This is a genomic window from Sphingobium agrisoli, assembly GCF_041877245.1.
GTDB lineage: Bacteria > Pseudomonadota > Alphaproteobacteria > Sphingomonadales > Sphingomonadaceae > Sphingobium.
On the sequence record NZ_JBHDJI010000009.1, the window covers coordinates 1 to 57,671 of the forward strand.

Sequence of the window (57,671 nt, forward strand, 5' to 3'; positions counted from 1 at the left end):
TTGAACTCTTCACTATGCTTGATCATCTCGTCGGTCTCCTTGAACGAGCCTTAAACTCTCAAGTGACCGGCACAAAACCGTTACAAGTCCACCTCTTATCCGGCCCAAACCAGGCCGGTATCCGGTGCCCCCACCATAATTGCCGAGACACGCACCAGGGCTGGATATTCTCCATCCAGTTGAAATAGGTCTTTTCCCACGTCTTGGGCACGATCTCGATCCGGCCGTCGCGCACCGCCTCGATCGCCGGTTTCGCCAAAGTCGCCGCGTCGACATACCATTGATCCGTCAGCCACGGCTCGATCACCACGCCGGAACGGTCGCCATAGGGCGTCTGGATCACCCGGTCCTCGATCTTCTCGATCTTGCGGACGGTGACGGAGCCTTGCGCCTCGTCCTCCTCCTCGACCAGCGTGTAGTCGAGCAGGTTCAGCGCCCGCAGCGCCTCCACCACCTTCGCCCGCGCCTCGAAGCGGTCGAGGCCGAGATAGTCCGCGGGGATCAGCCCGTCCGCCACCTGCACCACCTTCGCATCGGCATCCAGCATGTTGAGCATATCCGCCGCCGCAATGCCGGCGCGCCGTCCGACCTCGAAGTCATTGAAATCATGGCCCGGCGTGATCTTCACCGCGCCCGAGCCAAGCTCCGGGTCGGCATGTTCGTCCGCCACGATGGGGATGCGCCGCTTCGTGATCGGCAGTTCCACGAACTTGCCGATGACGCTCTTGTACCGCTCATCGTCGCCGTTCACCGCCACCGCCATGTCGGCCAGCATCGTTTCCGGCCGGGTGGTGGCGACGACGATATAGTCGCGCCCATCCGCCAGCTTCTCCCCATCCGCGAGGGGATAGCGGAAGTGCCAGAACTTGCCCTGCACCTCGCGCGTTTCCACCTCCAGGTCGCTGATCGCGGTCTTGAGGCCGGGGTCCCAGTTCACCAGCCGCTTGTCGCGGTAGATCAGCCCCTCGTTATACAGGTCGACGAACACCTTCACGACCGCCTTGGTGAAGTGGGGGTCCATGGTGAACTGCTCGCGCGACCAGTCCATCGAGCAGCCCAGGCGGCGGAGCTGGCCGGTGATCGTGCCGCCGCTCTCCGCCTTCCACTCCCACACCTTTTCGATGAACTGCTCGCGGCTGTAGTTGGTGCGCTTGTCCTGGGGCTGCTCCATCTGCCGCTCGACCACCATCTGGGTCGCGATGCCGGCATGATCGGTGCCGACGACCCACAGCGCGTCCTTGCCGCGCAGCCGCTCTTAACGGATGACGATGTCCTGGAGCGTATTGTCGAGCGCATGGCCGATGTGCAGGCTGCCCGTCACATTGGGTGGCGGGTTGACGATGGTAAAGGGAGTCGCATCCGGCCGCTCCGGACGGAACAGGCCGTTCCCCTCCCAATAGTCATACCATTTCCGCTCTATGGCGGCGGGATCGAAAGTCTTGGGCACTCGGTCATGACGGCATTCTGATCTGTCAACAGGATGCGCGCGCCATGGCCTATTGGGCCGGAGAGGTCAATTTTTGCGACCGGGGTGCGCCCTGCCCTATTCGTGCGGCACTGCCTGCAAATCCTCCGCGGCCGGCGGACGGCCCTTGCGCACCAGCAGCAGCAACGGCGTTACCAGCAGCGAGACCAGAAACATCATCTGGAACGAATCGAGGAAGGCGATCATCGTGGCTTGGCGGTTGACGATGCCATCGACCACCCCAAGCGCCTCGCTGCCCACATCTCCCAGCCGGTTCACCAGCGACGGATCGATCGGCAGGTTGTAGGGCGTGACATGCGCCGCCAGGTCGGCGTGGCTGATCTGGATGTTGCGCGCAAAAACCGTGCTGACCATTGCGATGCCGATCGAGCCGCCGGTGTTGCGAAACAGGCTGGTCACCCCGGAGGCATCCGTCCGCAGATCCGCCGGAATGGTTGAGAAAACCAACACCGAGAGCGGCAGGAAGATCATCCCCTGGGCCGCACCCTGGAGGAAGCCGCTGATCACGATCGGTCCCTGATCCATGTCCAGCGACCAGCCCGTCATCAGCCAGACCGAATAGCTCATCCCGATCAGGCCGATCATGGCCAGTGGCACGGCCCCGACCCGCCCGACCAACTTGCCCGCAACCCACAACGAACAGACGACAGCGATCCCGCGCGTGGCCAGGAGAATGCCCGTTTCGAGTACCGGATAGCCGAACAGGGTCTGCATCATGGTCGGCAGCAGGGCGAGTGAGGCGAACTGCACGATCGCCAGCGTGAACTGGAAGATCGAGCCGATCACGAAATTGCGATCCTTCAACAATGCGCCAGGGATCAGCGGATGCGCGACAAAGGCCGAATGGACGCAGAACATCCAGAAGGCAGACAGCGCGACCCCGGCCTCGATCCAGCATTCGGCCGAATTGAACCAGTCGACATGCTCGCCGCGGTCGAGCAGCAGTTGAAAGGCGGCCAAGCCGATCGCGATCATGAGCCACCCACCCACGTCGAAGCGGCGCGGCGTCGATCGCATCGGCGGCATCAGCAGCCACAGACCCACCAGGCAAACGGCACCGATCGGCAGGTTGACGAGGAAGATCCAGCGCCAGTTGAAATTCTCGGTCAGCCAGCCGCCGATGATCGGACCGATAACCGGTCCCACGGTCACGCCCATCGAATAATAGGCCAGGGTCTGGGGATGGCGTGACGGCGGATGGGTGTTGAGCAGGATAGACTGGCCAAGCGGCATCAGCGCGGCCCCGCCGATCCCCTGCAGAATGCGGAATGCCACCATTTGCGGCAGGTTCGCGGCGATGCCACACAGCGCCGAGGCGGTCATGAAGAGGGCGACCGATCCAATGAACAGCGCCCGCGCACCCATCCGGTTCGCCAGCCACCCGGTTGCCGGGATGACCATGGCGGATGCGATGATGTAGCTGGTCAGAACCCAGCTTATGCTGTCGGGGGTGGCGGACAGCGATGCCTGCATATGCGGGAGCGCGACGTTCGCGATCGTCGCGTCGAGCACCTGGATCAACACGCCGAGGAGGACGAAAACGCTCAGGGCGACCGGGTGGCGCGATTCCACCAGGGGCCGGTCGTCGTCGGCACTGGCCATGGCGTCAGTGGCCCGGCCGGTCGGCGATATCGACCGAAACCTGCGCGCTCAGCCCGGCGATGAGCGGGCGCGGTGACTTTTGGTCCAGAGCGATCCGCACCGGCACGCGCTGGGTGACCTTTACCCAGTTGCCGTTGGCGTTCTGCGCGGGCAGGACGGAGAAGATCGAGCCGGTGCCCGCGCCGATGCTTTCAACATGACCCTTCAGGCTGATTCCGGGATAGGCATCGAGCCGGACGGTGGCCCGCTGTCCGCGCACCATCTTTTCGAGCTGGCTTTCCTTGAAATTGGCTTCGACCCAACTGTGCTCCTCGGCCACCACGCTCAAGGCCGGCAGGCCGACGATCATCATGCTGCCCGGCATGAGCCGGCCCGACTGGCTGAGCCGCCCGGCGATCGGGGCGCGCACGACGGTCCGCTGCAGATCCAGCAACGCCTTGTCACGGGCCGCCTGGGCCAGCGCAATCTGCGGATTGACGCCAGGTATCTGGCGGCCGTTCGCCAGCGCCGCGCGCGCCTTCTCCGCATCGACCACGGCCGAGCGGGTGTGCCATTGCGCATTGGCCAGCGCGGTTTCCGCGGCCTGCACGCGGGCCTTGGTGGTAAACCCGTTCGCCGCCAATGCACGCTGGCGGGCCAGTTCGGCCTCGGCCAGGCGCACGTCCGCCTGGGTGCCCTCGATGTTCACCCCGCTGGTGCTGAGGTCTTTCTGCAACTGCGTGACCTTGACCTGTGCTTCGGCCAGATCTGCGTCGGCCTTGGCCAGGGCGATCCGGAACGGTGCCGGATCGATGGTGAACAATATGTCCCCGGCTCGCACCAGTTGGTTCTCCCGCACGGCCACCCGCGAGACCGGGCCGCCGACCTCGGGGCTGACCGCCACCACGTTCTGCTTCACATAAGCGTTGTCGGTACTGACTGTTTTGCCGCCGGTCAGCCAGGCAATCAGGCCGGCGAGCACGAGCGCGAGCGGAAGGCCAAACAGCAACGCCATACGGCCCAGCCGACGTCCCGGTCCTGAGCGGGCCTGCGTCGGCGCGGTTTCCACCTCGGGGAAATGGGCGTCGGCCTCAGCCAAGGGCGCGCCCGCCGGGAAGGAACAGCGCATCGTCGAGCATGTTGGCGCGGATGGTTTCCAGAAGGCCGGTCAGCCTGGCGCGATCCTCCGGCGCCACATTGTGGGTCATGGCCTCGACTATCCGTCGGCCGTGCGCATCTATGCGGGCAATCAGGCTGTCGGCATCGGCCGCGGCGAACAGCAGGCGCGCACGCCGGTCGGTCGGCGACGGGCGCCGCTCAACCAGGCCGGAATGCTCCATCCGGTCGATCATCCGGCAGACCGTGATCGGTTCCACGTCCAGACGGTCCGCGAGCTGGCCCTGGTTGATTCCGGAATTGCGGGCGATCACCATCAACACGCGCCACTGCGCTCCGGTCAACCCGTCAGCGCGTGCCGCGGCGTCAAACCGCTTGCGCGCCAGGCGAGCGATATCACCGAAGTAGAATCCAAGATTGCCTTCCATGCGCCAGCACATAGTATGCATAATTATCATATGCAACTATATTGTGGCCGGCGATATTGCCCCGTCCGCCGGCCAGCAGTCGGCGGCCCGCGCCACAGCGCGGCCCGTCGCGATCACGGTTGTCCTTGCGCGCCACGGCGGCGCCGACACAGGATGTCGGGCGGTCGCTTGCTACAGGGGGCGCCGCCGGGTGGCGAGTCAGACCTCGTCCAGGAAGGTCATCTCGGCGCTGGCCGGGTCCAGGGCGTCGCTCATCTGCATCGAGGGAAGGGCTGCATTAAGCGCGGCCAGCAATTCGCCGATCCCGATCGCGGGATCGACTTCGTACAGCGCGGTATATCCTCCGCTGTGCTCACCGCCCGAGGTCAGGGTCCGAAACAGGCGGCCGGTGCGAAAGCCCGGCACCTGGGTCACTTCGCCGAGATGCGTACCGACGTACCAGTTGAGGAACTCCTCTTCACGGCCGGGCACGGGACGTGTGGTCACTTTCAGATAACGGGACATGCCGGTCTCCTGCTTTCGTTGCCGGTTCAGCGTACCGAGCTTTCTCCCCCGTGTCGGCGCCGCTCAGCCCTGCAGTGCCAGACTCTTGAGCGTCGGCAGATCGGGCTTGAGCGCGCCGGTGCGCGGCAGCTCCTTCATGATCAACACTTTAGTGGGAACCGCATAAGCGGACAATTTGGTTCGCAGGAAAGCGATCACGTCCGCTTCGTCCAAGCTTGCCCCGTCGAACGGCTGGACCGCCACGATCGGCACCTGGCCAAGCCGGTCGTCCGGGATGCCAAAGGCAATCGCCTCGCGGATGGACGGATGTTCCTCGGCGGCGTCAGAGATTTTGTCGGGCAGGATCTTGAAGCCGCCGCGGTTGATCGCCTGATCGGCGCGGCCGCGTAGGAACAGGAAATCGTCCGTGTCGATCGAGGCCAGATCGGTGGTGCGGATCCATTCGGGACCCAGCAGTTCGACCCGCGCCTCGAGCAGCCCGGTCTCACCACGGGGCAACTCCGCGCCGCTCTCTGGGTCGACCACGCGCAGTTCCACCCCCGCGATCGCGCGGCCGGCGCTGCCCATCTTGCTGTCGCCGAACTGTTCGGCCAGGGCCGGGCTCCAACTCGCCGCCGTGCCGGCAATCTCGGTGCAACCATAGCCCCAGTAGATCGGGATGCCGTAGCGGTCCTGAAAGGCCTTCTGCACCTCGGGGGAGAGGGGCCCGGCGCCGCCAAATACCGCGCGCAGGCCGCCAAACCGCTCCCGGGGCACGTTGCGCTCCAGGAAAGCGTGGATCATCGGGGAAAACATGATGATCGTATCGGGCTCACAGGCCGCCAGCGCGGTCAGCCAGCGTTCCATCTCGAACCGTTCGAGCAGGTACACGCAGCCGCCCCGGGCGACGCTGCCCAGGAACTGGATCAGGCCGCTGATGTTGCTGATCGGGGTGAAGGCCAGGTTCGGCCGGACCGGCACGCCCGGCACGTCCGACACGGACATGGTCGCCAGGGCGCGGGTGAAGATCAGCGAACTGACCTGCACCAGCTTGGGCTTGCCCGTGGTTCCGCTCGACAGCACGGAAATCGACATCGGCTGGGGCTGGCCGCCGCGATGTTCGGCGCCAAGCGTTTCGAGACCCGGATGGAAGGCGAGATCGAGGCTGTTGCGATCGGCGCAGCTAATGCCCAGCGTCCCCACCTCGACCGCCGCTTTCACGACCTCGTCGTCCCAGTCGGACGCGAGTGCGACCACGGCCGCAAGCCGGAGCGTGCGGATATCCTTGGCGATCCCCTCCAGCGACTGCAGCGTGTAGAGCATGACCACCGGCCGCCCGATGCGTACGGACGAGAGCAGCGCGGCGGCGTGCGGCGGGTTGTTGCGGCACAGGATACCGATCGGCTGGCCGGCGCTCACGCCCTTTTCGGCCAGCATGGCCTCAAGCGTATCGCTGAAGCCGCGCACGGCGCCCCAGTTATGGTTGGTTCCTTCGAACCAGATTGCCAGGGCGTCGTCAGGCTGCGCCATGGCCCGGTCGAGGTTAGGGTTCAGGCTCATCGAATTCCCCACATCAAATACTGTTGTCGGTTGGCTCAACGGCTGCGCGGCAGACCCAGGAAGACCTCCGCGATCTGCGAACGCTGAATCTCGCTCGATCCGGCATAGACCGTGGCAACCTGGGACTGGCGGTAAAGCCGTTCAAGCTCTGCCAGCGGCCCGCTGCCATTGACCAGGCAATCGGGCGCGGTCATGTCCATCAGATCGGCCAGCACCTGCTGGACCATTTCCGAATAGAACAGCTTGCTCATCGGGCCATAGCCGGTACGGCCGGCCTCGGGGTGCGACAGGGCGTGCCAGGTGGCGCGGTCGGCAAGCAGCTCGCCTGCCCGGGCCTGCAACTCGAACAGGCCCAGCCGGCGCCGTACGTCCCTGCTGTCCAGGCGCGGCCGGCCATCCTCGTCAGGCTGCGCTGCCCATTCCAGGAGAGCGGGCAAGGCGCGCCGGTCGCCGGCGCCGAACGCGCCCAACTGTTCCAGCGTCAGTGCCCAGGTCATCACCTTGATACCGTTGTTCACGGGGCCGATCCGCCAGCTATCATCGACCTTCACGTCGGTATAGAATGTCGCGTTGGTGCGCTCGTCCATGACCGTGTGAATCGGATGGACCTCGACCCCTTCGGCATTCATCGGGACCAGAAACAGCGTCAGCCCGCGGTGCTTGGTGCTACCCGGCTCGCTGCGGGTCAGCAGCAGCACATAGTCCGCCAGATTTGCGCCGGTCGTCCACATCTTCTGGCCGTTGATGATCCAGGTCTTGCTATCCTCGTCCCAGCGCGACTTCGTCTGGCAGCCGAAGATGTCCGAGCCGGAACCCGGCTCCGAATAGCCCATGCTGCACAGCGCCTCGCCGGCGGCCAGGCGGGGGACCACCAGTTGACGGACCTCGTCGGTCGCGAACTCGCGCACGATGTGGCCGACCATGTTGGTTACGGACTGGGCATGGCCGGGATAGCCCAGTTCGTCCCACACGCGCAGGGCGGCAAGCATTGCGTTCGCGGGGGCGCCACGGCCGCCCCACTCCTGCGGCCAGTCGGCATATAGCAGGCCGGCGCTACCCAGCGCCTGTGCAATGGCGGGGACGTGGCCGTCATAGGAATCCGGCAGGGTGGCGCGCAGCTCCGGCGTCATCAGCGGTTCCAGGATCGCACGCGTATCCTCGGTAATCGTACGGGTTTCCTCATCCACACCGAACGACAGGGGGCAGGGGCCGCCATCGGGCAGAACCGCCTCTTCCCCGCGCCACAGGCGATCGGCGACGCGGACCATTTCCGCGTTGGGATCGCCGAGCAGCAGGGGCAGCGCCTTGGCATGGCGGAAATAGACCTGGGCATTGTGCTCCAGCGAGAGGCCATAGCCGCCGAAGGTGTGCAGCGCGCGCCGGGCGGTGGCGTCGGCGGTTTTCGCGCTCCAGGCAAAGGTCATGCTGATCGCCGCGCCGGCCTCGCGGGTGTTTTCCCCGCCTTGCGTGCCCACCTCGCCGAGCAGCCAGGCGGTCCACCAGCCCAGCAGGCGCGCCGCCTCGTTGTCCACCGCACGGTCGGCCAGCGGGTGCGAAATCGCCTGGAATCTGCCGATCGGCCGGTCGAACTGGTGACGTTCGTTGGCATGGCGCGAGGCCATTTCGAGCATTGCCGCCGACAGGCCCCACAGTTCGGCCGAGATCAGGAGCTTCCATTCCTCGATCGCGGCCGCGAATAGCGCCGTGGCTACCTCGCCGGTGGCGAGTTCGTGTACGGGCGTGCCGGTGGTGGTAAAGCGGCCCAGCGCCTGGTCGCCGTGATCGGCGGCCACGGAAGGCAGCGCGCCTTCCTGCAGATACAGGCCGGCGCCCCGGCGGAAAACGACAGCATCGGATGCCCCGCCAAATGCCACCAGTTGGTCCGGCCGGCCCCCGACATCGTGCAAGGCGAGGGTGACGACCGCGTCGCCCGAACCGATCCGCTCAAGCCAGTCCGCCCCAGCCGGCGCGGATGACCGCCCGAGCAGGCCGGCGGCGACGATCGTTTCGGCCAGCGGCAGGCGCGGCAGGTGGCGGCCCGCCTGTTCCATCGCCAGCAGGGTATCGAGCAGCGGGGAGCCGCCCTGGTCGGTCGGCAGCGAACGCATGGTCAGTATGCCCATCTGGGCGAGCTCGCGGTAAAGATCGCGATCTACGGTGCCGGGCTGCAGCTTGCGCAGGCGGTCAACTCCGCCGGCGCCGGCCAAAAGCTTTTCGACCATCGAGACCAGCAGGTTGTTTTCTTCACTCAGATCGAGATTCACGCCCAGTTCTCCATGGTGCATTCCGCATTGTCAGCGCGGCCGGGCATGGGGAACTCCCGCCCGGCCGGCGCGCAATGGTCAGTCCTTGCGATCCAGCCGGCGCAGCGCGGACTTCTTGCCGGTCGTGCCGTGGTGCATGCCGGTCACCTTGGCCCAGGCGCCACCGCGCTGCAGGCGGACTTCCATACCGCTGTCGCTGGTTGCGCCGCCATCCACCAGTAAGGTCTGGCCGGTGATGAAGCGGGCCTCGTCACTGGCCAGGAAGACCGCGGCGGACGCGATGTCGGACGGCATGCCGTGGTCGGGCCAGGGCTGACCCTTCGACAGCCGCTCGGCCGCCTCGACCGGGTCCTGGCCACCGATTTCGGTCAGGATCGCGCCCGGCGCGATGGCGTTCACGCGGATGCGGTGCGCGGCCAGGTCCACCGCCGCCACCGTGGTCAGGTGCGCTACCGCCGCCTTGGCCACCGAATAGGGACGGGGGCCGGCGCCGCCGACCAGGCCGGCCGCTGACGAGGTGTTGAGGATGACGCCGCCGGTGCTCTGGGCCTTGAACTGGCGCACCGCGTGCTTGAGGCCCAGGAAGGGGCCCTTGACCAGCACGGCGAAGGTCAGGTCCCAGTCCTCGGCCGCCACTTCCTCAAGAGGGCCGAGCGCGCCGGGAATGCCGGCGTTGTTGAACATGCAGTCAAGCTTGCCGAACGCGTCGACCGCGGTCCCGATCATGCGCTCGATATCCGCTTCGTTGGTGACGTCGGTCGTCACGAAACGAACCTTGTCGGCATAGCCCAGCTCGTCCGCGAGCTTGAGGAAGGCTTCCCCGCTCGCCGGATTGACGTCCGCGACGACGACCTTGGCACCCTCGTTGAGGAAGCGCACCGTGCTGGCGCGTCCGATACCGCTCGCCCCACCGGTGATGACAGCGACCCTGTTCTCAATCAGCATTGAAATTCTCTCCAGATGCCCGGATGCCGTCGGCCGCCGGCGATCATTAGCAGTGATTGTTCGGCGCGGACAGGCAACGGCCCCTTGGGACCGGCGCGCCGAATGGCGCCGCAACAATCGGCGGTGCCCTGAAAGCACACGTTTGACATTCCTGTCAACTGCGTCGCTGTCGCTGCCCGCCGGGCCGGGCCGTGTGGCCTTGCCGGCGACGGTTGAATGCATGCCGGTCCTCATGTACCGGGAAATGTGGAAATATGACGAGGCAGGGCGTGTCAAAACAAGCGTTGGCGAGCCTGGGGGGCAAGCCGAAAGGTACCGGACGTTCCGGTGGTGCGCTGGGGCGCAAGGGGCTGGAGACTCGCGCCCGCCTGCTGCAGGCGGCGGAGCGCCTGCTGCACGGACAGTCCGCGGTATCGCTGACCGCGACCGCGATCGCCCAGGAAGCGCAGACCTCGCTTGCCACGCTATATGTCTATTTCGGTGACGTCAGGGACATTCTGCTGGTCCTGGCGGAGGAGGCGAGCGACGCAATCGGGGAGATACTGGCCGCGCTCGACGCCTGGGATCCGCAGGTGAGCAGCACCGATGGCGCGCGGGCTTTCCTGAATGCCTATCGCGCGTACTGGACCCGCCACCATGCCGTGCTGGTACTGCGCAACATGGAATCGGATCGCGGTGATGTGCGATTTTCCGAGATCCGCAAGCAGGCGGGGGTGCGGATCGTGAGCAGGCTGGCCAGCAATATCCTGGACGGCCGCGCGCATGCGGACCTGACCGAGGAACAGGCCATGGCGCGCGCGATTGTGATCTTCTCCGCAATCGAGCGCCTGGCAACCCGCGAAACGCTTTACGAGGGCGAGAGTCCGGCGATCCAGAGTGCCCTGTACGAGGCGCAGATCGGCATTCTCACCGAACTCGTCTCGGGATAGTCATGGCCCCGGCGAGGGGGCGCGTGGCCGGCACCGCGGCTGAAGGAATCGCAATTGTCCATCACTTACGAGATCGACGGGGGGACTGGCTGGATTCGGATCGACCGCCCGGACCGGCTCAATGCGCTCGACGCTGCGGCGCTCGACCTCATGGGCGATGCGATCGTCCGCGGCAGCGCCGACAGTGCCGTGCGCGCCATGGTGCTGATCGGGGAGGGCGGGCGCGCCTTCTCCACCGGCGGGGACCTGAAGCAACTGCGCCAGGACGAGCTGGACGGGCGCGGGCTGCGGGCCGAACAGGCGGCGGCACGGTTATATGCCCTGTTGCGGGAGTGCCCCAAGCCCCTGATCGCCGCGGTGGACGGGCACTGCCTGGCCGCCGGCTTTGAATTGGCCCTGCTGTGCGACATCGTGGTGGCGACCGCGCAGTCGCAGTTCGGCTTGAGCGAGATCCGCTTTTCGCTGATGCCCGATGCGGGCCTGTTGGAATTGCCCCGGCGAATCCCTGCTGCCGCGGCCCGGGCGCTGTTGCTGACCGGCTTGCCCGTCGCGGCGGAGCGGGCCTATCATCTGGGCCTGGTATCGGATCTGTGCCGTGACCGCGAGGCGTTGCTGCGCCGCGTAGATGCGCTGGCGGCGGCGCTGGCCTTGGCCGCCCCGCTGGCGGTCGAGGCGTACAAGCGCGTGCTCGATGCCGCCGACTCCGCCCCGATCGAGGCCGCAACGCGCGCGCGCGCGCAGTGGTGGCCGCGCCTGTCCGCCAGCGAGGACCGCGCAGAGGGCCTGACCGCATTCCTGGAAAAGCGCGCCCCGCGGTGGCGTGGCCGCTAGCTGCCCGGCGTGCGGGGCCCGTCGCCGTTTCCGCATTGACGCATCCGGTGCGGATTTCTACACTTCCGTCAAATCCGTTGCTTGCGTGCCCGGTATTCGCAAACCGGTGGTCTACATAAGGTAAGCGGACTGGATATGCCGCAGCTTGGAGAGAGCCCGATGTCGTCCCCGACCAGCCGTAAGATTGACCTCAAGCATCCCGATCGCTTCTTCATTGACGGGGAGTGGGTGAAGCCCTCGTCCGACGCCACCCTTACGGTGCTCGACAGTGCGACCGAAGAGGAATGTCTGCGTGTGGCGGAGGCCCAGTCGGCCGACATGCAAAAGGCCGTTGCGGCGGCACGCCGTGCGTTCGATGAAGGGCCGTGGCCGCGGCTGTCGCCGGCCGAACGCGGCGAATATCTGAGCCGGATCGCCGACGCCTGGGAACGGCGTGCCGAGAGCCTGACGCATAGCTGGATGGTCGAATCGGGGGTGGTGCGCGACATGGCCGCATTCGCCGGCCCGGGCGCCGCCGCAGTATTCCGCTTTCACGCCGATCTGGGCAAGACCTACGCCTGGGAGGAGCCGCGCACCGCGCGCACCGGCCACCGCGCGCTCCTGGTAAAGGAGCCGGTCGGCGTGGTGGCGGCGATTGTGCCGTGGAACGCGCCCACCTCCCTGTTGACCCACAAGGCCGCGCCGGCCCTGATCGCTGGCTGCACGCTGGTGGTCAAGGCTTCGCCCGAGGCGCCTTCGGCGCTCTATGCGTTTGCCGAAATCTGCGAGGAGGTCGGGCTGCCGGCAGGCGTGGTCAATGTGCTCACCGCCGATCGTCACGTGTCCGAGGAGCTGGTGCGCAACCCGGCGATTGACAAGGTCAGCTTTACCGGATCGACGGCGGCGGGACGGCGGATCGCGTCGGTCTGCGGCGAGCGCATTGCGCGCTTTACGCTGGAGCTGGGTGGCAAGTCGCCGGCGGTGATCCTCGACGACTACGACGTTGCCAAGGCTGCGGTCGAGATCGCCCGATATGCGCCGATGGCGACCGGGCAGGTCTGCGCCGCGCTCACCCGGATCATTGTCAGCGAGAAGCGTCACGACGATCTGGTCGATGCGCTGGCCAGTGAGTTCCGCAAGATCCAGGTGGGCGATCCGTTCGATCCGGCGACGCAGATGGGGCCGCTGGCGATCGAGCGGCAGCGCGACCGCGTGGAAAGCTATATCCGCCAGGGACAGGCCGATGGCGCCCGACTGGCCGCCGGCGGGCAGCGTCCGGCTCATCTCAACCGTGGCTATTATATCGAGCCGACCCTGCTGGCGAACGTGGACAACGCCGCCCCGGTCGCCCAGGACGAGATTTTCGGGCCGGTGGTCTGTGTGATCCCGGCCGCGAGTGAGGACAGTGCGATCGCCCTCGCCAATGACACGATCTATGGCCTGAACAGCGCCGTGTTCACCAACGACCCGCAGCGTTATTACGAGGTCGGCCGGCAATTGCGCGCGGGCACGGTCGGGCACAACGGTTTCAAGCTGGACTTCTCGATCGGCTTTGGCGGCTTCAAGCAGTCTGGCATTGGGCGCGAAGGTGGGCTGGCCGGGCTGGCCGCCTACCTCGAACCCAAGACGATGATCTACGACACGATGAACTGAGTCGCAGAATTGGGCCGGCCGTGGGGCCGGATAGGCGAGGATAGCGGATGGAGAAGATGCCTGCACGGCCCGCGCTGCCGTGGCCGCTGATCATCGCCGTGCTGATCGTCGCGGACGTGACAGCGACGTTCGAGACTCAGATGATCCTGGCTGCTCTGAAGGCGCTTTATGCCGACCTGCGCGATCCGGTGGCTGTGGCGTGGCTGGTCACGACTTATCTGCTGGTGTCGTCGGTGGCGGCACCGATCCTGGGCCGGCTGGGCGATCTGTTCGGGCGCAAACGGGTGATCGTCGGCGCCATCGGCACGGCGGCCATTGGTTCTGCGCTGAGTGCCGCGCATCCGGACCCGGACTGGATCGTCGGCGGCCGGGCGTTGCAGGGGGTGGCCGGCGCGGTGATGCCGCTTTGCTACGGCATCGTGCGCGAGGCGATTCCGGCGCAGCGCCATGCGCTCTGCGGCGGCTTGCTGATCGGGGCCACATCGGTCGGGGCGATCGCCGGCCTGGTAATTGGTGGCCTGGTGGTCGACCATCTCGGCTGGCGCAGCCTGTTCTGGCTGAGCGCGGCTATGGCCGCCGCCGCGGCCCTGCTGGCGGTGGCCCTGTTGCCGTCCGGCAAGGCGGCACAGGCGGCGGTACGCCGGCTGGACATCGCGGGTGGCGTGCTCTTTGCCGCCGGCGCCGCCGGGCTGCTGCTGGTCATCAGTCGAATCGGCACGGGTGGCCTTGGCCTGGCGACCCTGGGCGAAGGGGCTTGTGTGGTCCTGCTGTTGGCCTTTTGGGTCCGACACGAACTGCGCCACCCCGATCCGCTGCTCGACGTGAGGTTGCTTTTCCGCCGGGAAATGGCGTTGACGCACCTGGCGATCGCGCTGGTCGCATTGGGGCCATTCCAATTGACCCTGCTCATGATGCTGCTGCTGCAGCAGGCTCCGGCCACCGGCATCGGTCTGGGCCTGACCGCGGCGGCCGCGGGCGTCCTGAAGATACCCGGCAATCTCGGTTCAGTGATTGTTTCGCCGCTGGCCGGACAGATGTGCGCCTCGATCGGCGAGCGCCGGGTGATTCTGTTCGGCTTCGCGGCCAATCTGGCGTCCTGGCTGGCGATGTTCCTGGGCTACGCCAGTTTCTGGCCGATCGTCGGCGTCATCATCCTGAGTTCGATCGGAACCACCGTGGCCTTTGTCGGGGTCGCCAACCAGATCGCGCGCATTGCCCCGCCGGGGCGGGTCAGCGAGGCGCTGGGCGTCAACGTCGCGCTGCGGTCGATTGCCCATGCCTGCGGTTCGCAGGTCATGACCATCTTGCTGGGGGCTGCTACCGTCGCAACGGTTGCTGCGGAGGCGGTAGATGCGAAGGGCGCCTATCTCACGGCCTTTGCCTTCATCTCCGCGGTCTGCGTGGCGGGCCTGGCGACCGCCATGGCGTTACCGCGTGCATTGCCGGCACGCGCCTGACGGGAGCCGGCGAGACGGCGGCTATGTGCTGCCAAATTGCAACACCCCGACGAAAACTTCCGAGGCCGTGTCCATGAGTTGACGCTATCGTCAAGACCAACTAGTTCGCGCCGCAGGATAAGTTGTCGCGCATGCCCGTGTGACCGCATCCGCATCTGTTGCAAGGCGGACAGGAATTGTCCGGCGCAAGGGGAGTGATTGTTCATGACTCGTACTAAATTGCGCGGGGTCGCCTCGGTTGCGGCTCTCGCGGTCGGCTGCATGGTTGCGCCGGCGATGGCCCAGACTGCCGCGGATGGCGCCGAAGCGCCCGATCAGTTGCAGGATATCGTGGTGACCGCGCGCAAGGTCTCGGAAAATGTCCAGCGCGTGCCGATCGCGATTACCGCCTACAGCGGCGCCGAACTGGCCAAGCAGAATGTGCGCACCCTGCCGGAAGTTGCGACGCTGACGCCGGGCCTGCAGTTCGCCCCCGCGCAGACCAACACCGCGGCCGTCCTCATCCAGATGCGCGGCCAGCTTCAGCAGGACACGCTGGCGACGGTCGATCCCTCGGTCGGCACCTATGTCGATGGCATTTACTGGGCGCGCGCTTACGGTTTGACCGCCTCGCTGGTCGATGTGGCCAATTTCCAGGCGCTCAAGGGTCCCCAGGGCACGCTGTTCGGTCGTAACACGACGGGCGGTGCGGTTCTGATCAACACCAACGATCCCAGCTTCACCGATGGTCTGTCGGGTTCGCTGTCGGGCACCTACGGCCGCTTCAATCAGCAGTCGCTGACGGGCGTTCTGAACGTGCCGGTGATCGAGGACAAGATTGCGGCCCGTTTCGTCTATTCGGGCAATCGCCGCGATGGCTATGTGCGCGAGGTGAACAGCGGCCGGATGATCGGCAACCTGAACGACTACACGGTTCGCGCCAAGGTTCTGATCAAGCCCACGGACACCTTCAAGCTGCTGCTGTCGGCCGACAAGTTCCATACTGACACCTTCATCGATCCGGGCCGGCTGGGCTATTTCAGCCCGAACGGGTTTGCCTCGCTCGAAGCCGGGCTTGAATCCCTGGGTGCTGCCGGCTGCTTTGCTGATCAGGCTGCTTGCGTCGGCGCGGGCAATGCCATTCTTGCCCGCGACGTGACCCTGCGTCAGGACCAGTTCAACGCCTCGCTCAGTTCGACCCCGCACTCGGTGCTGACCTCGCAGACCTACAGCGCCACGGCGACGCTGAGCACCTCGTTCGGCGAGGTCAAGGCAATCGGCGGCTACCGCAAGACGGACTCGGTGCTCACCGATACCGACGACGATGCGTCCAGCGCGCGTATTCTCTATGCGGGCGGGGTGTCCCAGTATGGCCTGTACAATGCCCAGGTGATGGAGCAGTGGTCGGGCGAATTGACGGTCACCGGCAAGGCGCTCGACAACAGGCTGGACTATGCCGCCGGCGGCTTCCTGTTCCACGAATTTGGTCATGACGATACCCCGTCATCGACGCTGATCGAAGTGTCGAAGCTGAGCCCGGACAATGCCGGCCGCCGCAGCATCACCAGCTACTACGGCCAGGTCGATACGAAGAGCATCGGCTTCTACTCTCAGGCGACCTACCACGCGACCGACAAGCTTTCGATCACGGGCGGCATCCGCTGGTCGCGCGACAAGCGGTCGCTGGTGTCGAGCGGCGGCACCTATTTCGTCAACGCCGACAACTCGTTGGCGTTTACCTGCGCCTTTCCTCAGTGCCCCGCCGCACGCGGCGCCTCGTTCAGCGGCGTTGCCTATACGGCCTCGGTCGATTACCGGGCCACGGACGACGTGCTGGTCTACCTGAAGACGGCGAAGGGCTTCCGCAGCGGCGGCCTGGCGCTGCGCGGCGTGGCTGCGGTGCCTGCCTCGCTGCTGCCGTTCCAGCCGGAAGTCGTCTACAGCTATGAGGGCGGCGTGAAGAGCGAGCTCTTTAATCGCCGGCTGCGCATTAACCTGGCGGCCTATTACACCCACACCAAGGACGCGCAGCGCAGCACGGCTGTGGTCGGGGCCAACAACACCATTGCGACCGTGATTTCGAACGCCGGCGTGGTGGATGTGTACGGCGCCGAACTCGACGCGACCGCACTGCTGGGACATGGTTTCCAGATCAGCGCGACTGCTGGCTACACCAAGCCCAAGTACGTCTCCTTCATCGATTACAACGGGGTCGACCGCAGTCACGAGCCGTTCCCGCTCACCCCGCGCTGGACCGCAACGGTCTCTCCGCAGTGGTCGGGCGACATCGGCGAGAACAAGCTCTCGCTGCGCGCGGACTTTGCCTATCAGTCGTCGCAGTATAACTATCCCCAGGGCTTCTATCAGGACAATAGCGGGACCTGGCGTGACTCGGCCACGGGGCAGGCCGCTTCGGCCACGGATGCCGCCGGGTACAATGATGCGACCACCGACAAGGCGCATGTGCTGGTCAACGCGAACGCAACCCTGACCGTGCTGGATGGCAAGCTGGACCTGACCCTGTGGGGCAAGAACCTGACGAACCTGACGGACTTCCAGAACAGCCTGACGATTCCCGGCCTGCAGATGGGCCGCGTCATGTTGCGCGAACCGCGGACCTATGGTCTGACCGCGAAGGTCTCGTTCTGATCAACTGATCGGGGCAAGTTCGAAATGGGGCAGCCGGATTTCCGGCTGCCCTTTTTTTGGCCCGGAGCCAAAGCCAAGTTATATCAATAGGTTGTCGATCAGGGCGTCAACGGCGAAATCGGGGGCCGGCCGTGGCCATGTTGCAGGCGTGCCACGATTTGTCGGAAAATATCAGAAGTCTGCACCGCGATTGACGCTTCTGTCAGATCACCCTAAACAGGGACCGAAGAACAAGGCCCGCCTGCACGACAGAGCGCCATAAGGTTTCAATCCGGTAAATGTTACCGGCGTTTGGGAGAGTGAGGGGCTTATGGATCGTATTGGATTGAGTGGAGTCGCATCGATTGTGGCTCTCGCGGTCGGTTGCCTGGCCGCGCCCGCGGTGGCGCAGACCGCCGCGGATACCGCTGAGCCGAACGCTCAGCTCGAGGATATCGTCGTCACCGCGCGCAAGGTCTCGGAAAATATCCAGCGTGTGCCGGTTGCGGTCACCGCCTATAGCGGCGCGGAGCTGATCAAGCAGAATGCCCGCACGCTGCCCGACGTGGCGACGCTGACGCCGGGCCTGCAGTTCGCCCCGGCACAGACCAACACGGCGGCCGTCCTTATCCAGATGCGCGGTCAGGTGCAGCAGGATACGCTGGCGACCATCGACCCCTCGGTCGGCACCTATGTGGATGGTGTCTACTGGGCGCGCGCTTATGGTCTGACGGCCACCCTGGTCGATGTTGCCAACTTCCAGGCGCTGAAGGGTCCGCAGGGCACCCTGTTCGGCCGTAACACGACGGGCGGCGCCATCCTGATCAACACCAACGATCCCAGCTTCACCGATGGCCTGTCGGGTTCGCTGTCGGGCACCTACGGCCGCTTCAACCAGCAGTCGCTGACGGCGGTTCTGAACGTGCCGATCATCGAGGACAAGATTGCGGCCCGCTTCGCCTATTCGGGCAATCGCCGCGACGGCTATGTGCGCGAGGTGAACAGCGGCCGGATGATCGGCGACCTGAATGATTACACCTTCCGCGGCAAGCTGCTGATCCAGCCGTCGGACAGGTTCAAGATCCTGTTCTCCGCGGACAAGTTCAAGACCGACAGCTACATCGATCCGGGCCGGCTTGCCTATGCCAGCCCGAACGGCAACCCGCGCGGCAACGCGGGCCTGGAGGCTGGTCTTGAGGCACTTGGCGCGGCGGGCTGCTTTGCTGATCCGGTGGCGTGCAAGACGCGGGGCAACGCAATTCTGCTACAACAGACCGGCACGGACCGCTACAATGTCTCTCTCAGCTCGCTGCCGCACTCCATCCTGACGGCCGAGACCTACACGACCACGGCTACGCTGGGCACGGACTTCGGCGAGATCAAGGCGATCGGCGGGTATCGCCGGACGAACTCGCTGTTCATAGACGGTGATAACGATGCCTCGAATGTCGAGATTCTCGACTCGCTCGGCCTCAGCAAGTACGGCCTCACCAACAACCAGGCGATGAAGCAGTGGTCGGGCGAGCTGACCGTCACCGGTAAGGCACTCGACAACAAGCTCGATTTCGCTTTCGGCGCCTTCCTCTTCCACGAATATGGACATGACGATACGCCGGCTTCGACATTTACGGCCTTGTCTGCCCTTGGCGCTCCGAACCCCGGTCTGCGCAAGGTCACCAGTTCTTACGGTGACATCGATAGCAAGAGTGTCGGCTTCTACACGCAGTCGACCTATCATGTGAACGACAAGCTCTCGTTCACCGGCGGCGTTCGCTGGTCCCGCGACAAGCGTAGCCTGACGTCCAACAACGGCACCTACGTCGTCGATGACACCTCCATCGTGAACTTCGTCTGCGCCTTCCCGACCCAGGGTTGCCCGTTCAAGCGCAGTGCAACGTTCAGCGGCGTGGCCTATACCGCGTCGGTTGATTACCAGGCCACGGACGACATCCTGGTCTATCTGAAGACGGCCAAGGGCTTCCGCAGCGGCGGCCTGGTGCTGCGCGGCGTGGGTGGCGTGCCCGCCTCGCTGCTGCCGTTCCAGCCGGAAACGGTGTACAGCTACGAAGGCGGCGTGAAGAGCGAGTTCTTCGACCGCAAGCTGCGCGTCAACCTGGCAGTCTATTACACCCGTTCGAAGGGCGTGCAGCGTAATACTACGGTCGTCCAGAACAGCGTGGTGTCGACGGTCACCTCGAACGCCGGTGTTGTGGACATCTACGGCGGCGAACTCGAAGCGGCCGCCATCCTGGGCCATGGCTTCCAGTTGAATGTCACTGCTGCCTATACCAAGCCGAAATATGTCTCGTTCATCGACTTCAATGGCTTCGATCGTCGCAACGAGCCGTTCCAGCTCACGCCGCGCTGGACTGCCACGGTTTCGCCGCAGTGGTCGGGCAACATCGGCGAGAACAAGCTGTCGCTGCGGTCCGACTTCATTTATCAGTCGTCGCAGTACAACTATCCGCAGGGCTTCTATCAGGATGCCAACGGCAACTACTTCGATGCCGTGAATGGTCAGCCCACGACGGCTGCGGATGCCGCTGGCTATACCTATGCGGGCATGGACAAGCAGCATGTCTTAATCAACGCGAACGCCACGCTGACCGTGCTGGATGGCAAGCTGGACCTGACCCTGTGGGGCAAGAACCTGAGCGGCCTGAAGGACTTTGTGAACAGCCTTCCCATTCCGGGCGTTCAGCTCGGTCGCGCCATGCTGCGTGAGCCGCGCACCTACGGCATGACGGCTACGGTTCGCTTCTGATCCGTTTGCGATTTGATGCAATGGGGGGCAGCCGGACATCCGGCTGCCCCGTTTTTCTTTGTCCTGTCCAAAGGCTCCCGGATGCCCGTTGCCGTCGATGCCGCCGGTATCGCGCGGCGATGCCTCCCTTTTTTGCTCTTGATTTGCGCCACTTTCCTGGCCCCGCCGACATCACATCTTGAAAGGGGTGCCGGTACTTGATACGCTGTCAAAAATAGCATCAGCTAGGGGAGTGGATGTCATGGTGTCGGATCCGGTGGCCATGGAACGGGAACTGGACGGCAATCGTCCCGCCCACGTTCCGGCCCATCTCGTATATGATCTGCGTTGGGCAGAAGGGCATCTACCCGTCACCTATGATGAGCCGTACCGGGATACGGAGGCGGTGCTTACCGGCAATTATCCCCCGCTGATGTGGATACCGGATGCGGTTCCCGGCCAGAAGGATGTCGGGTGCTGGGTCGTCAGCCGTTATGAGGATATCGCCCGCGTCTATCAGGATTCCGACCTGTTCTCGACGAAGGGCGCGGCCGGTTTCCAGATGATGGTGGGCGAAACCTGGCCGACCATTCCGCTCGGCGTCGATCCGCCCGAGCACATGAAATATCGGGCGCTGCTGAACCCCTATTTTTCGCCCAAGGCGATCGACGCGCTCGAGAAGTCTATCCGCGCCAGCGCCAATACGCTCATCGACGCCGTGATCGACCATGGCGAGGCGGATTTTGCGTGGGATTTTGCGCGTGTCTATCCCGTTCGGGTCTTTATGGATCTCATGGGCTTCCCGGCCGTGATGTTCGAGCAGTTCCTGGAATGGGAACATCTGATCCTGCACAGCGGCGATTTCGCTGCGGCGACAGAGGCGGTGCGGGAGATTATCGCCTATCTGCGTGGCTTTATCGCGGATCAGCAAGCCAATCCAAACGGCGCCCTGGTGTCCCGCATTGTCGAGGGGCAGATCGGCGACCGGCCGATCACCGACGATGAAATCATGGGAACGGTGTTTTTCCTCTGGCTCGGTGGCCTGGATACGGTCGCGTCGAGCCTTGCCTTCATGTTCCGGCGCCTGAGCATCGATACGGCCATGCAGCAGACGCTGCGCGACCATCCCGAGATGCTGACGGAAGCGGTGGAGGAGATGCTGCGGGTCCATCCGCTGGTCAATTCCCTGCGACTGGTGAAGCAGGATTTCGAATGGCATGGTCAGACGATCAAGCAGGGCGACTGGGTCAAGTGCCTCGTCACCGTCGGCAATTTCGATCCGGCCGAGTTTGACGATCCTCGCACCGTCAGGCTCGACCGCCAGCCGAACCGCCATTTCACTCTCGCCGGCGGTCCGCACCGTTGCCTCGGCTCGCATCTGGCGCGCCGCGAGTTGCGCGTCGCGCTGGAGGAATGGTTCCGTCGTGTGCCCCTGTTCCGCATCGCCGAGAAGGACAGCCGGGAGGCCTATCCCGGCCTGCGGTCGGTCCGCAACCTCCATATCGAATGGTAGACTCAGTCGCAGTGCGGGCAGGGCGCGTGCTGCGGGTTCATTCAGACAACTATAAATGGCGGCGTCGGTGTGCGCCCTTTACTCCGGAGAGCTATTGTGAGCGACTTGTTTTCGTACAAAGGTAAGCGTGTGGCGATCGTCGGCTGCTTTTCGGGCATGGGCGAAGCCTGCGCGCGGCAGTTGGTGGCCCTCGGGGCGGAAGTCCACGGTGCGGACATCAAGCCGTCGCCGGCGCCGCTGGCCTCGTTTACCCATGTCGACTTGAAGGACTGGGCCTCGATCGACCAGGCGGTCGCCAGCATCGGCGGCGAAATCGATGCCCTGTTCAATTGCGCTGGCCTGCCGCAGACGTTCCCGCCCGCCGATGTGGTGTCGGTCAACTTCCTGGGCATCCGTCACTGGACCGAACAGTGGCTACCGCATATCCGTTCCGGCGGGGCGATCGCGACGATCTCGTCGCTGGGCGGCATGGGCTATCTCCAGCGGATGCCGCTGTTGCGTGAGCTGATCGCGATTTCGGACAAGCAGCAATTCCTGGACTGGCTTGCCGCCCATCCCGATGAGGTGCAGGACGGCTATGCCCTTTCGAAGGAGCTGGTCAACGCCTGGACCTGTCTGCTCGCCTATGAGATCGGCGGGCGGGGCATCCGCGCCAACGCGACCATGCCGAGCCCAACTCAGACGCCGATGATGGCGGCCTTCGAAAATGTCGTCAGCGCCGCGGTGCTGGAGCTGTTTTGCATTCCGTCGGGTCGTCGCTCGACACCGGAGGAGCAGGGCAATCCGCTGGTCCTGCTCAATTCCGACGCGGCCAGCTTCATCAGCGGTGTGTGCTTGCCGGTCGATGGCGGCTTCCATGGTGGTGTGATGACCGGTGCAATCGATATGCAGAAGTTGCTCGCAGAGGCTGGGCAGACTGCATGACGGCAGACGTGGGCAGGCCCCTGGACGGCAAGATCGTCGTGGTCACGGGGGCATCGCGCGGGCTCGGACGGGCGCTGGTGCAGACTCTGCACGCGAGCGGCGCGACGGTGGTGCCTATGGCCCGTCCCTCGGCCGATCTCGACGACGTGCAGGCGCTGCTGGGCGAGGACACCCTCGCCCTGCCATGCGACCTGGCCGACCCTGCGGCCGTGCGTGCGGCGATCGACCGGGTGGGCGAGCGTTACGGCCGGATCGACACGGTTGTCCACAACGCCGGAACGGCCTCGCTGCTGACGGTGGAGGAAGCGTCGTCCGCAGACATCCAGCGCGAATTCGCCGTCAACGTGCTGGGTCCGGCCAATGCGACTTCGGCGGCCATTCCCTGGCTGCGCAAGGCAGAGGGGGGCGATCTGGTGTTCGTCTCCTCCGAATCCGTGCGCATGCCCTTTCCCTTCATGTCGCTCTATGTGGCGTCCAAGGCCGGGCTTGAGGGGCTGGCCGCTGCGCTGCGCGGCGAATTGCGGCCGCAGGGCACGCGGGTATCGGTGCTGCGGATCGGTGGGCTCGACAGCGGCACGATCAGCAGGGATTGGGATCAGCAGCGGGCGGCGGACTTCGCGGCCGCAGCCACGGCTGGCGGCTTTTTCCAGTTCACCGGCAAGCTGTTCAGTGCACATTCGGTGGCACAGACCCTGCTGGCGATCCTCACCCTGCCGCGCGACGTTAATCTCGACATCGTCGAGGCGAGGGGCGCCGCGGCACTATAACAGGGGCGGGACGGGGGGAGAGGGCGCTACAGGCCCCCGTCCACCTGCAGCAGCGCGCCGGTGATATAGCTGGAATGCGGGCTTGCAAGTGCCAGTGCGGCTGTCACCACTTCGTGCGGCTGGCCCGGGCGATGCAGCAGGTTGCTGCTCGTCTCGCGCATTTCCGGCGTCCAGGCCTTGGCGATGTCGGTCAGGAACGGACCTGCGGACAGGGTGTTGACCCGCACCTTTGGGGCGAATTCGGCCGCCAGCGACCGACTCATCGCATTCAGCGCAGCCTTGGCGCCGCTGTACGGGACCACGCCCGGCAACGGCACCAGCGCGCCTGAGGATGACACGTTGATGATCACGCCGCCCTCGCCCTCCATCATCCGCTTGCCGACCTGCGCGGCAAGGCGGAACGGACCCTTGAAGTTCAGGCCCAGAATCTTGTCGAACAGTTCTTCGGTCACGTCGGGGCTGGGCATGGCCGGACCCATGCCGGCATTGTTGATGGCGATATCCACACGACCGAACTCGGCATAGGCGCGCTCGATCATGCGATCGATCTCGGGCCATTTTCCGGCATGTGCGCCAATCGCCAAGGCGCGACGGCCCAGCGCCCGGATCTCGCGCGCCACATCCTCGCAGGCCGCTTCGTTGCGGCTGGTGATCACCACATCGGCGCCGCGCACGGCGAGAGCGCGCACCATTTCGAGACCAAGCCCGCGGCTGCCGCCGGTGACCAGCGCCACCTTGCCGGTAAAGTCAAACAGACTGTCCATCCCACGTCTCCCGATCCTTCACCGCCGCCCGCGGCCTGTTCCGTGCGGGCATCATGGCGGATTAGTTAGACATCTGTCTAGTATCTAGGTTGCGGCCGGGGCGGGACGATGCCACTGTCCGGGCACTCCATGCAGCGGCATGCGCCGCTGGACAATCGCCGGCCAAGTCCCGAAAGGGCAGGGGCGGCGACGATGTGGGCGAGGACTGGCGGGCAATGGCGGCAGGCATTGGCGACATGGTGATCGGCGCGGCGCGGCTGCGTGATGGCTGGCTGGTCGATGTGACCGTGGCCGCCGGCCGGATCGCGGATGTGGCTGCGCATGTGCCGGGGCGTCGGACTGATCTTGACGCGCGCGGCGGGCTTCTGTTGCCGGGGCTGCACGATCACCATGTCCATATCGCGGCGACGGCGGCGGCGCGCGCGTCGGTGCGCTGCGGGCCGCCGGACGTGACCGATGCGGCGGGGCTGGCACGGGCGCTCCAAGGGGCGTCTGGCACCGGGTGGCTGCGCGGTATCAGCTATCACGAAAGCGTTGCGGGCCAGATCGACCGGGCCTGGCTCGATGCGGCGGTGCCCGGACGACCGGCACGGATCCAGCACCGTTCGGGCCGCTTGTGGATATTCAACAGCCGGGGGCTCGACCTGCTGCTGGCCGACAACGATCCTCCGCCTGCGCTGGACCTGGCCACCGGCCGGCTCTTTGACGCCGATGACTGGCTGCGCGAGGCGCTGGCGGGTACACGGCCGGACCTGACCGAGGTCTCGCGGCAGTGGAGCCGCTGGGGTGTGACCGGGCTGACCGACATGAACCCGCAGAACGGCCTGGCCGATGCCGGGCACTTTGCCGCGCAGCAGAAATCGGGCGCGCTGGCGCAGCGGCTAGTGGTGGCCGGCCGGCCCGAACTCGCGGGGTTGGTCCCTGGCCCACGACTGGTTTCAGGCCCGTTCAAGGTCCATCTGCACGAAGCGCATCTGCCCGAATATGAGGAACTGGTGGATGCCGTGCGCGCAGCCCATGGCGCGGGGCGGGGGGTGGCGGTCCATTGCGTCACCGAAACCGAACTGGTGTTCGCCCTGGCCGCGTTGAGTGAGGCCGGGCCGAAGCGTCACGATCGGATCGAACATGCCTCTGTCGCGCCTGACGTGCTGGTGGCGCAGATCGCGCAGATGGGCCTTGCCGTCGTCACCCAGCCCAATTTCGTGACAGAGCGGGGCGACGCCTATCGCTCCGCGATCCCCTCGGGCGAGTGGGCCAGCCTCTACCGGTTGCAATCCTTTCTGGCCGCGGGGGTGACGCTGGCCGGGGGCACCGATGCTCCGTTCGGCATGGCCGATCCCTGGGCGGCGATGGCTGCCGCAGTGGCCCGGCGTACCGCGACCGGCGCCGCGCTGGGCCTGGCTGAGGCCCTGACCCCTGAAGCGGCGCTCGACCTGTTCCTGGCGGATCCGGTTGCGTTGTGGCGCCGGCGCGATGTGGCACCGGGCGCGCCGGCCGACCTGTGCCTGCTGGAGCAGGACTGGACTGCGCTACGTCAGGACTTGGCCGGGGCCAAGGTGATGGCGACGCTGGTCGGGGGAGAGGTGATCTATCGTGCCTGCCAGCCCCCTGGCCGCGCCGCGCACGCCATGGAGAACGGGCATGACTGAGCAGACGAACATCTCCTTGGCGGCCAATTCCGCCGCCACTGCGTTTGCGGGTCGCCACGCGCTGATCCTGGGCGGCGCCAAGGGTATCGGCCAGGCGCTCGCCCGCGAGATGGCGGGAAGCGGTGCCCGGCTGGCGATCGGGGATATCGATCTGGCCGCCGCCCAGGCCACCGCCGCCGCGATCGTGGCCGACGGCGGAGAGGCGGCGGGATTTGCGGCCGACGTCCGCTCCGCGGACTCGATTGCCGCGGTCGTGCAGCAGGCCGAGACGCGGTTTGGGCCGGTCGACCTGTTGATCAACAATGTCGGCGCCATCCTCAACGGCCTTCCCGAGGACGTTCCGGCGGAGGAGTGGGAACGGATCGAAAGCCTGAATTACGGCGCAGTGGTCAAGGGGGTGCGGGCGGTGCTGCCGGCGATGCTGGCTCGGGGCAGCGGGCATATTGCCAACACCGCGTCCTTTGCCGGCATGTATCCCTATGCGATGACCCGCATGGCCTATGGCGCGTCCAAGGCCGCGGTGATCAATTTCAGCCAGAATCTGGCGCTATACTGCGAACCGCGCGGCGTCAGGGTTTCCTGCCTGGTGCCGGGGCCGGTGCGTACCGGGATCGCCGCGGCCATGACCAACTGGTCCGCCAACGCGCCGATGAGCGGGCCGGGTTCGCACCTCAAGCTGTTGACCGCCGAGGAGGCAGCGCAGGTCTTTGTCCGCGGTATGGCGGAAGGCCGCATATTGATCCCCTCGGACGACGCGCTGTGGGACCTGGTGCGCCAGTGGGCTGCTGATCCCGACGCCTTTGTGCGGGCCAAGATCGCGGCGATCACCGCCGGCGATCCCGGAATGCCCGCGCTCTAGAGCGGGATGGCCCGGCTCAGCAGCGCGCCGACGCGATCGGCCCGAACTGCGCCTGAAGTGCCAGAACCGCCCGATAGGCCATGTGTACCGCATCGCCGATCCGCCCGACCCGGCTGCTGTCGCCGACCAGCGTCGCGGCAATGCCTGCCTCCGACAGCGCGTCATACAGCGCATTGGCCGGTTGCCGGCCCTGGGCCAGGAGCAGCCGGTCGGCCTCGATCAGCCGGGTTTCGGTGCCGTCCGCCCCGCGCGTCTCGATAAGCACTCCGTCATCGGAGACGGCGCGGACATGGGTGTTGTCCAGAATCGACACCCGGGGATTGGCATGCAGGCGCCGCAGCAGCGCGCCGCGATAGATACGATCGGCCGACCGTGCCAGACTGTCCGCCGGGGAACGACTGACCAGCGTAACAGCAAAACCCTTTTCGGCGCAGAACTCGGCGGTTTCACACCCCGTTTCGCCGCCGCCATAGACCACGACGCGGGCCGGGGGCGCAAGCCCAAGCGCCCGATCGCCCATCAGAATGTCATAGGCATCCATGGTCATCGGATGATCTATACCCGCGATAGGCAGGGCGATGGGCCTGGTGCCGGTGGCGAGGATGACGATGTCGGGCGCCAGCGCGGCGATCCGTTCCAGTTCGGCGCGCTGGCCCAGGTGCTGGCTGACCGCGCTGTCCTTCAGTCGCTCCACCAGGTAGCGCGAATACCAGAACAGCTTGTCCTTGCCGGGCGGGGTAGCCGAGGCGACGATACCGCCCCCGGCGACCGGGCGCTGCTCGAACAGATGGGTTTCGAAGCCGCTCTGGTCCAGCAGCAAGGCCGCCGCCATGCCACCCGGCCCCGCCCCGACCACGACTGCCCGGCGGCCCTTGCCGGTTTCCGCGAGGATCGGCGGATCAAGCTCTGTGCCCGTCCGGGGGTTTTCGGCGCACCCGACCTGATGGCGCCCAGGATGCGGATTCAGGCACCAGTTGCACGATGTGCAGGGCCGGATCAGATCGGGGCGGCCCGCACGCGCCTTTTGTGCCCAAAAGGGATCGGCCAGCGTCGGGCGGCCAAGCGCGATCAGGTCAGCCTGCTCTCCGGCGATTGCCTCCTCGGCCATTTCCGGCCAGCGGATCTGGCCCACGGCGATCACCGGCGCGCCGGTCGCCCGGCGCAGCCGCGCCGCATAGGGGATGCGCCACCCTTCCGGGCTGGACATCGGCTCGACCACTGTTTCGAATGCCGCGCCCATACCCAGACCGGAGGAACAGTGCAGCAGGTCGACCCCGGCGGCCACGAGCCGGGGGGCGATCTGCTCCATGTCGGAAATGGTCAGTCCGCCCTGCATGAACTCGTCCACGGAGAGCCGGTAGATGAGCGGCCGATCGCCGATACGTTCGCGTACCGCGTCGATCACCGCGAGCGGGAAGGCCATCCGCCGTTCGAAATCCCCACCCCATGCGTCGTCGCGTCGATTGAAATAGGGCGAGAGGAACTGGCTCAGCAGATAGCCGTGCGTCCCATGCAATTCGATCCCGTCATAGCCTGCCTCGATCGCCAGCCCGGCGGCTGACGCGAAGGATTCGGCCATGGCGACCACTTCGGCACCCGACAGCGCGCGGCAGGTCTGGCGATCCGGGTCCTTCTTGGAGAACAAGTCCCCGGGACCCACCGGCATACCGTCCGGCAAGAGTGAGCGGGTGGCATATTGCCCCGAATGCTGAAGCTGGATGAAGGCGCGCGCGCCCGCCTGATGCAGAGTATCCACCAGCCGCCGGTGGCCGTCGACATTGCGGCGGTCCTCCAGCGTGAGCTGATACTCATGTGCCCGCCCGGTGTGGGGCTGAACGCAGGTATATTCCACGATGATGAGGCCGAAGCCGCCCACCGCACGTTCGCGGTAAAAGGCGATCATGTCCGGTGTCACTCCGCCATCACGTCCCCCCAGTTCGGTGGACATCGGCGCCATGACCAGCCGATTGGGCAAATCCAGTCCGCGGACGGTGAATGGCGCGAACAGGTGGGGATATGGTGTCGTCATGGTCATTCCTGGAAAAGACGCAATAGGGTCCCGGTGCGGCGGTGGGCTATCCCGCCGCAATCGCCTGGGCGAGGGCGGCGCTTAGTTGCGGGACTTCCGCAAGCGAGCGCATCATGTCGTTGAGGTGGGTGCAGCCCTGCGTTCGCGCAAACATTTCGAGCACCGTCTTGCGCAGCGTGGCAACCGGAACACCGACCAGCCGATCGACGCTGAGCGTCGATGCCGGACAGTAGCGGAACGGCAGGATACGGGGGTCCGCCACGATCGACTGCACGGTCATGCTCGTCCGGTCGATGGTCGCCTGCAACAGATATTCGTGCACCGCCAGGCGCCCGCCCTCGGGCAGCGGCGCACTGTCCTGAAAATGGGCATCGACCCTGATGAGATCGCCGTCGAACCACAGGTCGATCCGGCGGGCGCGCCGTGCCGCGGGGCCCTGCTGGGGGGAGAGGGTGTGCCAGGCATGGGGATCGGCCGTGGCGTCCAGCGGCTCGACCGGGACATGGTAGTTGATGCGATCCTCCGGGCCACCGGCCATCACCGGGGAATCCGGGCTGAAGCCGATGCAGACGCCTTCCATTCTGGTGAACCGGTCGTCACCCTGCGTCTGTACGACAGCCGGCATCGTCGGCTCCCGGAACCACTGAAACACCCCCCATTGGGCGACCAAACTCGCCCCGGCAATGTCGTCGAGCAGCAGATAAAGCGGGGTCCCGCGGACAAGCTCGTCCTCCAGCGTGTTCGCAATCGCGGTGCGTAGCTGGCTGCCGGCCCGGGCGCCCGCGAGCGCCGCGGTCGATCGCGGCGGCTCGGTCGTGACGGTGATGATCTCGCGCTGGGGCGAAACTTCGGCCACGAACCGGTCTTCGGCCAGAATGGTCGGCGCGGCCTCTACCGTTCGTGTCAGCAGATCGCGGGCATGGCCCACCATGTGCATCGCCTTGTCCCGGCCCTGTGGCCAGGAGGTGTCGATTGTCGAGGTGCGTCGGACGGACCATGGCGCGCGGGCGATCGTGGCGGGCGCAGCTCCGTTTGCGGGCGGGACGTTCAGGATCGGCAAATCGACATGCTCCTTCGGCTGGGGCTGATGACCGTGCGCGCACGGCGCGACGCAATGCCGTGCGCAATGCGGGCTGCGGTCCCCGGATCACCTCATGGGCACGGGTTGGACTATTGTCTAATGTTTTGCCCCAAAGGCGGCAACCCCGGCCTTGGCCTCGGCACTCCCCGCGACGCGCTCGGCAGAGGCGGCCTCGCCCGCCAGCCCTTCCGCCAGGGGCCGGCCCCAACCGGCGCTGAGCGCGCGGCGGATTTCGCGCGATGCGACGGCTCCCCCGCGCGAGCAGCGTTCGGCCAGCGCGATCGCCGCGGCCAAGGCGTCGTCCGCCACATCGTTGACCAAACCGATCTGCGCAGCGCGCGCCGCATCGATCATGTCGCCCGAGAGCATCATCTGCGCGGCGGTGGCATAGCCCACGAGTCGCGGCAGCAATTGGGTTCCGCCATAGGCCGGCATCAGTGAGTGGGTGATCTCGGGCAGGCCGAGACGCGCCTCGCTGGCGGCGACGCGCAGCGTGCAGGCCATGCCCAGTTCAAGGCCGCCACCCAGTGCCAGCCCGTTGAAGGCGGCCACGGTGACTTTCGGATAGGCGTCGAGCCGCAGCATCATCCGGTGCATCCGTGCGATCCGCCCAGCGGGATCGTTGCCGCCTTCCTTCAGGTCGGAGCCAACGCAGAATGCCCTGCCGGTGCCGACCAGGACCAGTGCGCCGACCTGACCGTCGGCCTCCACCTCGTCGAGAGCGGCTTCGATCTCGCCCACCATTGCCTCGTTCATCGCGTTGAGCACCTGGGGCCGGTCCAGCCGCAGGATGGCCACGGCGTCTTGCCGCGTCAGCTCGATCGTCGTCGTCATGTCATCAACCTTTCGCGAATTCGCTGGGCCTTTGCCGGGCCCACATCCAGAACATCTGCCAAATAGGCGTTCACCGAGCCTGACGTGGCGACAAGTCCGGCCTCGCAGCGCCGGAGGTAGTCCGGCTCCACGCTCAACAGGACAGTAAGCCCCTCCTCGCTGATCGTCCGGCCGTAGGTCCGCTCCATGGAGGCGCGGATGTGGGGCATGCGATCCGCCAGATTGCCGGCGACATTGCTGAGCAGATAGTCCTCCAGCGCATCGTCGGGGTGAACGTCCAGCAAGCGGTGGGTCAGCCAGGCCAGGATGCCGGTTCGGTCCTTGCCCGCCGCGCAATGGATCAGGGTCGCGCCGGGATTGTCGGCCAGGGCATCGAAATAGGCTGTGTAAACCGCGATGTGCTGCGGCTCGTACGCCATCGTCTCATAATAGTCCGCCAGGAACCGCCGCATGGCGGCTGCGCCGAAATCGCTCGCCCGCAAGGCAAGGATATGCGGGGCTTCCTCGGTGCCGCCGCCCTCTTCGGCAACTATCGCGCGCAGCGGCAGCCGGCCGATCCAGGCGCTGGGCTGGGCCTGCCGCTCGCCGGGGTGGCGCAGATCGGCAACGGTGGTGATGCCTGCGCCGGCGATGCGATCAAGATCGGCGGCACTGGCGCGATGCAGGTGGGCGCTGCGGAACAGGCGGCCGGTGGCTACGCGTGCACCGTCTGCGGCCCGCCATCCGCCGAAATCACGGAAATTGTTGATGCCTTCGCACCGGACAATGCGTTCCGCAGCGAGCATTATGGCGCCACGGCTGCCAGCGCCGACCGATAGTCCGCGGCAAGCCGCTCGACCAGACGGCCCGCAGGCAGGACATCCTCGATCCCGGCGGAACCCTGGCCGGCCGACCAGATTTCCTTCCACGGCTTGATCGGCGTTCCGTCGGGCGCGACGGTCACCTTCGGATGGCGCAGGTCCAGGGTCTTCGGATCGAGCCCGTGCTGCTTCAGCGAGGCGTTGAGGAAGGAGGCGGGGGTGCCGCTCATCGCCGCAGTGGTGGTGATGTCCGAGGCGCCGGCGGCGACGATCATCTCGCGGTGCGCGGGATCGACATTGGCTTCGTCGGTCGCCAGGAAGCGTGTGCCCATATAGGCCAGGTCCGCCCCGGCCACGATCGCGGCGGCCACGTCCCGCCCGGTCGATAGCGCCCCTGCCAGGAGCAGGGCGCCGTCATAGCGTTTGCGCGTGTCGGCGATGAAGGCAAAGGGATTGAGGAAGCCGCAGTGGCCACCCGCCCCCGCGGTCAGCAGGATGATACCGTCGACCCCGGCCTCTGCCGCGATCTCGACATGGCGTGCGCTGGCGGCATCGTGGAAGACCAGCCCGCCATAATCGTGCACCGCCTTCACCACGTCGCGGTCCGCACCGAACGAGGTGATCACCAGGGGGACCCGGTGGCGCACGGTCACTGCCAGATCGTCCGCCAGGCGGGCGTTGACCTTGCCCACGATCAGATTCACGCCATAGGCGGCATCCTCTGGCCCCAGCGCACCCTTCACGGTGTTCAGCCACTGGTCATATTCCTCCACTGACCGGGCGTTCAGTGCCGGGAACGTGCCGATGGCGCCTGCCCGGCAGGTCTCGATGGTCAGGGCGGTGGTGGAGGCGATCAGCATAGGTGCCGCCACAACCGGCACTTTGAGGTTGGTCGTCAGGGCAGTAGGGATGGCCATCAGTCTTCGGCTCCGTCGTTTGCAATCTTGTCCAATATTATCTCCGCCTCGGCTGCTTTGGGGAAGCCCTGGAAGATCGCGAACTGGAGCGTGAATTCGCGCAGTTCAGGCAGGGTGATTTCGCCCGACCGCAACGCGGCGCGCATATAGGTTTCGATGGCCAGTGGCGAGCGCGCGGCGCAGGCGCAGCTCAGCGTGATCCAGTACCGGGCGCGCCGGTCGAGTCCGGGACGGCTCCAGACCTCGGAAAAGACGAAATCGCGGCTCGCCGCGCGGAACGGCGAGTCCGCCGGAAATGCAGGGATGCCCAGCACCGTGCGGATGGTGTCCTCGCCGCGCTCGGCGCGCTGCGGGTCGTCCGGCGCGAATCCGAAATCCTGTGTCACAATATTACCCCCGCTGATCGTCAGCCAATTCTTACCACAACCTTGCCCAGCGAGGTGCCCTGCGCAGCGGCAGCCATGGCGGCGCGGAAGTCGCCGAAATCAAATGTTGTGCCGACCGGAGGGCGCAGGCCTTCTGCGCACCAACGGGCAATCAGGGTCCGATTGGCCTGCTCACGCTCCGGTTCTTTCAGCGTAAACTGGCGAACGTCAACCCCTACCAGCGCCGCGCCCTTGAGCAGGGGCAGGTTGGCGGGCAGGCGGGGGATCGGCCCCCCGACGAAGCCGATGACCAGGTGGCGCCCACCCCAGGCCAAGCTGCGGAAGGCCGGTTCGAACAGGTCGCCGCCGACCGGGTCGAAGACCATGTCAATGCCTTTGCCCTCGGTCATGGCCTTCAGCGACTCGCGCCAGTTCGGCACGCTGTAGTCCAGTGCCAGGTCGGCACCATGGTCGAGGGCGAAGGCGCGTTTGCGGTCGGTTGACGCGCCTGCGATCACTCGCGCGCCGAGCCGCTTGGCGAGTTGCACCGCCGCCATGCCGACCCCGCCGGCCGCGCCCAGCACCAGCACCGTCTCGCCCGGCTTCAGGCTGCCCCGGTCCTTCAGCCCGTAGAGGGCCGTGGCATAGTTCGCGCGATAGCTGGCCGCCTCCTCGAAGCTCATACCGGCCGGAATGGGGGTCAGTTCCGTGGCCCGGGCCAGCACATGATCGGCCAGCACCCCGCTGAACCGGGTGACCGAAACGTTGTCGCCGGGCGCGACGTTCGTCACCCCGGCGCCGGCGGCCACAACCGTACCACTGCCTTCCGATCCGGGGACGAAGGGCACGTCGGGCGTAACCTGATATCCCCCCGCCGCGACCAGCACATCGGCATAGCCCAGGCTCACCGCGCGCAGGCGGACCAGTACCTCGCCCGGACCGGGGCGGGGCAGGGGGCTTTCGACCATCGCATAATTCTCGGGCGGACCCAGCTCCGTCGCCCTGACGCTGCGCATCGTTTCCGTGGTCACTGCTGCCTGTCTCCTGTTGGACATGACCGCCGGGGACGCCTAGTCGCGCACCAGCATCATGCATCCCGCCAGCGGTCCGCCGGCGGTCGTATTGATGCTGACCTTGAGGTCCCGGTTCACTTGCCGCGCTCCGCCACGGCGCCATAGCTGGGTGGCGCCCTCGTGCAACTGGCCATAGGCGTGCATCCGACCCGCCGAAAGCTGTCCCCCGCCGGTGTTGATCGGCAGTTCGCCCTCCAGTGCGATGCGGCTGCCGTCGCCGACGAAATCATTCTCCTCGCCCGGCCGGCAGAAGCCCGTGGCGGACATCCACGTGGCGGTGTGGAACGTTAATCCATCGTAGAACTGGGCGACATCGACATCCGCGGGCTTCAGGTCGGTCCGCTCCCACATCATTGCCGCGGCCGAGATAGCGGCCTGACGGCCCAGCGCCTCGCCTTCGATCTGGTCCCACGAATTGCGCACCTTCTGGGCGCAGCCGACCGCTTCTATCCGCAGCACTGGATTGGGCCCGTCGCGCGCCGCATCGTGCCGCGAGATGATGATGGCGCACGATCCGTCGCACGGCACATCGCAATCGAACAGCCGCACCGGCGTCGCGAGCATTTCCGATCCGAGATAGTCTTCCAGTGTGAACGGCTGTCGATAGACCGCCGCCGGGTTGAGCGAGGCGTTGCGCCGATTATTGACCGCGATGCGCCCGGTGGTCTCCGGCTTCAGCCCATAGTCGTGAACGAAACGCTGGAAATACAGCGCCTGCTGCACGGTGGCCGTGGTCGCGCCATAAGGCGCGAAAATGCCGAACTGGCTGTGGACCCGGTCGCCCTGCAACAGCGCATTCGCCTGGCGCGACAGCTTGCGTGCGCTGGCTTCGTAAACCGTGCGGAATACCAGCACATGCCGGCAATAACCGGCGGCGATCGCGCCGATGGCATTGAACACCGCGCCCAGTTGGCCCGGCACTTCGCCTCCACCCGAATACCAGTTCACGTTGAGCCGCAGCGCGTCCATCAACTGGGGTACACCGACCGGGGATATGCCGGAGGCATTGTTGTCGCTGCCGGGGTAGGAGGCAACCCCGTCGATGTCCGAGCGTTTGAGCCCCGCGTCCGCAATGGCCTCCATGCAGGCGTCGATCGTCAGCGCCAGCGCCGACTTCCGCGACCCGCGCGAAATCTCCGAAAGGCCGATGCCGGTGATCGCGGTCTCCTTCTCGCCGAACCGGGTCACGATTGCGCTCCTTCCACCGGGCGGAACAGCGGCACGAACAGGTCCTGTGCCTGTTCGAAGGTCACTTGCACCGGCATGTCGATTGTCACCTGTTCCGGATCAATCCCGACGATATTGGTCGGGATGCGAATGGTGGGGTCCTCGTCCAGTTCGACCAGGGCGAGCACATAGGGCACCGGCATGTCCGGCTGCCATTGCCGGTAATTGACCGAATAAGTGGCGACGCGACCATAGCCGGAAACCGCCTCCGGCACGACATCGCGACCTTCGCAGGCGGGGCAGAACGGCACCGGCGGATGGACGTAGCCGCGGCAGGCCTGGCAGCGGTGGATCAGCAGGACGCCCTGTTCCCCCCCGGTCCAGAAGGCGCGGTTATCGTCGGTAATGGCTGGCAGGCTTCTCACCATCGTCATCTTCTCCGTTGCACGCGGGCATTCTGCGGCCGGCAATTGGACATGAGTCCAGCGAGACATGTCATGCGCCGATGGATCGGGCAAGGGTGCGGCGCCCATCCTGCCGACACTACTTGACGATTTTGTCAGGACGCGCAATCCGATGTCCAGGACACATCGTAGCGCCTGCCTGGCCGGTTGCGCGCGGATGAGAGCAGGAGAGGCGCAGTTGACCACCATCCGTTTTATCGAGCACGGCGGCCGCGAGCATATTGTCGACGCGAGCGAGGGGCAGAGCCTGATGCGTGCCGCCAATGATCATGGCGTGCCGGGCATCCTGGCCGATTGCGGCGGGTTCCTGAGCTGTGCGACTTGCCACGTCTACATCCACGGTGACTCGGCCGGGCTGGTACCGCCCGCCACCGACAATGAACGGTCCATGCTGGAACTGGCGGTCGATCCGACCGAGTTCAGCCGCCTGTCCTGCCAGATTACGATAGGGCCGGAGATGGACGGCCTGGTGGTCAACATTCCCGAACGGCAGTTCTGAGTTCAGTTCCGCACCGACCTGACCTGGCCTGACCAAAGACCCCGGCCCGTCGCCATCCAGCGCAAGTCTGCCTGAACGCCCGCGCACCTGACGCTCCGCGGGGCGCGCTTCCGTGCCTGCAAAACCCTTGCCATGGGGGCTTCGCCGGGTTATTGACGATGTGTCAGAAAAATCCGCCCGTCCATTTCGATTCGGGGGTGCGGCCGACTGGCAGGGACACAACCGCGGACGCGAGGCCGCAGAGCAGGAGAGATCAGGCCATGAAAATGGAAGATATGGTGATCGTCAGCGTGGACGACCACGCGGTTGAACCGACAGATGCGTTCTTCAAACATTATACCGGCATCCACCAGGATGAAGCGCCGCGTGTGATCGAGCACAAAGGCAAGGATGTCTGGCTGTGGAACGACACGATTTTTCCGACGATCGGGCTGAATGCCGTCGCCGGCCGCCCACGGTCCGAATATGGCATGGAGCCTGACCGTTTCAACCAGATGCGCGAGGGCTGCTACAATGCGAAGGCGCGTATCGCCGACATGAATGTCAACGGCATTTGCGGTTCGCTGAACTTCCCGACATTCCCCTCATTTGCCGGCAACCAGTTCGTCAAGGCCGGCATGGCCGGTCATCATGACAAGGCCCTGCGCGCTGTGCGGGCATGGAATGACTGGCATGTGCTGGAATGGTGCGCCGAAGGGCCGGGCCGGTTCATTCCGATGATCATCCTGCCGCTGTGGGACATGGACGCGACGCTTGCGGAAATGAAGCGTTGGGCCGGGAAGGGCGTGCACGCCGTCAGCTTCCCCGACAATCCGGCGCGCGTGGGGACGCTGCCCAGCATCCATAACGAATATTGGGAGCCGTTCTGGAAGGCCTGCGTCGAGCACAAGATGGTCATCAACTGCCACATAGGCACCGGTGGCGCGGCCGAGCATGCCTCCGCCGAATCCCCGATCGATGCGTGGATCACGACGATGCCGATCTCGATCTCCAACGCGGCGGCCGACTGGCTGTTCGCCGACTTCATGCGGCGCTATCCCGATCTGCGCATGGCATTGTCGGAGGGCGGAATCGGCTGGATTCCCTACCTGCTCGAGCGGGCCGATTATACCTATGAGCACCATCGCGAGTGGACGTTCTGCAATTTCGATGAGCTGCGCCCGTCGGATATCTTCAAGCGCCAGATCATCACCTGCTTCGTGGATGACAAGTTCGGCCTCAATAGCCTCGAATACATGAATCCTGACATGGTCACCTATGAGGTGGATTATCCCCACTCGGATACTCTGTGGCCGAATTGCCCCGAGTATCTCTGGGCATCCATCAAGCATCTGGATCGTGAGATCATTGACAAGATCTCTCACCAGAACGTGATGCGCGAGTATAATTACGATCCCTATACGGTGCTGGGTGGTCGCGAAAACTGCACGGTCGCCCACCTGCGCGAACTGGGCAAGGACGTTGACGTTTCGCCGCGCGCGAACCTGGGCGGTCTCAAGACCGACAGCATGGATGCGACCCGCCGCGTCACCTCGGGCGATATCATGCAGATGTTCGCCTCCGCGTAACTATACCAAGCCCGGTTCAACCGGGTGCAATCAGAGGGGCCTCCGCCAGTCGGGGGCCCCTTTGTTGTGACGGGTGCCGGTTCCGTTCAGGCCGGATTGCGGCAGGCGGGGTACGTCAGCAAACGCCGCCCGGCACCGGCAGCCCCAGGTGGCCGCGCAGAGTATCTGCCTCGTACTCGGTGCGGAACAGGCCGCGCGCCTGCAGGATCGGTACCACCTTGTCGACGAAATCGTCCAACTCCTGCGGCAGGAGGTTGCACGACACCAGGAAGCCGTCCGCAGCCCCTTCGCGATACCATTCTTCCATCACGTCGGCGATCAGCTCGGGCGGCCCGGCTGCGATCACGCTGGTCAGCCCACGCACCAGCTTGACCGCGAGCTGCCGGATGGTCAGCCCCTCCTTTGCCGCTGCCGAGCGCACCTGTTCGAACAGGGTGCGCGACGCGTTGGTCACCGGCACGTCCTCCGGCAATGGCCCGTCCAGCGGATAGGGGGTCAGGTCCACCCCGCCCAGCGAGGCTTCGAGGTGGGCCAGCGCGAAATCCATGTCGACCAGCGCGTCAAGCTCCGCCAACTTGGCCTGAGCGGCTTCGACTGTCTCGCCGATCACCGGCACGAAATTGTGCAGAGACTTGATCGAATCGGGATCGCGCCCTGCGGCCGCGGCACGGTTGCGGATGTCGGTACGGAAGGCCTTGGCTGTTGCCAGATCGGGTGAGATCGAAAATGTCACGTCGGCGATCTGCGCGGCCAGGTCGCGGCCCGGCCCGGAGGCGCCTGCCTGCACGATGATCGGGCGGCCTTGGCGCGACGGGGGGACGGACAATATGCCATCGGCCTTGTGGAACCTGCCGTCATATTGGAAGCGATGAATCTTGGTCTCGTCGAACAATATGCCGCTCTGCTTGTCGCCCACGCACATGCCCGGCTCGGTCGTCTTCCAGTAGCCGCGGACGACATCGGCGGTTTCATGTGCGACTTCGTAGCGAGAGTCGTGGTTGGGTGCGCTTTCCAGCCCGTGGTTCAGCGCCTCCGCGCGCAGGCCCGAGGTAACGAGATTCCAGCCCGCCCGGCCGCCGCTGATCAGGTCCAGGCCCGCGACATGGCGGGCGATGTGATAGGGCGGGTAGTAGGTCGATGACATGGTGATGATGAAGCCGAGCCTCTCGGTAACCGCCGACAGCGCCGAGAGCATGGTCAGGGGATCGAACTGGAAAGTGGTGAAGGCGGTGCGGCACATCATGTTGCGCGGCAGGTCACGCACGCAAAGCTGGTCCGCGCTGAACATGAAGTCGAACTTGCCGCGTTCAGAGGTCTGCGCGATCCTCTTGTAGAACTGGAAGTCCAGCCCCGAATCCGGCTGGGCATCGGGATGCCGCCACGTCGCCTGATGCTGTCCGCCGGTGTAAACGATCGTGCCGAGGATCATGTGTCCTCCGGTGCGGCTGGCCATGCGCGCCTTCCCTCTCCGGTCCGGGCGAGGCTGCCTGAACCGCCACCCGATTGTTATCGATGCCGGAGGATAGTATTTTCCTGACAGAAATGTCAAATTACGCTCAGCCCCGACAGCGGCCAAATCGCTCTAGAAACGGGTCTCGGTGGAGAGGCGCAGACGCAATGACGCATGCTGATGTATTGATCGTGGGCGCCGGGGCGGCGGGTGGCATTGCCGCGCGCCGGCTGGCTGAGGCCGGCCTGAAAGTGGTGGCGCTGGAACAGGGCGAATGGCAGGCACCCGATCGCTATCGCGGCAGCGAATGGGATTGGGAACTGACCGCCGCCCGGCAGTGGGCGACACGCCCTGATATTCGCCGGAGCCGGGCCGACTATCCGATCGACTTCTCCGACTCGGATATGCACATCCTCAACTTCAACGGGGTGGGCGGATCGACCATCCTGTTCAACGGCGTGTGGAACCGGCTGATCCGTTCCAACTTCGAACTGCGTAGCCGCTTCGGCATCGCCGACGACTGGCCGATCCGTTACGAGGATCTGGCGCCGTGGTACGATGCCACCGACCGCAGCGTGGGCGTGTCGGGTCTGGGCGGCCATCCGGCCTATCCGCCGCACGAGGACTTTCCGCTGCCGCCGCTGCCGATCGAGGGCAAGGCAGTCGAGATCGCGCGGGCACTCGCCGCGCGCGGTTGGCACTGGTGGCCCGAAACCAATGCCATCCTCTCGTCCGCTTATGACGGGCGCCATCCCTGCGTGCAGCGCGGGACCTGTTCGAGCGGGTGCAACGAAGGCGCCAAATCCTCCATCGACCTGACCCACTGGCGACCCTTTGTCGCGCAGAGCGGCCGGCTGGTCACCGGCGCGCGGGTGCGACGCATCACGGTCGACCGGCAGGGGCTGGCCAGCGGGGCGGAATGGATCGACCGCGCCGGGGCGGTGCATCACCAGTCGGCCGCGGTCGTGCTGGTCGCCGGTAACGGCATCGGCACGCCGCGGCTCCTGCTGGCATCGGCCTGCGATCGTTTTCCCGATGGCCTCGCCAACCGGTCCGGGCTGGTCGGCAAGCGGCTGATGATGCACCCTTGCGCCTTCGTCCACGGCCTGTTCCCCGAGCAGCTCCACAGTTGGCAGGGCCGCAACGGCTCGACGCTCCAGTGCCTGGAGTTCACGCCCCACGTGCCGGGTCGCGGCTATGACGGTGGGGCCAAGTGGTCACTGCATCCGGCCGGTGGCGGCCCGCTGGCCGAGGCGATGCGGCTGTTTGCCGCCGGGGTGCCGCCGGAGCAGTTTCATGCCCGGTTCGATGCACAGTTCGGGCACCGGCTGAAATGGGTTATCCTGGCCGAGGACCTGCCGGACGAGGGCAACCGGGTCGAACTCCACCCCTCCCTGACCGATGACGACGGCATTCCGGCCGCGCGGATCGTGTATCGCACCAGCGACAGCGCACGCCGCGCGCTGGACCACAATGTCGCCCAGGCCACGCAAATCCTGCGTGACGCCGGTGCGTATGCGATCGAGGCAAGCAGCCCGGCACCGGTCGGCGCCCACCTGCTTGGCACCGCGTGCATGGGCGACGATCCTGACGGTTCCGTGGTGGACCCGTGGTGCATGGCGCACGACATCCCCAATCTGGGGATCATTGATGGCAGCGTGTTCGTCACAGCCGGGGCGGTCAATCCCACCAGCACGATCTGTGCGCTGGCGCTCCGCGCGGCCGATCATCTGATCCGCCACCGCGCCGCCCTGCCCACACCAACGATGACCCATGCACCGAAACCCGCTCCGGCGCCGGTCGTACAGGCGCGGGCGGAACCGCCGGAGCAGCCCGATCCGGGGTTGGGCGCGGAGCAGCAGGCACGGCTGGCGCAGGTGGCGGATGCGCTGATCCCGGCGGTGGATCATTTGCCGGCGGCCGGGGCGATGATCGATGCGGCGGCGCTGTCCCGCCTCTTCGGCGTGCGGCCGGATTTGGCGGCAGAACTCCGCCGCTTGCTGGCGGTGCCGGTGTCCGATCCAGCCGCCTTTGTTCAGGCGCTCGCCGACCGTGATCCGGCGGGGCGCGAAGCCCTGCTGACCGCGATTGCCGGGATCTATTTCCTGGACCCGCGGGTGCGCGAAAGGATCGGCTATGAAGGCCAGGTGGCGCTACCCCGGTCCCCGGATCGCTATCCGGCCTATCTGGCCGAGGGCCTGCTCGACCATGTTCTAGCCGATGGTTGGGCGGAACGGTGGGAAGCCGGGGCAACGCACTAGAAACGGATGTCTGGGGCCGGTCCTGATCGCTGTGGATCAGGACCGGCCCCTAGGTCTGTTGGCTATGGCGCGCGAATGGCGCCGGCCAGGCGTTCAGGCCATGGCCGGCACGGCCGCGGCTGTCTGGCGGCCGCGGATCAGGCGGCCCGGATAGGCGCCGGTCGGCTGGTCGTCCTGTACGATGACTTCACCCGACACGATCGTCCAGCGATAGCCGACGGCACTCTGGTCCAGCCGACGCCCGCCGCCCGGCAGGTCATCGACGATCCGCGGCGCGTGGAGCGTCATGGCCGCATGGTCGAGGATGTTGATATCGGCCTTGTATCCCGGCGCCAGGATGCCGCGGTCGCCCAGCCCCATCACATTGGCGGGTGCGGAGGTCAGCGCCTTGACCGCCTCTTCCAGGGTCAGCCGCTCACCCTGCCGGTCGCGCACCCAATGGGTCAGGACGAAAGTGGGATAGCTGGAATCGCAGATCAGGCCATAATGCGCCCCGCCGTCGCCAAGACCGATCACGCAGTTCGGATCGCGCATCATCTCCATCAGATAGTCGAGCGAGCCGTAGGCGTAATTGGCGATCGCAACCAGCAGCAGCGCGTGCCCGTCGTTCTCCAGCAGCAGATCATAAGCGATTTCTTCCGGCGGCCGGCCTTCGCGACGGGACATCGCCGCAACGCTGGTTTCCGGGTCGGGCTCATAGCAGGGCGGATCGCCCAGACGGTACATGTTCTGCCACTGCCGGGTCATCGCGGTCATCGGCAGCAGGGTATCGCCCGGCTCCTCGTTCACGATCCGGGCGCGCACCTCCGGCCGACGCATTTCGGCCACGCGCTCGGCCAGGGGCAGATGCGCGATGGCCTGGTAGGACGGGCAATAGACGAAGGGATTGCTGGTCAGTTCCAGCCCGGCCAGCATCCCCACAGGACGCGGGAAGAACTGCGGATGGACCAGGCCGCCCCCTGCCTTGTTGTGCTCCTGGGTCAGGCGCAGCAACTCCCGCCAGTGATCGGGATGCTCCTTCACCTGCGACATCGTGTAGGTGACCGGCAGACCGGAGGCCTCGCTCATAATCTTCATCAGCGAGAAGCAGGATTCCGCCGACGAACCAAAGGTGCCCAGGTCCGGCAGTATCTGCATCACCCCGCCGCCGGCGTCGCGCACCGCGCGGGCAGCATTCGCCAGTTCTTCGGCATCCACGTCGAAACTGGGAACATGCTCCCCGTCGGCACGGCGGTCGAACGCGGTACGGGTCGAACCAAAACCCAGGGCGCCGGCGCGCACGCCTTCGCTGATCACATCGTGCATCGCCTTCAGGTCATCGGCATCGGCGGGCACGCGGTCGGCGCCGCGCTTGCCCATCGTGTAGACGCGGACAGCGGAATGCGGGACCAGCACACCCACGTCGATGTCGCGCGCGCGCGCCTCGACCGCATTCAGAAACTCCGGGAAGGTTTCCCATTCCCAGGTCAGGCCTTCCTTCATCACCACGCCCGGAATGTCCTCGACCCCTTCCATCGTGATGCACAGCAGGGGGCGGTCCTCGGGACGGCAGGGCGCGAAGCCGACGCCGCAATTGCCCATCACCACGGTGGTGACGCCATGCGAGGAGGAGGGATTGAGCCGCGACGACCAGATCGCCTGGCCGTCATAATGGGTGTGCAGGTCGATGAAGCCGGGGGTGACGGTCAGGCCGGTGGCGTCGATTTCCGACTCGGCCGTTCCATCCGCCTGACCGACCGCGACGATCACGCCATTGCGCACGGCGATATCCGCGACCCGGGCGGCCGCGCCCGTGCCGTCGACCACAGTTCCGCCGCGGATTATCAGGTCATAAGTTTCCATTACGTCCTCCATTGATCTTGATCTTCGGCGGCGCCGTCTTGTGCCGGACGTGGCCAACCAGTTGCTATTGCGCGCCTTCTACCATGGCGCCGTCATTTAGCCCACGGCCGCACGGCCGAGGCGGGTCGCGGAACCCGGCTAGGCCGGGGTGCTGGCCGCCGCGTCCAGCAGCGCCATCTGCTCCCCGTCCAGCTTCAGGGCGATTGCCGGCAGCAAGTCCTCGACCTGCTCGACGCTCGTCGCGCTCACGATCGGTCCCGTCACGCCTGGCGTGGCGATGATCCAGGCCAGCGCGATCTGGGCGGGCGTGGCGCCGGTCTGCGCCGCAACGCTGTCCAGCGCCGCCAGTACCGCTTCGCCGCGGGCATTGAAATAGCGGCTGAGCGCCGAACGGCGGCTGCTGTTCTCGATATCTGCCGGCTTGCGGTATTTGCCGGTCAGAAAACCGCTGGCCAGCGCGAAAAAGGTCATCACGCCCATGCCGCGTTCGGCGCAGAACGCGCGGTACTTGGGCGGGAACGCGTTCACCGCCATCAGGTTGAGCTGTGGCTGATAAACCGTGTAGCCGGCCAGTCCGAGCCGGTCGCTGATGTCGAGCGACGATGCGAGCCGGTCTTGGCGGAAGTTTGACGCGCCGAGCAGCCGTACCTTGCCGGCCTGCACCAGCCGGTCGAACGCCCGCACCACGTCTTCCTGCGGCACGCTCTCATCGTCCTGGTGCGCGAAATAAACGTCGATATAGTCGGTATCGAGGCGTCGCAGCGAAGCCTCTATCCCCGCCTCGATGGTGTGGGGCCGCAGCCCCTTTTCGCCGTTGATCTCCAGCAGGCCGACCTTGGTCGCAATCTGCACCTCGTCACGATTGCCGCGTGATTTCATCCAGCGGCCGATGATCGTTTCCGACTCGCCGCCGACGTTGCCGGGGGCATAGGCATAATAAGCGTCAGCCGTGTCGATCATCGTCGCGCCGCCGGCAAAGAAGGCGTCCAGCACCTCGAAACTGCGCTGCTCGTCGATGGTCCAGCCGAAGACATTGCCGCCAACCACCAGGGGGCCAATCGCCATTCCGGTGTCGCCAAGTGCTTTCAACATGTATGTTTGCCTTTCAGGAAATGCGGGTCGCGCAATCTGCGCGCAGAAAATCGACCGAGGCCGCCAGCAGGGTGGAGACCCGCTCTGCCGGCGTCAGTCCGGTGAAGGCCGTCGACATGCGCGGGATCTCGAGGCCCAGGGGAAGGACAGGCAGGGCATCGATCAGGGCGTCCAGGGGAAAGTCGCCGGTGCCCGGCAGCATCCGGTCCGACGCGCTTTCATGCTCCAGCCCGGCCGCGGGAACGGCCAGCGGGCCGTCGCAGAGCTGGACGTGGCCGATCAGGCCTGGGTCCATCGCCCGCACCTGCTCGACCGAGCCGCCCGAACGCACCAGATGCAGAATATCCAGGAGCACGCCGGTGCCGGCATCGCCGGTGCGGCCGACCAGCTCTATCGCCTGCGGCAAGGTGCAGGGGCCACGGTACGACAGGAACTCCACATTGACCCGGATGCCGTGCGCCGCCGCCAGCCCTGTTAGCTGTACCAGCGACTCGGCCGTGCCCTCGCTACCGTCCTTGGCGATCGCCGTTGCGGTGGTGGCACCCAGTTCGGCACCCAGCGCGACGGCCGCTTCATATTGTGCAACGTCGGTGCCCGGGCCGACCCGGAATACCTCAAGATTGCGGGCGCGCACCCCCGCATCGCGCATCCGCCGGACCAGGGCGGCAGCGTCCGCGCGTTCGACACGGCATGGGGCAACGAATTGCGGCGTGGGGGAATTGACCCACAGGCTCATGCTGGAAAAGCCCGCCGCCGCCGCCATGTCCACGGCTTCGGCGACCGGCACGTCGAGCACCGGCAGGGGCTCCAGGCATAATTGCCCGATGGCATCCTCTCGCTTCACTAAGGCCCTTTCTTCCTTGTACTAATCCGCGCGTCCGGTAGGCACTCGGGCGTCTGGCCGGGGCTTGGAATCGACCCCGCTCAAGTACCGGATCGACGCCTCATTCGATTCATTTGACAGTTTCGTCAGAAAAGTCCATACCACCGATACGCACCAGGCCGAAGCCATAATTGCGAAAGGCGAAACAATGAGCTCTGCAGTCTCTGAAGTCGATCAGGCCCACGAACAGGTCGTGGCTCAGGCAACGGAAAATTCGAAGCGTTACAACTACCAGCGCGACGGTTTCCAGATTTCCCCGGGACCGCTGCTGACCGAAACCCAGGTGCGCGATGCGCGCGAGCATGCGTGGCGGGTGCTGAACGGCATCTACGAAACCGGCATCGCGCCGCGCACCAACACCGGCGGCGTGGATACCGCCAAGCATCCGCCCTATATCGAATCGCAGATGCCGCAGGACGCGGACAATGTCCTGCACGAGATCATGAGCAGCTCGCGCATGGCGGAGTGGGCTGCCGAGGTGACCGGGGCCAAGCGCCTGAAGGTGTTCAATTTCATGGTCATGGCCAAATATCCGGGGTCGTCGACCAAGACCGTTGTGGGCTGGCACCAGGATCGCCGCTATTTCGAAAAGATCATAAATGGCCGCAGCGTCAATGTGTGGGTTGCGCTGGATGACGTGCCGGTGGAACTCGGGCCGCTGCGTTTCGTCCCTGGCTCGCACCGTTGGGACGCGCTGTACGACAACGGTTTCTTCGAGCATGATACCGATCGTCAGAAGGAAGACATCGTTGTGCCGGAGGGCCAGGTCTGGACCGAGCTGGATTCCGTCCTGCCGGCGGGCTGGGCGTCGGCGCACCACACCCACCTGCTGCACGGCAGCGGCATGAACGTCGGCAGCAAGCCGCGGATCAGCATGCTGCTCAACTATGGCATCGATGAATTTACCATGGTCCCGGAAAGCTATTTCGCGACCCGGCATGACGACCTGCGCGCAACGCCGATCGTCTATCAGGCCGCCTGAGCGCGGCGCCACCGGCTCCATACACTCTTGCGACTTGGGGCGCCCGGTATCCGTCGGGCGCCCCAATACACAGAAAACCAGGAAGAGGATGAAGGACTGTGCTGGACCTCCGCGTGCCCCCGGCCCATGTGCCCCCGTCCGCCCTTTTTGATTTCGACATCGAGTACGACCCCAGATTGAAGGGGGATCCCCATCGCGGCGTCGGGCGGCTTCAGTATGAGGCGCCCGAACTGTTCTACAGTCCGCGCAGCGGGAACTGGATCGCGCGCGGGCATGACGTGATCCACGAGATCATGCAGGATTCGGAGCGTTTTTTCAGCGGCGGGTTCCAGCACAAGCTGCTGCCGATCCATGCCAATCCGCCCGAGCACGCTTTCTATCGCAAGGTGTTGCTCACCGCCTTCTCGCCCAAGGTGGTCGGCGCGCTGCTGCCGCTGATCGAGCAACTGGCCGCTGATCTGATCGACGCGGTGGTGCCGGCCGGCGAATGTGAATTCGTGTCCGCGGTAGCCGAACCGCTGCCGGTTACCGTTTTCATGAACATGCTGGGCATCCCGCTGTCGCTGATGGCGCCGGTCCGCAAGCTGGTGATCGCCGCGTTGCGGACCAGTGACCCGGCGGCGCGTGCCGCGCTGTTCGATGAGCAGCTTGAACTGTTCGATCCGATCATCCGGCACCATCTTGATACGCCGCAGGATGACATGCTGGGCATCATCATCCGTTCCGAGATCGATGGGCGGGCGCCGGATTTCGAGGAATTGCGGGGCTATCTGCTGCTGCTGGCGAATGCCGGGCTGGACACCGTGGTCAATGCGATGACCTTCTCGATCAAGCATCTCGCGGAGGATCTGGAACTGCAGCGGCGGCTTCGCGCCGAGCCGGAGCAGGTGCCGATGGCGGTGGAGGAGTTTCTGCGACTCTACGCCCCTTCGACCCTCAGCCGCTATGCCACGCGCGATACCACGCTGCGCGGGTGCACCATCAAGGCCGGCGAGCGGATCATCCTGCTGCTGCCGGCCGGGAACCTGGACGCCGCCGTCTTTGACGAACCGTCCACCTTCCAGCTTGACCGCCAGACCCCGACGCTCACCTTCGGAACCGGCGTGCATCGGTGCCTGGGGTCGCATCTGGCGCGGATCGAGATGCGCGTTGTCATCACCCAATGCCTGGCCCGCCTGCCCGAGTTCCGTTTGGATGCCGGGGTCCCGGCTCGACCTTATGCGGGCATGGTGTACGGGATCGAGGCACTCGGTCTGCGCTGGACGCATGCCTGACGCCATCCACAGGAAGGGAGTTCCGGTTGTCGATCGAACAGTTCAGGATTTCGGTTAGCCAGGATCGGCTGGATCGGATCGCCGCCAAGCTGGCCGATGCCCGCATTGGCCCAGCGCCCGCAGACGAGGCCGATTGGGCCCTGGGCATGAGCGCCGGCTATCTGGCCGAGTTGGTGGAGTTCTGGCGCACGGACTATGACTGGCGGGCCGAAGAGGCGGCGCTGAACCGCTATCCGCAGTATCTGGCGACGATCGACGGCCTGCCGATCCACTTCCAGCATATCGTCGCCCCCGGCGGCTATCCGATACCGATTGTCCTGACCCACGGCTGGCCCGGCTCGATCGTGGAGTTCCAGGCGGTCATACCGAAACTGGTGGAGGCGGGGTTCTCGGTAGTGGTGCCGTCGCTGCCCGGCTATGGCTGGTCCGGCCGGCCGGCCAATCCGGTGGGTCCTGCCTATACCGCCGGTCTGTGGCGCAAGCTGCTGGTGGACGTGCTGGGCTATCCCCGCTTCTTCGCGCAGGGCGGGGACTGGGGCTCGATGGTGACGAGTTGGCTTGGTGCGAACCATGCGGACGTGGTGCCGGCCATCCACCTCAACCTGTTCCGCACCGTCCTGCCGGGACCGGATGCGACTGCCCCGCTGAAGGACTATTGGGCAAAAGTCGGCCAGGTCATGGCGAGCGAGAGCGCCTATCAGCAGTTGCACCAGACCAGACCGCAGACGATCGGTCTGGCACTTCACGACAATCCGGTCGGCTGGGCCGCCTGGGTGATCGAAAAGTTCCAGCGATGGAGCGATTCGAACGGCAACATTGAAAGCCGCTTCACCAAAGGACAGCTTATAACGAACCTGATGACATACTTAACCACCGACAGTGTGATGTCGTCGATCTGGTTCTATTATGGCAATACGCGGGAGTCGAAGCTCCTCCTTCCGCTGAAGGTGCCTACCGGGCTGGCCGCCTACCCGGGCGAGTTCTTGCCTGTACCCGACCGCGATCTGGCCCAGTTGGCCTACAACGTGGAGCACTACGCCACGATGGCAGCAGGCGGGCACTTCGCCGCGATGGAAGTACCTGATATATTTGCGGCCGATATTCTGGCGTTTTTCACGCCGCGTGCCGGGAAAACGATAAGCGCCTGAGCCAGCCGGTGGCACCGTAAAGATTTGAAGGAGGATGGAACGTGAAAGCGAGGCAACCGCAGTTCGATTTTTCGACCACCCCGGTGCATTGGTCGGTCACTCCCGAATTTGCCCAGCGGATGAACGCTTCGTCGATCATCATCCCGCATCTCGAGCGGTTCCTGAACCGCGTCATGGCGCGTGCGCTGACGCAGTTGAAGGACGATCGCCATGCTGATCTGCGGGCCGACGTACGCACCTTCATTCGTCAGGAATCGAACCATTACGCCACCCACCAGCGCCAGGCGGAGATGCTGACGCGCGACGGCTATGATTTCGCCGAGCTGGATGCCTGGGTCGAAGGCGAATATGCCCGGCTGTTCGAAAGCCAGTCGCTGCCGTTCCTGTGCGCCTATTGCGACGGGTTCGAGACCCTGGGCCCCATCACGGCCAAGATCTGGCTCGACAATGAACTGGGCGAGCTGACCGGCTCGGCCGACCCGCAGATCGTCGATATGTGGAAGTGGCACCTGACCGAGGAGTTCGAGCATCGCTCGGTCTGCTTCGACGTGTTTCATGCGATCCACGGCGGCTATTTCCTGCGGCTGCGCGGCTTTTTCGCGCAACTTCGTCACTTCAAGATGATGATCACGCGCGTGACCAACTTCCTGCTGGAGTGCGACCGCAAGAATATGACCGAGGCTGAGCGTGCAGAATCGCTGGCCCGTGAAAAGGCGGCAAGCGATCGCGTCGCCAAGGCCATGATGCCCCGGCTGGCCAAGGTGCTGCTCCCCACCTACAATCCACGCAATCTGGCAGAGCCGGACAACTATCAGTCGTATATCGCCAAATACGAACCCCTCGCGGCCTGAACGGAAACCGACACGCGGTCGCGCCCGTCGTTCATGGTCTAGGCGGCCGCGTGCAGCAGGCCTGTCAGTTCCTCCGGCGCGGAGTAGAATGGCGAGTGGTCGGCATTTAGCAAAACCACCTCGCACGGTTGCCGCGCGATCATATAATCCTGCAGGGCGGGGGGAAGCGCGCGGTCCTGTTCGCAGCGGATATAGCTGCGCGGGATCGTGCCATAACGTTGCGCGGTCAGGACGACAGGGCTGGTGCGCATGGCGATCGGCTCCGGTGTCAGGCGGGCAAAGGCGGCCTCCGCCTTGTCGGGCGGGCAACTGTTGTAGAAGCTATCGATCGCCGCCTGCCGTCCGTGGCAAATGGAGGTGCGCCCATCCGGCGCAACGCCGACCGCATCGGCCAGGGGTGATTTCCCGGCAGGGGCAAAGCTGCCAACCAACGTGTCCATCGATTCACCGGGCAGTGCCATGACGGCAGCAAGATATACCAACCGCTTCACGGCCCGTGGGGCCAGTTCCGCCGCCCGGCTGATCACGATGCCGCCCCGGCTGTGACCGACGAGGACGGCAGGCTCCGCACTGGCGCTGGCCATTCCGGCGATGAACATCGCCCATTCGTCCAGGCTGGCGACGTGGCCAGAGGCGGCATCCTCGCCCATGCCCGGCAGGTCAGGCGCGAGCACCCGATGGCCGTGGCCGGTGAGAGCGGGCGCGATTTCTTCCCAGCACCAGCCACCGTGCCACGCGCCGTGAACCAGGATGAATGTCGCCATCGCGGCCGCTCCTTCTCCATTCATGCCATGATCGGTGTCCGGCAGCGGGCCCGCAGCCCCGCTGCCCGGCCCTTGGACCTACTTCTGCAGGATGGTGATGGCGCAGTTGCCGCCGGCCCCCAGAACGTGGCCCAGCGCGGTTTTGGCGCCCTCCACCTGACGGGGACCGCAGGTGCCGCGCAACTGGGCCACCAGTTCGACGATCTGGCCGAGATGCGATGCGCCCACCGGCTCGCCCTTGCTGATCAGGCCGCCGCTCATGTTGACCGGATGCTTGCCGCCGATACTGGTATGGCCGTCCTGCACCAGGCGGCCGCCCTCGCCCACCGGGCAGAGGCCGAGCTCCTCGTAAATCTCGATCTCGCAGAAGGCGTCGGTGTCCTGCACCTCGAAGCAGTCGATCTCCTCCACACCAAAGCCGGCAGCGGCGTAGGCGCGTGCCGCCGTCACCTCGGTCGGGCCAAGGTTGTCCATGGTCGCGCTCATCGTTTCAGCGGGGCAGCGGAAGTCCGATGAGTAGCGCGAGATGGTGTGCGCCGCGGCGGCAATGCGGATGCCCTGGGCGCCGAGTTCGCGGACCTTGCGTTCCGATGCGAGCACGACAGCCGCGGCACCGTCGTTAGGAGCGCAGATTTCGAGCAGGCGGATCGGGTCGCATACCAGCGGCGAGTTCAGGATCGTCTCCATCGAGAACTCCTTCTGATACATCGCCATCGGGTTGTGGACGCTGTTCAGGTGGTTCTTGTGCGCGACCATCGCGATCTGTTCGTGCGTGGTGCCATATTCGTGCATGTGCCGCATCGCGCGCATCGACCAGTAGGCCGGGTTCATCGACATGCCGAGTTCGATCTGCCACGGGCTGTAGATCATCGAGGGGTCCATGAAGCCGCGCGGCATCTTTTCCGTCCCCGCCACCAGTACCAGATCGGCTTCGCCGGCCCGGATCGCCAGCATCCCCTGGAGCAGGGCGGCGCCGCCGCTGGCGCAGGCCGCCTCGATGTCGATGACCGAGATGTCGGTCGCGCCCAGGCAGCGCAAGATGCGGGCGCCGGAGGTGGCGGGCAGGTACATCCGCGCCATGTAGGCGGCCTGGATGTCACGCCATTCGACCCCCGCGTCCGACAGGGCGGCGGCCGCCGCCTCCGACCCGATCTGCTGGTAGGACTTATCGAACCGCCCGAACGGATGATAGCCGCTGCCGATGATGTAGACGTTGCTCACATTCATTCTCCCGTCGCGGCGTAGGCGAAGGCAACCACTTCGGCCTCATTCTCGTCAGTGCGCAGAACATAGGGATGCAGGCGCAGCGGCATGCCGATGCGGATGCTGTCGATCTCGGGCAGCAACGGCGCCATGATCCGTATCACCCCGTCGATTTCGACCAGCCCCAGCCCGAATGGCTTGAACTCGGCCGGGCCGCGATAATTGCCCGGCGGGCGGTGCCGCACGATCGTATAGGTGTATAGCGTGCCCTCATCGCCCAAAGTTACCTGCGACAGATCTTCCGATCCGCAGTTCGGGCAGGCCTCGAGCGTGCCGAGCCCCATCTCGCCGCACGATCCGCACTTGCTGCCGGCAAGATGCACATCGGCGATCGTGTCGAGCGGGCCGGAGAACAGCCCTTCCTTGATCGCAACCCGCTTCGTTTCGGTGGACATGGCAGTGATCCCATTTTTCAGGCTTGTGGCCGGTCCTGCCGGGGGCAGGGCGGTCGTTGGTTACATGTTGCGGAAGGTCGGCTGGCGTTTTTCGAGGAACGACTGCCTCTTTTCCGCCGCGTCTTCGGTGTGACGGGCCATGAAGACCGCGCGCGATTCCAGTTCGATCGCCGCGTCCAGGCTACCCGCGGCCTGGTTCAGCCACAGCGACTGCTTCGTCAGCCACACCCCTATCGGAACATTGGCCAATATGTTGCGGGCCACGTCCAGCGCGGCGTCAATCAGTTGATCGTCAGGCACGGCGCGCAGGACCAGCCCGATCCGCTCTGCCTCCTCCGCCAGGATCGGGCGGGCGGTCAGCAGGATTTCCGCGGCGCGCTGTGTACCCACCGCGCGCGGCAACAGATAGCTCATCCCCAGTTCATGGCCGGTACCGACGTTATGGATCGAATTGACGAACTTGGCCGCATGCCCGGCGATGCACATGTCCGCGGCCAGCGCCAGGGCGAAGCCGATGCCTGCGGCGGCACCGTTCACCGCGGCGATCACCGGCTGCGGCAACTGGCGCATCAGCACCGGGATCGACCCCAGTTCCGTAATGTTGTGGCGCGCACGGTAGGTGGGCCCCAGTTCGGTATCATCCAGCCACTTCGCGGTGCCCTTGCTCTTCAGGTCGTGGCCGGCGCAGAAGGCGCGACCAGTGCCGGTCAGGATCACCACGCGCGTCTTGGAATCGTGCTTCAGCCCGCGCAGGATGTCGATCAACTCGGCATAAGTGTCGATCGTGAAGGCGTTGAGCTGGTCCGGCCGGTTGAGGGTAAGGCGCCGGACGCCGGGCAACACATCGTCGATGAGGATGTCAGACATGGCGTTTCCTCAGGCATCCCACCATTTGGCGCGGGCGAAGCTGTCCCCGAACGGCTCGTCACGGTTGCGCAGCGCCTGCTTCAGCCCGGCGGTTGCCATATCGTGCCGGAACTGGCTACGGCGCGGCCCGCGACCCGTATGCGCGATTGCGTCCTGGGTGGCGGAAAACCGCTGCAGCGTCCGTGCGCCCTGCAATTCGAGCGCCATGTTCACCACGCGCTTGTGGGTGGCCAGGATTTCCGGATCGACCAGCGCCACCCGCTGCGCCAGCGTCTCGACCTCTGCATCCAGCTTGTCGGCGGGGACGGCGTCGAGCACCAGCCCGACACGCGCGGCATCACGGCCCAGCAGGGTATCGCCGGTCATCAGGATACGCTTGGCCCATTGCGGACCAAGATGGTAGACCCACATATGCGATGGCGGCGTGCCGTTGGCGCGTGCGGCGGGAAAGCCGATCTTCGCGTCGTCGGCGGCGATCACCATGTCGCAGAAGAACACGAGATCGGTACCCCCTGCCAGGCAATTGCCCTGCACCTTGGCGATCACCGGCTTGTGCAGGTCGAAGATCGTCATCATGTACCGCTGCGTCGCTTCCAGGTGCCAGCTATCGTCATCGATCGTGCCGAAGCGGGTGCGATAGGTGACCTCTTCCGTCGGCTCGGTCTGGTCCTTCTTCACATCGTTGTAGGTGGTCACGAGGTCGAAGCCAGCGCAGAAATCCTTGCCGGCGGCCTGCAGCACCACGACATTGACGTCGGCACGGTCGTCGGCCTCGAGCAGGGCCGCCTCCAGTTCGATCATCATCGCCCGATTGAGCGAGTTGCGCTTTTCGGGCCGGTTCAGGGTAATTGTCGCGATCGCGCCATCGACCTTGAAATCGATGAATTCGGCTGGTTTAAGCCACTTGCTCATGCTGTTTCGCTCCATCAGGAACCTGCGCCGGAACGGGCGCAGGGCCGGGTGTGGCCGTCCGGTTCAGTCGGCGCGGGCCAGGTTGCGGTCGAAGAACTCGATCAGTGTCGCGAACAACTCCGCCGATTGCGGCAGCCGAAAATCATGCGAAAAGGCGTGAGCCACCCCTTCCCATATGTTGAGCTGCGCCGGCACGCCGTGCTTCACCAGCCGCGAATGGGTGTGCACCACGGAACTCAACGCGAAGTCCCGGCTGCCTGAAATGAGCAGCGACGGCGGAAAGCCTTTCAGCGCGTCCTCCGACTGCAGCGGGAAGACCGATGCGTCCTGAGCGTCGGAGCCGAGGAAGTAGAGATGTTCTTCCCAGGGGGGCATCGACCGGCCCGAGATCGCCGGGGCCCAGCGCGATGAATCGCCCTCGCCCCAATAAGTCGCGGCGCCGAACAGCAGGGCCAGCGCGCCGGGAAGGGGCCGGCCGGCCTGCTGCAGCCGATAGATCGCCTGGGTCGCGAGCAGGGCCCCGGCCGAATAGCCAAAGATACCGATCGATTCCGCGCCATAGATTTCCGCCAGGGCATTGAACACCGCGACCACGTCTTCCGCCGCGGCCGGGTGCTTGTGCTCGGGCGCCAGGCGATAATCGACGCTGGCTACCTTGCACTGCGCCAGGCCTGCCACCGGCACCGATTCCAACTGGCCGCACAAACGTGCGCCGAAGGTCAGGCCACCGGCATGAAGGTTGATCAGGACGCGTCCGTTCCACTGCGGCGCCACGCCACCCGCCGGGGCGATCACCTCGATGGGCACGCCCGCCACCTCGTGCGGCGTGATCGTGACGTCGAAGGTCTGGCGCTGCTTGGCCAGGATCCGCGGATAGAAATAGGTGTCGATCCACTCGCGATAGGCAAAGACCGATTCAGCGTCCGAGTCGAGGTAGGGCGGCGGCGGCGGCACCGCCGGTGCGGCACCGGCGCTGCCCGCCGGCTTCTTCGGGGTCTCTGCCGGGGCGGCAGGCTGCGGCTTTTGCAGCAGCGAACTTACCCTGGGCAGGGCAAAGGAAGGAACCTGGATTTCGTTCTGCGCCACCTGCCGCACCTCTGTTTATCGTTTCACACCGGACACCCGCAGTACAGGCCGCCGGAGCCGCCTCGGTGGCCGAACCACAGCATCCCGTCCACTGTCCGTGCCCGCCCGCGCGCCAACCTACAGGACGACCTGCAGGTTTGTCGCGACGAACCGGCAGGATCGCGGCCGCCATCTCCAAAATGCACTTGTCTCTCTCGGGATAATCGACATACTTGTCAAGTAAGCACGCAACAGTGACAAATCCCGGGAGACAGGCATGACAGCCCATAACGACACTGACCGGCTGCATGGTACCTGGGCGCTGACCAGTTGGGAGCGGTTCCGCGCCGGGGTCTTTCTGGAGCATCCCCTGGGCGCGCAGGCCCGCGGCCTGATCACCTATGAGCCTTCCGGCTTTGTGCAGGTTCAGTTGATCGCGCTGGGACGCACGTTCGACACCTTTCGCAATCCCCGCGACGCCGCCAATGCCGCGCTGCGCGGCGAGGCGCCTTCGCCCGCCGCAGCCGCCGAGGTGTTGCACGCATATTCCAGTTTCGCCGGTTATGCCGGGCGTTTCGAGGTGCACGAGGCGGAACAGTTGATCAGGCACCATGTGTGGACCGGGGTCGATCCGCGCATGGTTGATGGCGTGCAGGAACGCCTGTACCGTTTCGTCAACGACGACACGCTCATCCTGCAGATCAGGCCCTATCAGGTCGAGGGGGTTGAGCACAGCGACACGCTTCTGTGGCACCGCCTGAGTTCGATCCCTCCCCGTGTCCAGGGCAGCGAGCAGCCGCCCCAAGGAAAGGCAGCATGATGGCGACCGGACAGCAACCCGAATATGATCTGGTCATCCGGGGCGGCACGATCGTCGACGGCACCGGGGGCGAACCGTTCGAGGGCGACATTGCGGTGCGCGGCGGACTCATCGCCGCTGTCGGGGCGATCGCCGGCCGCGGGACGGAGGAGATCGACGCCGCGGGACAGCTCGTCACGCCGGGCTTTGTCGACATTCATACCCATTATGACGGCCAGGCCACCTGGGACAGCCGGATGCAGCCTTCCTCCTGGCATGGTGTGACCACGGTCGTGATGGGCAATTGCGGTGTCGGCTTTGCCCCATGCAGGCCGTCCGACCGCGACCTGTTGATCCGCCTGATGGAGGGGGTCGAGGACATTCCCGAGCCTGTCCTGGTGGAAGGGCTGCCGTGGAACTGGGAAACCTTCCCGGAATATCTCGATGCGGTGGCCCGCCGGGCCTTCGACGTCGATGTCTGCGCCATGCTGCCCCACGCCGCCCTTCGGGTGTACGTCATGGGAGACCGGGGGTTCCGCCGCGAGCCGGCACAGCCGGAGGACATCGCCCGGATGCGCGAGATTGCCCGCGATGCGATCGCGGCGGGCGCTTTCGGCTTCTCGACCTCGCGCGCACATACCCACAAGACTCTGGCAAACGAACCGACTCCCTCGTTCAGCGCCGCTTCGGACGAGCTGGTCGGGATCGCCATGGGTCTGGCCGATGCCGGCAGCGGTGTGTTGCAGGTGGTCGGCAATCCGCAGTTCGAAGGTTTTCTTGAAATGACGCGGGCGTCGGGGCGGCCGATGTCGCATCTGCTGTCGCAGACCCATCACGACCCGGAGGCGTGGCGCAATGCGCTGGCCAATCTGGAGGCGCTGAATAGCGAGGGCCTGACCGTCCGTGCCCAGGTGGGTGGTCGGCCGGTGGGGGTGCTGATGGGGCTGGACCTCACGCTGCATCCATTTGTGCTCCACCCGTCCTACCGTGAAATTGCCGATCTGCCGCGCGAGGCGCGGGTGCGAAAGCTGGCCGACCCGGCCTTTCAGGCCAGGCTTTTTGCCGAGGAGCCGGGCCACGGCGTTGTGTTCGACCGCGCGCTGCTGACCCGCTTCGAGGAGATGTTCCTGCTGGACGGAGAGCCGGACTACGAACAGCCGGCCGAACGCTCGGTCGCTGCCATCGCCCGCCGCCGGGGGGTGTCGCCGCAGGCTGTGGCGCTGGAGCATATGCTGGAGGAGGGGGGCACCCGCCTGCTGTTGACGCCCATGGCCAATTACTGCCAGTTCAGCCTCGAACCGGCGCGCGAGATGCTGTCGCACCCGCTGACCCTGTCGGGCCTGTCCGATGGCGGCGCGCACATGGGCACAATCTGCGACGGCAGCCTGCCGACCTACATGTTGAGCTATTGGACCCGCGACCGCACCCGTGGCCCCAGGCTGGGGCTTAGCGAGGTGGTGAAGATGCAGACTGCGGACACTGCGGCATGGATGGGGCTGACCGATCGTGGCACCATCCGCGAGGGTCTGCGCGCCGACCTCAACGTGATTGATTATGACCAGCTCAAACTGCATGCGCCCGAGTTGAGGTTCGACCTGCCGGCCGGCGGCAAGCGGCTGGTGCAGAGGGCCGATGGCTATACCGCCACAATATTGAACGGCGTCGTGACCTATCGCGACGGGGAGGCCACCGGGACGTTGCCCGGGCGGCTGGTCAGGAACCTGCCCGTCGCGGCTTAAGGCTGCGGCGGGCGCCGGACGATCGGAGCCGCGGGGCGCCCCGGCGGTTCCGGCCGCGGTGAACCGCAGCACGGGGATTGCCCCCAGGGAGAAACAATGACAGTCGAAGTTGAGATCAAGGATGCCGTTGCCATCGTCACGCTGGCGCGGCCCGAGAAGAAGAACGCCATCACCATGGATATGCGCCGGCAACTGTGGGAGGTGTTCGAGGATTTTCGCGAGAATGAGGAGGTCCGCGCCGTCGTGCTGACCGGCGCGGGCGGCGATTTCTGCTCGGGCATGGACGTGGGCGAATTCGGCAGCCGCAGCGTGCGGGCGACGCTGGACCGGATGCAGCGCCTGCACCGCATCAGCCGCGCCATCTATACCCTGAAGAAGCCGACAATCGCGGCTGTCTCGGGCGTCTGCATGGGTGTGGGCTGGAGCTATGCGCTGTCGTGCGACATGGTCATCGCCGGCCCGACCGCACGCTTTGCCCAGGTGTTCAATAAGACCGCCCTGGCACCTGACGGCGGCGCGGCCTGGCTGCTCGCCCGCAATGTCGGCCTGATGCGCGCCAAGGAGATCACCTATTCCGGGCGGTTCATCGGCGCTGACGAAGCCCTCGCCCTCAATCTCATCCTCGAGGTTGCGCGGGAGGTGCCGGTGCTGGAGCGGGCGCTGGAGATGGCGCGCGGCTTTGCGCAGGGGCCAGGGCTGGCGATCGAGATGGCCAAGCGCCAGTACGAGCTGGCGGCCAGCACCGACTT

At 65.6% G+C, this 57,671-nt stretch carries 48 protein-coding genes and 1 pseudogene (1 of these 49 running past the window's edge); 21 read left to right on the forward strand and 28 right to left on the reverse strand.

Going from position 1 to position 57,671, the window contains the following annotated elements; genetic code table 11:
* Positions 1-97 precede the first annotated feature (97 nt).
* From ACETPF_RS14700 to ACETPF_RS14735, 8 genes and pseudogenes are all read right to left on the reverse strand, one after another.
* Positions 98-1,447: pseudogene (locus tag ACETPF_RS14700) on the reverse strand (class I tRNA ligase family protein); the annotation flags it as partial.
* Between the two features lie 96 nt (positions 1,448-1,543).
* The gene (locus ACETPF_RS14705) at positions 1,544-3,088 is read right to left on the reverse strand and encodes a DHA2 family efflux MFS transporter permease subunit (RefSeq protein WP_373935295.1); all 1,545 of its coding nucleotides are present in this window, start codon (positions 3,086-3,088) and stop codon (positions 1,544-1,546) included.
* Between the two features lie 4 nt (positions 3,089-3,092).
* A complete protein-coding gene (locus ACETPF_RS14710; RefSeq protein ID WP_373935296.1) occupies positions 3,093-4,166 on the reverse strand; it encodes an HlyD family secretion protein in 1,074 nt (357 codons plus the stop codon).
* Positions 4,159-4,611, reverse strand: a complete 453-nt coding sequence (locus tag ACETPF_RS14715) for a MarR family winged helix-turn-helix transcriptional regulator (protein ID WP_373935297.1) — start codon at positions 4,609-4,611, stop codon at positions 4,159-4,161. The genes ACETPF_RS14710 and ACETPF_RS14715 overlap by 8 nt, the downstream gene beginning before the upstream one ends.
* A gap of 198 nt (positions 4,612-4,809) precedes the next feature.
* Positions 4,810-5,115: a hypothetical protein gene (locus ACETPF_RS14720; RefSeq protein WP_373935298.1), complete on the reverse strand. Its 306-nt coding sequence runs from the start codon at positions 5,113-5,115 to the stop codon at positions 4,810-4,812.
* A 63-nt stretch (positions 5,116-5,178) separates the two neighbouring features.
* Positions 5,179-6,654 carry a class I adenylate-forming enzyme family protein gene (locus ACETPF_RS14725; RefSeq protein WP_373935299.1) on the reverse strand — a complete coding sequence of 492 codons (1,476 nt, stop codon included), beginning with the start codon at positions 6,652-6,654 and terminating at the stop codon, positions 5,179-5,181.
* 35 nt (positions 6,655-6,689) lie between these two features.
* Positions 6,690-8,918, reverse strand: coding sequence for an acyl-CoA dehydrogenase family protein (locus tag ACETPF_RS14730; RefSeq protein ID WP_373935300.1), 2,229 nt, complete (start codon positions 8,916-8,918; stop codon positions 6,690-6,692).
* A gap of 78 nt (positions 8,919-8,996) precedes the next feature.
* Complete coding sequence (locus ACETPF_RS14735) at positions 8,997-9,863, reverse strand: SDR family NAD(P)-dependent oxidoreductase (protein WP_373935301.1); 867 nt, start codon at positions 9,861-9,863, stop codon at positions 8,997-8,999.
* 254 nt (positions 9,864-10,117) lie between these two features.
* Here ACETPF_RS14735 and ACETPF_RS14740 point away from each other — a divergent pair, with 254 nt between their 5' ends.
* From ACETPF_RS14740 to ACETPF_RS14780, 9 genes are all read left to right on the forward strand, one after another.
* The gene (locus ACETPF_RS14740; protein ID WP_373935302.1) at positions 10,118-10,792 is read left to right on the forward strand and encodes a TetR/AcrR family transcriptional regulator; all 675 of its coding nucleotides are present in this window, start codon (positions 10,118-10,120) and stop codon (positions 10,790-10,792) included.
* 54 nt (positions 10,793-10,846) lie between these two features.
* Positions 10,847-11,623, forward strand: a complete 777-nt coding sequence (locus ACETPF_RS14745) for an enoyl-CoA hydratase/isomerase family protein (RefSeq protein ID WP_373935303.1) — start codon at positions 10,847-10,849, stop codon at positions 11,621-11,623.
* 159 nt (positions 11,624-11,782) lie between these two features.
* Positions 11,783-13,255, forward strand: a complete 1,473-nt coding sequence (locus ACETPF_RS14750) for an aldehyde dehydrogenase (protein WP_373935304.1) — start codon at positions 11,783-11,785, stop codon at positions 13,253-13,255.
* A gap of 47 nt (positions 13,256-13,302) precedes the next feature.
* Positions 13,303-14,712 carry an MFS transporter gene (locus ACETPF_RS14755; protein ID WP_373935305.1) on the forward strand — a complete coding sequence of 470 codons (1,410 nt, stop codon included), beginning with the start codon at positions 13,303-13,305 and terminating at the stop codon, positions 14,710-14,712.
* A gap of 276 nt (positions 14,713-14,988) precedes the next feature.
* On the forward strand, positions 14,989-17,340 hold the full coding sequence (locus ACETPF_RS14760) for a TonB-dependent receptor (protein ID WP_373935306.1): 2,352 nt from the start codon (positions 14,989-14,991) through the stop codon (positions 17,338-17,340).
* Between the two features lie 310 nt (positions 17,341-17,650).
* Positions 17,651-20,083 carry a TonB-dependent receptor gene (locus tag ACETPF_RS14765; protein ID WP_373935307.1) on the forward strand — a complete coding sequence of 811 codons (2,433 nt, stop codon included), beginning with the start codon at positions 17,651-17,653 and terminating at the stop codon, positions 20,081-20,083.
* Between the two features lie 241 nt (positions 20,084-20,324).
* Entirely contained in the window at positions 20,325-21,575 is a 1,251-nt protein-coding gene (locus ACETPF_RS14770) for a cytochrome P450 (protein WP_373935308.1), read from the forward strand.
* 96 nt (positions 21,576-21,671) lie between these two features.
* A complete protein-coding gene (locus ACETPF_RS14775) occupies positions 21,672-22,499 on the forward strand; it encodes a coniferyl-alcohol dehydrogenase (protein WP_373935309.1) in 828 nt (275 codons plus the stop codon).
* Positions 22,496-23,266, forward strand: a complete 771-nt coding sequence (locus ACETPF_RS14780) for an SDR family oxidoreductase (protein WP_373935310.1) — start codon at positions 22,496-22,498, stop codon at positions 23,264-23,266. The genes ACETPF_RS14775 and ACETPF_RS14780 overlap by 4 nt, the downstream gene beginning before the upstream one ends.
* Before the next feature lie 26 nt (positions 23,267-23,292).
* On the opposite strand, the gene ACETPF_RS14785 is transcribed toward ACETPF_RS14780, so the two are convergent.
* A complete protein-coding gene (locus ACETPF_RS14785; RefSeq protein WP_373935311.1) occupies positions 23,293-24,000 on the reverse strand; it encodes an SDR family NAD(P)-dependent oxidoreductase in 708 nt (235 codons plus the stop codon).
* A gap of 245 nt (positions 24,001-24,245) precedes the next feature.
* Here ACETPF_RS14785 and ACETPF_RS14790 point away from each other — a divergent pair, with 245 nt between their 5' ends.
* Together ACETPF_RS14790 and ACETPF_RS14795 are read left to right on the forward strand one after the other, a co-directional pair.
* Complete coding sequence (locus ACETPF_RS14790) at positions 24,246-25,679, forward strand: amidohydrolase family protein (protein ID WP_373935312.1); 1,434 nt, start codon at positions 24,246-24,248, stop codon at positions 25,677-25,679.
* On the forward strand, positions 25,672-26,538 hold the full coding sequence (locus tag ACETPF_RS14795) for an SDR family NAD(P)-dependent oxidoreductase (RefSeq protein ID WP_373935313.1): 867 nt from the start codon (positions 25,672-25,674) through the stop codon (positions 26,536-26,538). Before ACETPF_RS14790 ends, ACETPF_RS14795 begins: the two co-directional genes overlap by 8 nt.
* Before the next feature lie 16 nt (positions 26,539-26,554).
* On the opposite strand, the gene ACETPF_RS14800 is transcribed toward ACETPF_RS14795, so the two are convergent.
* From ACETPF_RS14800 to ACETPF_RS14840, 9 genes are all read right to left on the reverse strand, one after another.
* Positions 26,555-28,567, reverse strand: a complete 2,013-nt coding sequence (locus ACETPF_RS14800; RefSeq protein ID WP_373935314.1) for an oxidoreductase — start codon at positions 28,565-28,567, stop codon at positions 26,555-26,557.
* Positions 28,568-28,613: 46 nt separating this feature from the next.
* Positions 28,614-29,627, reverse strand: a complete 1,014-nt coding sequence (locus tag ACETPF_RS14805) for a DUF2889 domain-containing protein (RefSeq protein ID WP_373935315.1) — start codon at positions 29,625-29,627, stop codon at positions 28,614-28,616.
* A 117-nt stretch (positions 29,628-29,744) separates the two neighbouring features.
* The gene (locus tag ACETPF_RS14810; protein WP_373935316.1) at positions 29,745-30,482 is read right to left on the reverse strand and encodes an enoyl-CoA hydratase/isomerase family protein; all 738 of its coding nucleotides are present in this window, start codon (positions 30,480-30,482) and stop codon (positions 29,745-29,747) included.
* The gene (locus ACETPF_RS14815; protein ID WP_373935317.1) at positions 30,479-31,267 is read right to left on the reverse strand and encodes a tyrosine-protein phosphatase; all 789 of its coding nucleotides are present in this window, start codon (positions 31,265-31,267) and stop codon (positions 30,479-30,481) included. The genes ACETPF_RS14810 and ACETPF_RS14815 overlap by 4 nt, the downstream gene beginning before the upstream one ends.
* Positions 31,267-32,199 carry an NAD(P)H-dependent flavin oxidoreductase gene (locus tag ACETPF_RS14820; RefSeq protein WP_373935318.1) on the reverse strand — a complete coding sequence of 311 codons (933 nt, stop codon included), beginning with the start codon at positions 32,197-32,199 and terminating at the stop codon, positions 31,267-31,269. Before ACETPF_RS14820 ends, ACETPF_RS14815 begins: the two co-directional genes overlap by 1 nt.
* Positions 32,199-32,585, reverse strand: coding sequence for a carboxymuconolactone decarboxylase family protein (locus tag ACETPF_RS14825; RefSeq protein ID WP_373935319.1), 387 nt, complete (start codon positions 32,583-32,585; stop codon positions 32,199-32,201). The genes ACETPF_RS14820 and ACETPF_RS14825 overlap by 1 nt, the downstream gene beginning before the upstream one ends.
* 20 nt (positions 32,586-32,605) lie before the next feature.
* Complete coding sequence (locus tag ACETPF_RS14830) at positions 32,606-33,595, reverse strand: NADPH:quinone oxidoreductase family protein (protein WP_373935320.1); 990 nt, start codon at positions 33,593-33,595, stop codon at positions 32,606-32,608.
* Between the two features lie 39 nt (positions 33,596-33,634).
* On the reverse strand, positions 33,635-34,825 hold the full coding sequence (locus ACETPF_RS14835; RefSeq protein WP_373935321.1) for a thiolase family protein: 1,191 nt from the start codon (positions 34,823-34,825) through the stop codon (positions 33,635-33,637).
* Positions 34,822-35,238: a Zn-ribbon domain-containing OB-fold protein gene (locus ACETPF_RS14840; RefSeq protein ID WP_373935322.1), complete on the reverse strand. Its 417-nt coding sequence runs from the start codon at positions 35,236-35,238 to the stop codon at positions 34,822-34,824. Before ACETPF_RS14840 ends, ACETPF_RS14835 begins: the two co-directional genes overlap by 4 nt.
* 208 nt (positions 35,239-35,446) lie before the next feature.
* Here ACETPF_RS14840 and ACETPF_RS14845 point away from each other — a divergent pair, with 208 nt between their 5' ends.
* Positions 35,447-35,767 (forward strand): 2Fe-2S iron-sulfur cluster-binding protein, encoded by a 321-nt coding sequence (locus tag ACETPF_RS14845; RefSeq protein WP_373935323.1) that lies wholly within the window; start codon positions 35,447-35,449, stop codon positions 35,765-35,767.
* A 275-nt stretch (positions 35,768-36,042) separates the two neighbouring features.
* Positions 36,043-37,335 (forward strand): amidohydrolase family protein, encoded by a 1,293-nt coding sequence (locus ACETPF_RS14850; RefSeq protein ID WP_373935324.1) that lies wholly within the window; start codon positions 36,043-36,045, stop codon positions 37,333-37,335.
* 115 nt (positions 37,336-37,450) lie between these two features.
* Here ACETPF_RS14850 and ACETPF_RS14855 read toward each other — a convergent pair whose 3' ends face one another.
* Positions 37,451-38,788, reverse strand: coding sequence for an LLM class flavin-dependent oxidoreductase (locus ACETPF_RS14855; RefSeq protein WP_373935325.1), 1,338 nt, complete (start codon positions 38,786-38,788; stop codon positions 37,451-37,453).
* A 164-nt stretch (positions 38,789-38,952) separates the two neighbouring features.
* Here ACETPF_RS14855 and ACETPF_RS14860 point away from each other — a divergent pair, with 164 nt between their 5' ends.
* On the forward strand, positions 38,953-41,046 hold the full coding sequence (locus ACETPF_RS14860) for a GMC oxidoreductase (protein WP_373935326.1): 2,094 nt from the start codon (positions 38,953-38,955) through the stop codon (positions 41,044-41,046).
* 93 nt (positions 41,047-41,139) lie between these two features.
* Here ACETPF_RS14860 and ACETPF_RS14865 read toward each other — a convergent pair whose 3' ends face one another.
* The 3 genes from ACETPF_RS14865 to ACETPF_RS14875 all read right to left on the reverse strand — a co-directional run bounded on the left by ACETPF_RS14865 (position 41,140) and on the right by ACETPF_RS14875 (position 44,824).
* Positions 41,140-42,888 carry an N-acyl-D-amino-acid deacylase family protein gene (locus tag ACETPF_RS14865; RefSeq protein WP_373935327.1) on the reverse strand — a complete coding sequence of 583 codons (1,749 nt, stop codon included), beginning with the start codon at positions 42,886-42,888 and terminating at the stop codon, positions 41,140-41,142.
* Positions 42,889-43,026: 138 nt separating this feature from the next.
* The gene (locus ACETPF_RS14870; protein ID WP_373935328.1) at positions 43,027-43,980 is read right to left on the reverse strand and encodes an aldo/keto reductase; all 954 of its coding nucleotides are present in this window, start codon (positions 43,978-43,980) and stop codon (positions 43,027-43,029) included.
* 13 nt (positions 43,981-43,993) lie between these two features.
* Positions 43,994-44,824 (reverse strand): sugar phosphate isomerase/epimerase family protein, encoded by an 831-nt coding sequence (locus tag ACETPF_RS14875; RefSeq protein ID WP_373935329.1) that lies wholly within the window; start codon positions 44,822-44,824, stop codon positions 43,994-43,996.
* 64 nt (positions 44,825-44,888) lie between these two features.
* Here ACETPF_RS14875 and ACETPF_RS14880 point away from each other — a divergent pair, with 64 nt between their 5' ends.
* The 4 genes from ACETPF_RS14880 to ACETPF_RS14895 all read left to right on the forward strand — a co-directional run bounded on the left by ACETPF_RS14880 (position 44,889) and on the right by ACETPF_RS14895 (position 49,118).
* Entirely contained in the window at positions 44,889-45,845 is a 957-nt protein-coding gene (locus tag ACETPF_RS14880; protein ID WP_373935330.1) for a phytanoyl-CoA dioxygenase family protein, read from the forward strand.
* Positions 45,846-45,943: 98 nt separating this feature from the next.
* The gene (locus ACETPF_RS14885) at positions 45,944-47,119 is read left to right on the forward strand and encodes a cytochrome P450 (RefSeq protein ID WP_373935331.1); all 1,176 of its coding nucleotides are present in this window, start codon (positions 45,944-45,946) and stop codon (positions 47,117-47,119) included.
* Between the two features lie 26 nt (positions 47,120-47,145).
* On the forward strand, positions 47,146-48,267 hold the full coding sequence (locus tag ACETPF_RS14890) for an epoxide hydrolase family protein (protein ID WP_373935332.1): 1,122 nt from the start codon (positions 47,146-47,148) through the stop codon (positions 48,265-48,267).
* 41 nt (positions 48,268-48,308) lie between these two features.
* Positions 48,309-49,118 (forward strand): metal-dependent hydrolase, encoded by an 810-nt coding sequence (locus tag ACETPF_RS14895; protein ID WP_373935333.1) that lies wholly within the window; start codon positions 48,309-48,311, stop codon positions 49,116-49,118.
* 38 nt (positions 49,119-49,156) lie between these two features.
* Here ACETPF_RS14895 and ACETPF_RS14900 read toward each other — a convergent pair whose 3' ends face one another.
* From ACETPF_RS14900 to ACETPF_RS14925, 6 genes are all read right to left on the reverse strand, one after another.
* Positions 49,157-49,882 carry an alpha/beta fold hydrolase gene (locus ACETPF_RS14900; protein ID WP_373935334.1) on the reverse strand — a complete coding sequence of 242 codons (726 nt, stop codon included), beginning with the start codon at positions 49,880-49,882 and terminating at the stop codon, positions 49,157-49,159.
* Positions 49,883-49,960: 78 nt separating this feature from the next.
* Positions 49,961-51,103 carry a thiolase family protein gene (locus tag ACETPF_RS14905; protein WP_373935335.1) on the reverse strand — a complete coding sequence of 381 codons (1,143 nt, stop codon included), beginning with the start codon at positions 51,101-51,103 and terminating at the stop codon, positions 49,961-49,963.
* Between the two features lie 2 nt (positions 51,104-51,105).
* Complete coding sequence (locus ACETPF_RS14910) at positions 51,106-51,540, reverse strand: Zn-ribbon domain-containing OB-fold protein (protein ID WP_373935336.1); 435 nt, start codon at positions 51,538-51,540, stop codon at positions 51,106-51,108.
* Positions 51,541-51,600: 60 nt separating this feature from the next.
* Positions 51,601-52,407: an enoyl-CoA hydratase/isomerase family protein gene (locus tag ACETPF_RS14915; protein WP_373935337.1), complete on the reverse strand. Its 807-nt coding sequence runs from the start codon at positions 52,405-52,407 to the stop codon at positions 51,601-51,603.
* 9 nt (positions 52,408-52,416) lie between these two features.
* Positions 52,417-53,319 carry a crotonase/enoyl-CoA hydratase family protein gene (locus ACETPF_RS14920; RefSeq protein ID WP_373935338.1) on the reverse strand — a complete coding sequence of 301 codons (903 nt, stop codon included), beginning with the start codon at positions 53,317-53,319 and terminating at the stop codon, positions 52,417-52,419.
* A 63-nt stretch (positions 53,320-53,382) separates the two neighbouring features.
* A complete protein-coding gene (locus tag ACETPF_RS14925) occupies positions 53,383-54,405 on the reverse strand; it encodes an alpha/beta hydrolase (RefSeq protein ID WP_373935339.1) in 1,023 nt (340 codons plus the stop codon).
* A gap of 256 nt (positions 54,406-54,661) precedes the next feature.
* Between ACETPF_RS14925 and ACETPF_RS14930 the strand changes: the two genes are divergently transcribed.
* The 3 genes from ACETPF_RS14930 to ACETPF_RS14940 all read left to right on the forward strand — a co-directional run.
* Complete coding sequence (locus ACETPF_RS14930; protein ID WP_373935340.1) at positions 54,662-55,204, forward strand: lipocalin-like domain-containing protein; 543 nt, start codon at positions 54,662-54,664, stop codon at positions 55,202-55,204.
* Positions 55,201-56,922: an N-acyl-D-amino-acid deacylase family protein gene (locus ACETPF_RS14935; protein WP_373935341.1), complete on the forward strand. Its 1,722-nt coding sequence runs from the start codon at positions 55,201-55,203 to the stop codon at positions 56,920-56,922. The genes ACETPF_RS14930 and ACETPF_RS14935 overlap by 4 nt, the downstream gene beginning before the upstream one ends.
* Positions 56,923-57,018: 96 nt before the next feature.
* Positions 57,019-57,671, forward strand: partial view of an enoyl-CoA hydratase/isomerase family protein gene (locus ACETPF_RS14940; RefSeq protein ID WP_373935342.1) — the 5' portion only. 118 nt of this gene lie beyond the right edge of the window; only the first 653 of its 771 coding nucleotides appear in the window; its start codon is at positions 57,019-57,021; the stop codon falls past the right edge of the window.

Coding starts and splice junctions, on each gene's coding strand:
- ACETPF_RS14910 (WP_373935336.1), bottom strand. CDS start 51,540: ATGTCCACCGAAACGAAGCGGGTTGCGATCAAGGAAGGGCTGTTCTCC.
- ACETPF_RS14865 (WP_373935327.1), bottom strand. CDS start 42,888: ATGGAAACTTATGACCTGATAATCCGCGGCGGAACTGTGGTCGACGGC.
- ACETPF_RS14935 (WP_373935341.1), top strand. CDS start 55,201: ATGATGGCGACCGGACAGCAACCCGAATATGATCTGGTCATCCGGGGC.
- ACETPF_RS14735 (WP_373935301.1), bottom strand. CDS start 9,863: ATGCTGATTGAGAACAGGGTCGCTGTCATCACCGGTGGGGCGAGCGGT.
- ACETPF_RS14855 (WP_373935325.1), bottom strand. CDS start 38,788: ATGGCCAGCCGCACCGGAGGACACATGATCCTCGGCACGATCGTTTAC.
- ACETPF_RS14900 (WP_373935334.1), bottom strand. CDS start 49,882: ATGGCGACATTCATCCTGGTTCACGGCGCGTGGCACGGTGGCTGGTGC.
- ACETPF_RS14770 (WP_373935308.1), top strand. CDS start 20,325: ATGGTGTCGGATCCGGTGGCCATGGAACGGGAACTGGACGGCAATCGT.
- ACETPF_RS14850 (WP_373935324.1), top strand. CDS start 36,043: ATGGTGATCGTCAGCGTGGACGACCACGCGGTTGAACCGACAGATGCG.
- ACETPF_RS14780 (WP_373935310.1), top strand. CDS start 22,496: ATGACGGCAGACGTGGGCAGGCCCCTGGACGGCAAGATCGTCGTGGTC.
- ACETPF_RS14860 (WP_373935326.1), top strand. CDS start 38,953: ATGACGCATGCTGATGTATTGATCGTGGGCGCCGGGGCGGCGGGTGGC.
- ACETPF_RS14820 (WP_373935318.1), bottom strand. CDS start 32,199: ATGGCCATCCCTACTGCCCTGACGACCAACCTCAAAGTGCCGGTTGTG.
- ACETPF_RS14915 (WP_373935337.1), bottom strand. CDS start 52,407: ATGTCTGACATCCTCATCGACGATGTGTTGCCCGGCGTCCGGCGCCTT.
- ACETPF_RS14930 (WP_373935340.1), top strand. CDS start 54,662: ATGACAGCCCATAACGACACTGACCGGCTGCATGGTACCTGGGCGCTG.
- ACETPF_RS14800 (WP_373935314.1), bottom strand. CDS start 28,567: ATGACGACACCATATCCCCACCTGTTCGCGCCATTCACCGTCCGCGGA.
- ACETPF_RS14755 (WP_373935305.1), top strand. CDS start 13,303: ATGGAGAAGATGCCTGCACGGCCCGCGCTGCCGTGGCCGCTGATCATC.
- ACETPF_RS14725 (WP_373935299.1), bottom strand. CDS start 6,654: ATGAGCCTGAACCCTAACCTCGACCGGGCCATGGCGCAGCCTGACGAC.
- ACETPF_RS14920 (WP_373935338.1), bottom strand. CDS start 53,319: ATGAGCAAGTGGCTTAAACCAGCCGAATTCATCGATTTCAAGGTCGAT.
- ACETPF_RS14750 (WP_373935304.1), top strand. CDS start 11,783: ATGTCGTCCCCGACCAGCCGTAAGATTGACCTCAAGCATCCCGATCGC.
- ACETPF_RS14705 (WP_373935295.1), bottom strand. CDS start 3,088: ATGGCCAGTGCCGACGACGACCGGCCCCTGGTGGAATCGCGCCACCCG.
- ACETPF_RS14815 (WP_373935317.1), bottom strand. CDS start 31,267: ATGCTCGCTGCGGAACGCATTGTCCGGTGCGAAGGCATCAACAATTTC.
- ACETPF_RS14715 (WP_373935297.1), bottom strand. CDS start 4,611: ATGGAAGGCAATCTTGGATTCTACTTCGGTGATATCGCTCGCCTGGCG.
- ACETPF_RS14720 (WP_373935298.1), bottom strand. CDS start 5,115: ATGTCCCGTTATCTGAAAGTGACCACACGTCCCGTGCCCGGCCGTGAA.
- ACETPF_RS14760 (WP_373935306.1), top strand. CDS start 14,989: ATGGCCCAGACTGCCGCGGATGGCGCCGAAGCGCCCGATCAGTTGCAG.
- ACETPF_RS14740 (WP_373935302.1), top strand. CDS start 10,118: ATGACGAGGCAGGGCGTGTCAAAACAAGCGTTGGCGAGCCTGGGGGGC.
- ACETPF_RS14795 (WP_373935313.1), top strand. CDS start 25,672: ATGACTGAGCAGACGAACATCTCCTTGGCGGCCAATTCCGCCGCCACT.
- ACETPF_RS14840 (WP_373935322.1), bottom strand. CDS start 35,238: ATGACGATGGTGAGAAGCCTGCCAGCCATTACCGACGATAACCGCGCC.
- ACETPF_RS14870 (WP_373935328.1), bottom strand. CDS start 43,980: ATGTTGAAAGCACTTGGCGACACCGGAATGGCGATTGGCCCCCTGGTG.
- ACETPF_RS14810 (WP_373935316.1), bottom strand. CDS start 30,482: ATGACGACGACGATCGAGCTGACGCGGCAAGACGCCGTGGCCATCCTG.
- ACETPF_RS14790 (WP_373935312.1), top strand. CDS start 24,246: ATGGCGGCAGGCATTGGCGACATGGTGATCGGCGCGGCGCGGCTGCGT.
- ACETPF_RS14765 (WP_373935307.1), top strand. CDS start 17,651: ATGGATCGTATTGGATTGAGTGGAGTCGCATCGATTGTGGCTCTCGCG.